General features: G+C 48.4%; 53 protein-coding genes (2 of these 53 only partly in view). 11 read left to right on the forward strand and 42 right to left on the reverse strand.

Annotation, left to right across the window (positions count from 1 at the left end; genetic code table 11):
* From GKG41_RS02245 to GKG41_RS23075, 17 genes are all read right to left on the reverse strand, one after another.
* Nucleotides 1–781, reverse strand: partial view of a HAMP domain-containing sensor histidine kinase gene (locus GKG41_RS02245; protein WP_154256833.1) — the 5' portion only. It extends 173 nt beyond the left edge of the window; 781 of the gene's 954 nt are visible here — the first part of the coding sequence; its start codon is at nt 779–781; its stop codon lies off the left edge, out of view.
* A 25-nt stretch (nt 782–806) separates the two neighbouring features.
* Nucleotides 807–1,478 carry a response regulator transcription factor gene (locus GKG41_RS02250; RefSeq protein WP_154256835.1) on the reverse strand — a complete coding sequence of 224 codons (672 nt, stop codon included), beginning with the start codon at nt 1,476–1,478 and terminating at the stop codon, nt 807–809.
* Between the two features lie 231 nt (nt 1,479–1,709).
* Complete coding sequence (locus tag GKG41_RS02255; RefSeq protein WP_154256837.1) at nt 1,710–2,480, reverse strand: MBL fold metallo-hydrolase; 771 nt, start codon at nt 2,478–2,480, stop codon at nt 1,710–1,712.
* Nucleotides 2,481–2,521: 41 nt separating this feature from the next.
* A complete protein-coding gene (locus GKG41_RS02260; protein WP_347563265.1) occupies nt 2,522–3,514 on the reverse strand; it encodes a lipoate--protein ligase in 993 nt (330 codons plus the stop codon).
* 48 nt (nt 3,515–3,562) lie between these two features.
* Nucleotides 3,563–4,852 carry an SAF domain-containing protein gene (locus GKG41_RS02265; protein WP_154256841.1) on the reverse strand — a complete coding sequence of 430 codons (1,290 nt, stop codon included), beginning with the start codon at nt 4,850–4,852 and terminating at the stop codon, nt 3,563–3,565.
* 27 nt (nt 4,853–4,879) lie between these two features.
* Nucleotides 4,880–5,629: an ABC transporter ATP-binding protein gene (locus tag GKG41_RS02270; protein ID WP_154256843.1), complete on the reverse strand. Its 750-nt coding sequence runs from the start codon at nt 5,627–5,629 to the stop codon at nt 4,880–4,882.
* Between the two features lie 26 nt (nt 5,630–5,655).
* Nucleotides 5,656–6,417: an ABC transporter ATP-binding protein gene (locus tag GKG41_RS02275; RefSeq protein ID WP_154256845.1), complete on the reverse strand. Its 762-nt coding sequence runs from the start codon at nt 6,415–6,417 to the stop codon at nt 5,656–5,658.
* The gene (locus tag GKG41_RS02280; RefSeq protein ID WP_154256848.1) at nt 6,399–7,178 is read right to left on the reverse strand and encodes an ABC transporter permease; all 780 of its coding nucleotides are present in this window, start codon (nt 7,176–7,178) and stop codon (nt 6,399–6,401) included. The genes GKG41_RS02275 and GKG41_RS02280 overlap by 19 nt, the downstream gene beginning before the upstream one ends.
* Nucleotides 7,175–7,990 (reverse strand): ABC transporter permease, encoded by an 816-nt coding sequence (locus GKG41_RS02285; protein WP_154256850.1) that lies wholly within the window; start codon nt 7,988–7,990, stop codon nt 7,175–7,177. Before GKG41_RS02285 ends, GKG41_RS02280 begins: the two co-directional genes overlap by 4 nt.
* A gap of 18 nt (nt 7,991–8,008) precedes the next feature.
* On the reverse strand, nt 8,009–9,184 hold the full coding sequence (locus tag GKG41_RS02290; protein WP_154256852.1) for an ABC transporter substrate-binding protein: 1,176 nt from the start codon (nt 9,182–9,184) through the stop codon (nt 8,009–8,011).
* A gap of 38 nt (nt 9,185–9,222) precedes the next feature.
* Entirely contained in the window at nt 9,223–10,017 is a 795-nt protein-coding gene (locus GKG41_RS02295) for a sulfite exporter TauE/SafE family protein (RefSeq protein ID WP_154256854.1), read from the reverse strand.
* Nucleotides 10,010–11,464: a lactate racemase domain-containing protein gene (locus GKG41_RS02300; RefSeq protein WP_154256856.1), complete on the reverse strand. Its 1,455-nt coding sequence runs from the start codon at nt 11,462–11,464 to the stop codon at nt 10,010–10,012. The genes GKG41_RS02295 and GKG41_RS02300 overlap by 8 nt, the downstream gene beginning before the upstream one ends.
* Nucleotides 11,461–12,315 carry a triose-phosphate isomerase family protein gene (locus tag GKG41_RS02305; RefSeq protein ID WP_154256858.1) on the reverse strand — a complete coding sequence of 285 codons (855 nt, stop codon included), beginning with the start codon at nt 12,313–12,315 and terminating at the stop codon, nt 11,461–11,463. The genes GKG41_RS02300 and GKG41_RS02305 overlap by 4 nt, the downstream gene beginning before the upstream one ends.
* Nucleotides 12,316–12,318: 3 nt before the next feature.
* The gene (lpdA, locus tag GKG41_RS02310) at nt 12,319–13,722 is read right to left on the reverse strand and encodes a dihydrolipoyl dehydrogenase (RefSeq protein ID WP_154256860.1); all 1,404 of its coding nucleotides are present in this window, start codon (nt 13,720–13,722) and stop codon (nt 12,319–12,321) included.
* A gap of 14 nt (nt 13,723–13,736) precedes the next feature.
* Nucleotides 13,737–14,915 (reverse strand): dihydrolipoamide acetyltransferase family protein, encoded by a 1,179-nt coding sequence (locus GKG41_RS02315; protein ID WP_173015507.1) that lies wholly within the window; start codon nt 14,913–14,915, stop codon nt 13,737–13,739.
* Between the two features lie 13 nt (nt 14,916–14,928).
* Complete coding sequence (locus GKG41_RS23070; RefSeq protein WP_173015508.1) at nt 14,929–15,912, reverse strand: alpha-ketoacid dehydrogenase subunit beta; 984 nt, start codon at nt 15,910–15,912, stop codon at nt 14,929–14,931.
* 17 nt (nt 15,913–15,929) lie between these two features.
* Complete coding sequence (locus GKG41_RS23075) at nt 15,930–16,985, reverse strand: thiamine pyrophosphate-dependent dehydrogenase E1 component subunit alpha (protein WP_173015509.1); 1,056 nt, start codon at nt 16,983–16,985, stop codon at nt 15,930–15,932.
* A 287-nt stretch (nt 16,986–17,272) separates the two neighbouring features.
* Here GKG41_RS23075 and GKG41_RS02325 point away from each other — a divergent pair, with 287 nt between their 5' ends.
* Nucleotides 17,273–18,352, forward strand: a complete 1,080-nt coding sequence (locus tag GKG41_RS02325; protein ID WP_154256864.1) for a LacI family DNA-binding transcriptional regulator — start codon at nt 17,273–17,275, stop codon at nt 18,350–18,352.
* A gap of 48 nt (nt 18,353–18,400) precedes the next feature.
* Here the strand turns inward: GKG41_RS02325 and GKG41_RS02330 are convergent, their stop codons facing one another.
* Genes GKG41_RS02330 through GKG41_RS02340 form a run of 3 tightly spaced genes read right to left on the reverse strand, consistent with a single transcriptional unit; the run spans nt 18,401 to nt 22,858 of the window.
* Nucleotides 18,401–19,645 (reverse strand): iron-containing alcohol dehydrogenase, encoded by a 1,245-nt coding sequence (locus GKG41_RS02330; RefSeq protein ID WP_154256866.1) that lies wholly within the window; start codon nt 19,643–19,645, stop codon nt 18,401–18,403.
* A 15-nt stretch (nt 19,646–19,660) separates the two neighbouring features.
* Complete coding sequence (locus tag GKG41_RS02335; RefSeq protein ID WP_154256868.1) at nt 19,661–21,130, reverse strand: FAD-dependent oxidoreductase; 1,470 nt, start codon at nt 21,128–21,130, stop codon at nt 19,661–19,663.
* Nucleotides 21,131–21,145: 15 nt separating this feature from the next.
* A complete protein-coding gene (locus tag GKG41_RS02340) occupies nt 21,146–22,858 on the reverse strand; it encodes an ABC transporter substrate-binding protein (RefSeq protein WP_154256869.1) in 1,713 nt (570 codons plus the stop codon).
* A gap of 246 nt (nt 22,859–23,104) precedes the next feature.
* Between GKG41_RS02340 and GKG41_RS02345 the strand changes: the two genes are divergently transcribed.
* Nucleotides 23,105–23,803, forward strand: coding sequence for a DUF554 domain-containing protein (locus tag GKG41_RS02345; protein ID WP_154256870.1), 699 nt, complete (start codon nt 23,105–23,107; stop codon nt 23,801–23,803).
* 90 nt (nt 23,804–23,893) lie between these two features.
* On the opposite strand, the gene GKG41_RS02350 is transcribed toward GKG41_RS02345, so the two are convergent.
* From GKG41_RS02350 to GKG41_RS02395, 10 genes are all read right to left on the reverse strand, one after another.
* Nucleotides 23,894–25,399: a helix-turn-helix transcriptional regulator gene (locus GKG41_RS02350; RefSeq protein ID WP_154256871.1), complete on the reverse strand. Its 1,506-nt coding sequence runs from the start codon at nt 25,397–25,399 to the stop codon at nt 23,894–23,896.
* Between the two features lie 222 nt (nt 25,400–25,621).
* A complete protein-coding gene (locus tag GKG41_RS02355) occupies nt 25,622–26,932 on the reverse strand; it encodes an SLC13 family permease (protein ID WP_173015510.1) in 1,311 nt (436 codons plus the stop codon).
* Between the two features lie 24 nt (nt 26,933–26,956).
* Entirely contained in the window at nt 26,957–27,991 is a 1,035-nt protein-coding gene (locus tag GKG41_RS02360; RefSeq protein WP_154256873.1) for a uroporphyrinogen decarboxylase family protein, read from the reverse strand.
* 226 nt (nt 27,992–28,217) lie between these two features.
* Nucleotides 28,218–29,714, reverse strand: a complete 1,497-nt coding sequence (locus tag GKG41_RS02365; RefSeq protein ID WP_154256874.1) for an aldehyde dehydrogenase family protein — start codon at nt 29,712–29,714, stop codon at nt 28,218–28,220.
* A 237-nt stretch (nt 29,715–29,951) separates the two neighbouring features.
* Complete coding sequence (locus GKG41_RS02370; RefSeq protein WP_173015511.1) at nt 29,952–31,334, reverse strand: sn-glycerol-1-phosphate dehydrogenase; 1,383 nt, start codon at nt 31,332–31,334, stop codon at nt 29,952–29,954.
* On the reverse strand, nt 31,279–33,006 hold the full coding sequence (locus tag GKG41_RS02375; RefSeq protein ID WP_154256876.1) for a ribulokinase: 1,728 nt from the start codon (nt 33,004–33,006) through the stop codon (nt 31,279–31,281). The genes GKG41_RS02370 and GKG41_RS02375 overlap by 56 nt, the downstream gene beginning before the upstream one ends.
* Nucleotides 33,007–33,011: 5 nt before the next feature.
* On the reverse strand, nt 33,012–34,259 hold the full coding sequence (locus GKG41_RS02380) for a uroporphyrinogen decarboxylase family protein (RefSeq protein ID WP_154256877.1): 1,248 nt from the start codon (nt 34,257–34,259) through the stop codon (nt 33,012–33,014).
* Nucleotides 34,256–35,809 carry a sugar ABC transporter ATP-binding protein gene (locus tag GKG41_RS02385; protein WP_154256878.1) on the reverse strand — a complete coding sequence of 518 codons (1,554 nt, stop codon included), beginning with the start codon at nt 35,807–35,809 and terminating at the stop codon, nt 34,256–34,258. Before GKG41_RS02385 ends, GKG41_RS02380 begins: the two co-directional genes overlap by 4 nt.
* A gap of 26 nt (nt 35,810–35,835) precedes the next feature.
* Nucleotides 35,836–36,819 carry an ABC transporter permease gene (locus GKG41_RS02390; protein WP_154256879.1) on the reverse strand — a complete coding sequence of 328 codons (984 nt, stop codon included), beginning with the start codon at nt 36,817–36,819 and terminating at the stop codon, nt 35,836–35,838.
* 43 nt (nt 36,820–36,862) lie between these two features.
* On the reverse strand, nt 36,863–37,981 hold the full coding sequence (locus tag GKG41_RS02395; protein ID WP_154256880.1) for a substrate-binding domain-containing protein: 1,119 nt from the start codon (nt 37,979–37,981) through the stop codon (nt 36,863–36,865).
* 237 nt (nt 37,982–38,218) lie between these two features.
* Between GKG41_RS02395 and GKG41_RS02400 the strand changes: the two genes are divergently transcribed.
* The 5 genes from GKG41_RS02400 (at nt 38,219) to GKG41_RS02420 (ending at nt 44,563) form a co-directional block, all read left to right on the forward strand.
* Entirely contained in the window at nt 38,219–39,826 is a 1,608-nt protein-coding gene (locus GKG41_RS02400; RefSeq protein ID WP_154256881.1) for an AraC family transcriptional regulator, read from the forward strand.
* Between the two features lie 56 nt (nt 39,827–39,882).
* Nucleotides 39,883–41,061 carry a histidine kinase gene (locus tag GKG41_RS02405; RefSeq protein WP_154256882.1) on the forward strand — a complete coding sequence of 393 codons (1,179 nt, stop codon included), beginning with the start codon at nt 39,883–39,885 and terminating at the stop codon, nt 41,059–41,061.
* On the forward strand, nt 41,015–42,466 hold the full coding sequence (locus GKG41_RS02410) for a sugar ABC transporter ATP-binding protein (protein WP_154256883.1): 1,452 nt from the start codon (nt 41,015–41,017) through the stop codon (nt 42,464–42,466). The genes GKG41_RS02405 and GKG41_RS02410 overlap by 47 nt, the downstream gene beginning before the upstream one ends.
* Before the next feature lie 126 nt (nt 42,467–42,592).
* The gene (locus GKG41_RS02415; protein ID WP_243140918.1) at nt 42,593–43,249 is read left to right on the forward strand and encodes a TetR/AcrR family transcriptional regulator; all 657 of its coding nucleotides are present in this window, start codon (nt 42,593–42,595) and stop codon (nt 43,247–43,249) included.
* Nucleotides 43,250–43,324: 75 nt separating this feature from the next.
* Nucleotides 43,325–44,563 (forward strand): MFS transporter, encoded by a 1,239-nt coding sequence (locus GKG41_RS02420; protein ID WP_154256885.1) that lies wholly within the window; start codon nt 43,325–43,327, stop codon nt 44,561–44,563.
* Here GKG41_RS02420 and GKG41_RS02425 read toward each other — a convergent pair whose 3' ends face one another.
* The 9 genes from GKG41_RS02425 to GKG41_RS02465 form a co-directional block, all read right to left on the reverse strand.
* Nucleotides 44,564–45,544: a GyrI-like domain-containing protein gene (locus GKG41_RS02425; protein WP_154256886.1), complete on the reverse strand. Its 981-nt coding sequence runs from the start codon at nt 45,542–45,544 to the stop codon at nt 44,564–44,566. It lies immediately after the preceding gene.
* Between the two features lie 31 nt (nt 45,545–45,575).
* Nucleotides 45,576–46,037 carry a GyrI-like domain-containing protein gene (locus GKG41_RS02430; protein ID WP_154256887.1) on the reverse strand — a complete coding sequence of 154 codons (462 nt, stop codon included), beginning with the start codon at nt 46,035–46,037 and terminating at the stop codon, nt 45,576–45,578.
* Nucleotides 46,038–46,092: 55 nt separating this feature from the next.
* Complete coding sequence (locus GKG41_RS02435) at nt 46,093–47,010, reverse strand: YafY family protein (protein ID WP_154256888.1); 918 nt, start codon at nt 47,008–47,010, stop codon at nt 46,093–46,095.
* A gap of 144 nt (nt 47,011–47,154) precedes the next feature.
* On the reverse strand, nt 47,155–48,144 hold the full coding sequence (locus tag GKG41_RS02440) for a uroporphyrinogen decarboxylase family protein (protein WP_154256889.1): 990 nt from the start codon (nt 48,142–48,144) through the stop codon (nt 47,155–47,157).
* Nucleotides 48,145–48,158: 14 nt separating this feature from the next.
* Nucleotides 48,159–49,253, reverse strand: a complete 1,095-nt coding sequence (locus tag GKG41_RS02445) for an NAD(P)-dependent alcohol dehydrogenase (RefSeq protein ID WP_154256890.1) — start codon at nt 49,251–49,253, stop codon at nt 48,159–48,161.
* 232 nt (nt 49,254–49,485) lie between these two features.
* Nucleotides 49,486–50,208: an ABC transporter permease gene (locus GKG41_RS02450; protein ID WP_154256891.1), complete on the reverse strand. Its 723-nt coding sequence runs from the start codon at nt 50,206–50,208 to the stop codon at nt 49,486–49,488.
* A complete protein-coding gene (locus GKG41_RS02455) occupies nt 50,208–51,050 on the reverse strand; it encodes an ABC transporter ATP-binding protein (protein ID WP_154256892.1) in 843 nt (280 codons plus the stop codon). The genes GKG41_RS02450 and GKG41_RS02455 overlap by 1 nt, the downstream gene beginning before the upstream one ends.
* A gap of 148 nt (nt 51,051–51,198) precedes the next feature.
* The gene (locus tag GKG41_RS02460; protein ID WP_154256893.1) at nt 51,199–52,113 is read right to left on the reverse strand and encodes a LytTR family transcriptional regulator DNA-binding domain-containing protein; all 915 of its coding nucleotides are present in this window, start codon (nt 52,111–52,113) and stop codon (nt 51,199–51,201) included.
* A gap of 125 nt (nt 52,114–52,238) precedes the next feature.
* Nucleotides 52,239–53,195: a diguanylate cyclase response regulator gene (locus GKG41_RS02465; protein ID WP_154256894.1), complete on the reverse strand. Its 957-nt coding sequence runs from the start codon at nt 53,193–53,195 to the stop codon at nt 52,239–52,241.
* A gap of 163 nt (nt 53,196–53,358) precedes the next feature.
* On the opposite strand from GKG41_RS02465, the gene GKG41_RS02470 reads away from it, so the two are divergent.
* Nucleotides 53,359–53,664, forward strand: coding sequence for a helix-turn-helix transcriptional regulator (locus GKG41_RS02470; protein WP_154256895.1), 306 nt, complete (start codon nt 53,359–53,361; stop codon nt 53,662–53,664).
* A 61-nt stretch (nt 53,665–53,725) separates the two neighbouring features.
* Here GKG41_RS02470 and GKG41_RS02475 read toward each other — a convergent pair whose 3' ends face one another.
* The 3 genes from GKG41_RS02475 to GKG41_RS02485 are packed head-to-tail and all read right to left on the reverse strand — an operon-like array spanning nt 53,726 to nt 54,817.
* Nucleotides 53,726–54,337, reverse strand: a complete 612-nt coding sequence (locus tag GKG41_RS02475; protein ID WP_154256896.1) for a manganese catalase family protein — start codon at nt 54,335–54,337, stop codon at nt 53,726–53,728.
* Entirely contained in the window at nt 54,337–54,633 is a 297-nt protein-coding gene (locus tag GKG41_RS02480; RefSeq protein ID WP_154256897.1) for a spore coat protein CotJB, read from the reverse strand. The genes GKG41_RS02475 and GKG41_RS02480 overlap by 1 nt, the downstream gene beginning before the upstream one ends.
* Nucleotides 54,626–54,817, reverse strand: a complete 192-nt coding sequence (locus GKG41_RS02485; protein ID WP_072854642.1) for a spore coat associated protein CotJA — start codon at nt 54,815–54,817, stop codon at nt 54,626–54,628. The genes GKG41_RS02480 and GKG41_RS02485 overlap by 8 nt, the downstream gene beginning before the upstream one ends.
* 406 nt (nt 54,818–55,223) lie before the next feature.
* Here GKG41_RS02485 and GKG41_RS02490 point away from each other — a divergent pair, with 406 nt between their 5' ends.
* The 3 genes in view from GKG41_RS02490 to GKG41_RS02500 are tightly spaced (at most 23 nt apart) and all read left to right on the forward strand, a layout consistent with a single transcriptional unit that may run on beyond the window.
* Entirely contained in the window at nt 55,224–56,414 is a 1,191-nt protein-coding gene (locus GKG41_RS02490; protein WP_154256898.1) for a M20 family metallopeptidase, read from the forward strand.
* 23 nt (nt 56,415–56,437) lie between these two features.
* A complete protein-coding gene (locus GKG41_RS02495; protein WP_154256899.1) occupies nt 56,438–57,253 on the forward strand; it encodes a DUF3100 domain-containing protein in 816 nt (271 codons plus the stop codon).
* An 18-nt stretch (nt 57,254–57,271) separates the two neighbouring features.
* On the forward strand, nt 57,272–57,671 hold the 5' portion of the coding sequence (locus tag GKG41_RS02500) for a hypothetical protein (protein ID WP_154256900.1). The gene runs 77 nt beyond the window's last position; only the first 400 of its 477 coding nucleotides appear in the window; the start codon lies at nt 57,272–57,274; the stop codon falls past the right edge of the window.

Raw genomic sequence — 57,671 nt, forward strand, 5'->3', positions numbered from 1 at the left:
AGAAAACGCTGGCCTGTTCCTCTTCCGGGATCCCAATCCCCTGATCTGCCACACGGATACATACAAAAAAGGAATAAGCCTCTGCAGAGACAACAATCTCACCTCCGCAGGGCGTGTACTTTATGGCATTGTCAACCACATTTGCCGCTGCCTCTATGGTCCATTTCAAATCGAACACAGCGGTTTCCTCTGTGGGTTCCACGGTTAGCCGAACCCCCTTCTGCTCTGCCTTCGGCATAAACTGCTGCTGTACGGCCCATAACACGGGCTGAATCCTTTGTTTTTGCATACATACTTTAATAATCCCCGTCTCCAGGCGGGACAGTTTTACCAAAGATTCCACCAGGAATTCCAATGTTTTAGCCTGCTCCCGGATCGCCTCCGTCCAGCCCGCCGCCTCCGGGCTCCCGTCCGATTTCTGCCGTGCCAGCCATTCTTCCAGTAATTGTGCGTACAGTACTATATTTGAGATGGGAGTTACCGATTGATGGGAAATATCAGAAATCTGCAGCTGGATCTGCTCTTTCTCCCTGGAAAGCTTCTGGTATGCCATCTCATTGTCACAGAGGTACCGCCACATGGTGTTTTCTATGGCCGATATCCCCGTCTCATCCAAATGTTTATCCTGGAATCTGCCGTCTATGGCATCATCCAGCATCTTCTGTATCCGTCGGATGACTCTTTTCTCCCGCGCCCTAAAGAATATCACTACAGAAATACAGGCGCCAAACAAAACGAATGCCGCACTTACAGATACAAGTATCAGAACCTCTGCCTTCATTTTTGCTTCCTCTGCTTTCTGTACTTTATTGTTTTGCCCAGATATACCCTATGCCGTACACGGTTTTGATACATTCCGGTGCGCTGGGGGAATCCCCCAGCTTATTGCGCAGGCGGTTGACCGCAACCGTAAGGGCATGTTCATCCACAAACTCGGTTTCCCCCTGCCAGACGCTGTCAATCAGCCGGCTCCGGCTCACATTTTTTCCCTTATGCTCCACCAGACACCGGAGCAGCCGCTGTTCTGTTTTGCTCAGGTCGATCCCGCGGCTGCCCTTCATAAATTCCATTTTCTCAAAGTCAAAGCAGTACTCCCCGCATTTAAATACAGCACCCGTGTCTTTTCCTTCCCGCAGCTGCACTCCCACCCTGGCACGCAGGACCATGAGGCTGAAGGGTTTTGTTATGTAATCATTTGCCCCGGATTCCAGTCCTGTCACGATATCCATTTCCATATTATTTGCTGTAAGCAATATAATAGGCGTCCTGTCAAAACGGCGGATCTCCGCCATTAAATCAATCCCGCTGCCGTCCGGCAGATTCACATCCAGAAGGATCAAGTCGGGACGCTGTTCCTTCCAAATCTCCCTTGCCTGCTGCAGGGTAAAGGCCTGCACGCAGCAATATTCACCCCGCAATGCAATATTTATCCCTTTATTAAGATTTTCATCATCTTCCACAATCAGAACCTGTTTCATATAACGCCTCTCACCTCAGCCTCACTTTTTTAACACATATTACTATCCGTATACATATACCCTATCATAAAAGAAGCTATTCTGCAAAACCATCCTTTTCCATTTATCTATTCTCTGCTGTTATGTTTCCTTATTCCGCCGTCCGGGAAGAGCCCATGAACCAGAAATAGTGCCTTATGTATTCTTTCTATACATAAGGCGCCGCAAAAATTTTCAAGAGACATTCTGACTCTAATCAACAACAAGATGCAAAGGATACCTCTCTTTTGCCTCCAGGCAGTATACAGGATACGGAAGCTCCTCTCCCATCTTCCGGCAGCTCTCCACAGTGCTTTTTATCCAGCCCTCCATATCCTCACCGGGAGAGGGAAAATGCACCAGAAATATCTGATCCGGCCGGCAAAACTGAAGCAGGCACTTTCTCGCCCCGGGCAGCCCCAGGGCGGGAAATGGGGCAATCAGAACACTCAGTTTCCCGCAGTACTCCCGCAAATGGCCGTACAGCCTGTGATCGGGCTTTGCATCCCCCGAAACAAACAGTTCCTGCCCCTGATACTGAAGCAGTACGCTGTAATGGCGTACGTCCCGGTAGACGTTGCCCATATGTTCTGTGGACAGCAGATATAGAGTCAGTGCACCGTATCTGCCCATAAAGTCCTGGTCAGACATTCTTATTCTTTCCTTTCTCAGAAAGCGGGAGGAACTAACGCCGGCTTCCGCCAGTATGGAAAGGATATCATCCCCCGCCAAAACCAAGGCAGAGCTGTGGGTTTTCAGATAAGCAGAAACCTTTTGGGGATGGAAATGGTCCCTATGGCTATGGGTAACCACAAGAAGTCCTATCTCAGGACAGCCGGCATCACAGAGAAGCTTTTGTTCCAGTGTCTCCGGCAGTGGCTGATAGGGCTTGATCTCCCGACCGGTAAATACATCAATTCCAACCCACTGCCCTCCAAGTTTTAATATAACTCCTGCATTTCCAACGTGAAATAAATAATCCATTATCGACCTCTCTTTTGCCTTCCCCATCCGCAGTTACCTTTTTAGTTCTCTGCAGATGAAAGCCATGACACCACTTCCCTGATCCGTTCCCTCTGCTGCCCTGAACTGCCGGCGCAGAGGATATCTTCCTCCGTCACATCGCCCATATCAAGCCTTTTCCCTGTCGCCAAACGCTCAAACGCCTGAGGCAGACCGGTATCCAGGCAGTCGGAAAACATCTTAATCTCCTGAATGCGAAGGCCGGATCCCTTCATCCACAGATCCGCTCCCCCCCACGCAAAACGTCTGGTGCATCTTATCCCGCACTCCGGTGACTTTCCGTATCTCCATTCCCAGGCGGCGTACCATTCCTTTGTGCGGTTGATTTCTGATAACGGAAATTCCTGATCCTTTAATTTTTGAGCGCTCCCATATTCTTTGCAGAAGCTTTCTATTAATGTGCCTTTCAATCCCTCAACGGTAAGCCCCGGGAGGATATCTCTCAGGTTGCATACCCTGGAGCGCACAGACGAAACCCCTTTTGCCCTGAGCTTTTGAGGGGAGGGGGTCAGATAACGCTCCATGTTCTGCAAGTTCACATTCACCATTAAAGTACCGTGATGTACTCTGCAGCCACCGGTATTGGAAAATGCATTTCCCGAGAATTTGCATCCATTTTCCGCCAGCAAATCATTTCTTCCCGAAAATTCAGTGCACAGGCCGTAGGTTTTTATGGCGTCCGTCACCACCTTCATCTGCCGTTCCAAATCATAGACCTCTGGATCTGCCAAAAATGTAAAACACAGATTCCCCAGATCCTGGTATACGGCGCCTCCTCCTGTTGTTCTTCTGGCCAGAAACCCTCCTTCTTCCTCCAGCAGCTTTGCCCTGCACTCCAGAAGTGCATTCTGGTTCTTGCCGATTACTACTGTTTTGTCATTCTGCCAAAGGTAGAGGATCACATCATTTTTCTGTATTCTGGTGCCCAGATACGTTTCCACGGCCAGATTGTACCAAGGATTACAGGATTCTGTCTGATAATAGTAATGTCCCACACGCTCACTCCCTTCTGCAGCCGGACGGGCCATGAGAACCCCATGCCTTTAATAAACTTCATCCTGGAGTTTTCTCAGTTCATAGATGTAAGAGTTCTCATCCATAGCAAGCATGTCATAGGTGATCACCTCACCCTTCTTTATATCTTTTTTTGCCACTGTGTTCTTGTTGATCAGCCCGATGGGTACTGCATTCATCCTCTTGGCTGTATCGTATTCTTCAATCATACCATACACGGTGTATCCCCCGATGTAATCCAGAGGCTCTCCGGCCTTGAGATCCCGTTTTGCCAGGGTGATGACCTCACACACCGGTTTCCCCAGAGGCGCAATGGTAGCCATCTTGTCGATAGACGCCATAGCCACTGAAAGCGGCGTCTCAAGACTGCATAGATGGAAGGGACGAAACAATGTGTAATTGGGGCCGTCTCCCATTCTTAAATACCGCATTTCCCCGTTTACCTCGCTGTTCCCGTGGGCTATAATGGCAAACACGCCTGGTGCAACGCCATTTACATATTCCACCACCCCGTAGCGGTCCAGGATCCCGCCCTCTTCTTTTGACAAGAAGGTGCCGGCAAGGCCGTCTACGTCTGTGGATGGACCATGGGCGCCCCGGATATCGCAGGTCATACCTGTAGAGTTCGCCATGGCCGTCATCTCCACCATTGTCTTTGTTCCGTCTTTAAAGGAACAGAGCATCTTAGGGGCAAGCCCCAGGCTCTTTGCCTCCTTTGCAACGGTATCCGGCGTTGACTCCCTGTTTATCTTATGATTCTGTCCTTTTCCGATTACACGCACCTGGAAGCCCATTGCCTTTGCAAAATCATAATACTCTTTTACGGCGCCGGGCTCATCTCCTGCGGATCCAGTATACACGACACCCCTTTTGTCCGCAAGGATTTTCAGGTAGGATCCAATAGTAACGTCTGTCTCCACATTCAGCATTACGATATTTTTTCCATTCTCTATAGCCTCCACCGCCAGCCGCGCACCCACCTCCGGGACGCCGGTGGCATCTACCACCGTTGAAATCCCTTCCGCCTGTGCAACCAGCTTAAAGTCCTCCGTCACAACAAACTTGCCGTTTTTTAATGCCTCGTTTGCTTCCTTCAGATCATTGGTAACAATAAACTGTTCTCTGGTTAATCCTGCATTTTCATAGGCTGATACGGCATTCTCTAACCGGATATCCGAAATAATCGCAGGCCTCATGCCGGGCATGCCTGCCATCTGGTTGATCATTCCCCTTCCCTGGTTTCCTGCTCCCACCACGCCTGCATATACGGGATTCCCCTCTTCCTCCAGCTTTAATAACTTGTAATTCAGTCCAAACATATTACTTTTTCTCCTCTCTCTATCTGATTACCACCATTTAATCTGATCCGTTATGTGGGTACGCAGCTGAATAAATGCAGGATCCGTAAAGTCCCGGGGTCTCGGAAGATCCACTTCTATCTCCTCCTTAATCGTCGCCGGTTTATTGGTCAGAATCAGCACTTTTTCTGCCAGATACACAGCCTCTTCTATGTTGTGGGTAATAAATACTACTGTGCTTCCCGTTTCTTTCCAGAGCCGGATCACCTCATCCTCCAGATAATACCGGAGTTTTATATCCATCTGCCCGTAGGGCTCGTCCATAAGCAGCAAGTCCGGATTCATGACAAATGCCCGGCCTATGATAATGCGCTGCTCTGAACTCACCGACAGCTGGGAAGGGTATGCGTTTCTGAATTTGGTCAGTCCCAGCAGCTCCAGCATATTATCTACCCTCCGCTTAATTTCTTCCGGGGGCAGTTTCTTTATTTTCAGGCCAAAGGCCAGATTCTCTTCTACCGTCAGCCACTGAAATGCCGACGGCTCCTGAAACACAAAGGCCAGATTATGTTTTTTCGGATCCGCCGGTTCTCCGTCTATCAGGAGTTCTCCTGCCGTGGGCTCTATCAGCTTTGTCAGCAGATTCAGAAATGTTGTTTTGCCGCACCCGGTTGGCCCTACGACACAGACAAATTCCCCTTTTCTAATGTTAAAAGAAATATCATTGAGCACCAGGAGATCATCAAATTTTTTTGTCAGGTTTTTTACTTCCACCTTAACTTCACGGTTATTGCCCATCTCTAACACCTCTCGTCCTTCCATAGTTAAAGAGCCAGATCCGTATTCGCCGCAATCACCTGCCTGATATGCAGAAAATTGGGGTCTACATTATTTCTGGGCCGGGGTAAATCTATCTCATATATTTCTTTTACGTGGGCAGGACACTCGCTGAATAAGACGATGCGGTCTCCCAGATACGCCGCTTCCTCAATATTATTTGTCACAAAGATAATGGTACGCTTTTCCTGTTCCCAGATTCTTATAAGTTCGTCTTCCATGGCATACCTGGTCTGGGCGTCCAACGCCCCAAAAGGTTCGTCCATCAGCAGGATCTCCGGGTTATTGGTGTAGGCGCGGGCGATTCCCACCCGCTGCTTCATACCTCCGGAGAGCTGGCTGGGGTAAGAATTCTCGAATCCCGACAGACCTACCAGATCAATATATTTCTTCGCCCGCTCCCGCCTGGTCTTTTTGTCCTCCCCGGCCATTTTAGGACCCAGCTCCACATTCTGCATCACTGTCTTCCAGGGCATGAGTCCTGTTTTCTGAAACACCATCCCCACGGCGCCGTGGGAACCCCGGACTTCTTTTTCATCCAGATAAAAACTGCCCGACGAGGGAGTCTCCATCCCCGCTATCATATTCAGAAGTACCGTTTTGCCGCAGTGGCCGGGCCCCAGAAGCACTAGGAATTCCCTGTCCTGAACCTCCAGGGTCACCTCATGTACCGCCTCGAATTCTCCCTCCGGGGTATGGTATATCTTTGTCAGTTTGTCTAACCTTAACCTTATTTTTTTCTCAGCCATGGACAAATCATCCTTTCCACAAATGAAATAAATACTGCAAGCAGGGCACCTACAATGCCGATAGCGATCATCGCCACAAGAACCAGGGCAGTATCACCGCTGTCCATGCCCCTGGTAATCAGAAAGCCTACGCCTGATTTTGCCCCCAGCATCTCCGCTGCCAGTACAACCATCCATCCGGTACTAATAGAAGTCTTAATTCCCGCCAGAATGGTGGGCAGCGCCGAGGGCACTGCGATTTCAAACAAAAGCTGCCTGGAATTGGCGTGAAATACTGTTCCCACATCCAGGTAGAGCTGTTCCACGCGCTCCATTCCTGACTGTGTATTTACAATGACCGGAACGATGGAACCAATTACTACAATTAATATTTTGGGTGTCTCGCCAATCCCAAACCATATAGTTATAAGAGGGATCCACGCCAGAGGGGGAATGGGACGCAGCATATTAAAGATGGAGCCAAAAACTGACTTGCCGGTCCTGCTCCAGCCGATTAGAATCCCGAATAAAATACCCGCAGACCAGGAAATTAATAAGGCGGTCATAACTCTGCGCAGGCTGGCCAGGATATGCCCGAAAAAGCTGAGTCTCATAATGGGCTTGTCAAAGGTATCCGCAAACCTGGACCAGGTCTCTGCCGGTGTGGGGATCAGATCCGGCCGATTCCCGGAAACGCCCATCCACAGGGCCAAAAGGCATGCAATGGAGACAGCCGGCAGAACAGCATACAGAATTTCTAAAAACAGATTTCTTTGCTTCATCGTGTTCTACCTCCCCATTTCACAATTTTCTTCTCCGCGAGTTCCAGCAGCGCTGTCATAATTGCCCCGATGATGCCAATCACAAGCATGCCCAGAACGATAATGTCCGGTCTGGCAAAGGCGCGCCCCATAAGGATCATGTAACCCAGTCCCGCACTGGAGGCAAGCATCTCGGCCGCCACCAGTGTAGACCATGAATTCCCCAGGGCTACCCGGATCCCGGCAAAGGTAATGGGAAGTGAGGAAGGAATTCCTACCTTTATAAAAATAGTAAAGTTGGAGGCTCCAAATGTTTTCGCCACATTGATGAGCACAGGACTGGTCTGCTTAATTCCCGTATAGGAATTAATCACACAGGGAATAAATGCTGAGAAAAATATAATAAACGCCTGTGCCTTCAGTCCGATCCCCAGCCACAGGATCGTTAAGGGGATCCAGGATATAGGGGGAATGGGACGTATGATTTCAAACAGAGGGGTGACAAAGCGATCCACCCACCTATACCACCCCATGAGCCAGCCCAGGGGAATACCCAGAATCAATGCGGTAAAAAGCCCCAAAAGAGACACCCGCAGACTGGAAAACACATTGACCTGCAGCGTATTGCCGTCCGGCGCTGTCTCCGCAATTTTTACAAAAAACAGCTTTATAATGTCTGTGGGCGCCGCCAGATACTTTGAATTGATAATGCCGCTTACTACCAGCAGCTGCCAGATGACAAAAAAACCGGCAATTCCCAGCACTGACAGCAAAGCGTACTTTGTACTGCCCACCGCGAATTTATTTTTCTTTGTTTTTTTATTCATTCTCATTTCCTCTATGATTATGGGTTAATAATTCCATCTTCCGGCCTCTGTCATTTCCTTGTGAACCTCTTGGGCAATGCTTGGATCAAACATATTGTTATCCAGCACGAATTCCCGGTCTTTCTCTGTATACTTTCCGGTGTCAATAAAAAAGTCCAGGGTAACCAGCAAATCGGACTCCGCTTTGGTAACTGCCCGCTTTGTGTAAGGCGCATACTCTACGGTAGTGTCCAGCTGCTCCATTACATCCTCCAGCGTCGGGCTGTTTCTTCTTTCGCAGATATATTTTGAGGTTTCCTCGTCACATGCTATCCCTTCAATCTCACAGGTTTCCAGATAGTACGCTTCTGCCTCTTCCATATTGTCAGCAATCCACTCGCTGGCTCTGTAATACACTTCATAAAACTTTTTAACAGCATCCCTTTTATTTTCCAGAGCATCTGCCGTTGCGCAGATACCGCATTCGATTAAATCACCTGTAATATCCAGACCGCTGACCTTTTTATATCCTGCCTTTTCTGCTTCCAGGGCCACAGAAAGGGACAGGCACACACCATCCCCCTCACCTGCCTTAAAGGCGGTGAAACCTGTGCTGTTATCCATATTTACCATTGTGATATCCTTATCTGTCAGACCCAGAAGGGACAGGGTGGAATTCAGCACAATATTTGTGGTGGTGCCCACAGGCAGAAGCCATTCCGTTCCCGCCCATTCTTCTGCAGTGCCGTATAACTCCTCTGCCCCCTCTACCTTCCCTTTTCCGGCTTGATAGATAGGAGAGTCTTCCCGGGTATACAGATTCAGAACCGCGTCATATTCACAGTTGCCGATGCAGTAAACATCATATCCCAGCATGCCCACCAAAACTCCGGGGCTGCCTGTGGTAGCGATATCCCAGCTCTCGTTGGCCTCCATCATAGCAGGGCCGCTGGTAAAAGAGGAATACTCCAGGTCAATATTCAGTTCATCAAACCAGCCCTTTTCATCTGCAATATAAATTGGGAGAGAGTGCATAACCCCGGAGAAGTATGCAATATCCAGCGTCTGCCTTTCCTCCAGGGGCTGTATATCCCAGGTTGTTTTGGAGTCCTTCCCTGCCGTTGTTTTCGTCTCCTCCTTGGAGGAAGACCCCTCACCGCATCCTGCCATACCTCCCATCGCCAATGACATTACCAATGTAAACGCCAGCACCTTTTTCATAGTTTTTTCTCCTTTCTATGTTTGCTTTTTTCAGTAGTTTACATATATTGCACAAAATTATAGACACAAATTAGTATAATTATCAGCATGACTGCAATAAAAAGCTTATTCACTATATGTGAATTAATTCTGCTGTTCAGCCTTCTCCCCGCTGCTCCCCCTAAAATTCCAAATATTACCATCCCCAGCAGAAGCGCCGGACGGACAGCCGGCAGATTCCCTTTCACTGCTGTGAAGATCACGCTGCTGGCCTGGGATATGAGTATAATATATAAGGAATTCTGAACAGCCACTTTCGTTTCCATGGAGAAGCAAAAGTAAAGAAGGACCAAATTGATGGGGCCCCCTCCTATCCCTAAAAAGGAGGACATAATCCCAAGTATAATTCCTATACATGCACAGATACTCTTGCCGGTGATCTGCTTTGTGTGAATCTTATGTTTCTGCAGTGTATAACACAGTGTCCCTATGGTAAGGACAAACAGGGCCGCGGACTGAACAGCGCCGATCCGACCCGAATCAGAAAACCAGCGGTTCAGTACTTCGAAGAGGCATTTTCCCAGACAGCCTCCTGCGGCTGCCCCTATCCCCAGAAACGTGCTGACTTTATAGTCAATACGGGAGTCTCCCTTCACATGGACGCTCACTACGGAATAGCATGTCATGGACAGTACGGTACACCCTGATAAAAAGCTGACCGTGCCCGCGTCCATGAGCTGAAAAGAATCCAGCACGGGTTTTATAATTACTCCGCCTCCGATGCCGCAGACAGATCCAAGGACGGAAGCCAGAAAACTGATTAGATAAATTATGAGCAGCGATGAATCATACATTTTGCAGATCATCATCTTTCATACACAGATGGACAGCTCCCAGCTTAAACGTCTTGGGAAGTGCCAGTATCTTCGGATCTTCCCCCACATACTTCTTTTTCGCATCTGCCAGAGCTTCCTCAAAGGTTGCTCTTGTCTTAAGTCCCATGCCTCTGGCAATTCCCGGTTCCTGGGCTCCTACAATATAGATTGCCGAGGTATTTTCCTCTGCGATATGCCCGCAGCTCATCATGCTGAATCCATGGAAGGGATGGAACGCATTGGCAAAACGGTACTTCCGGATATACTCTTCCTTTGTGGCAAAGTACTCTCCATAGCGGTTCATGTCCGGCAGAATATTCATATAGTCATGCTGAAACATCTCATATAATTCCCTTAGATACGGCCACCTTTCATCGTGGAAGTAGCCGTTGCAGACAGAGGAACAGATAATTACACACCGGTCGCTCATAATACGTTTATGCCGGATTACCTGGGCAGACAATGCCTGCATCATCTGAATGGGATTGGTGCCCATACCGTTTCCGTAGTGGAAGTCCTGGGGCATACCGAAGACCAGAACATCATATTTCTGCTCGGCAAAGGGTACATAGGTTCTGATATTTGCCGTCTTCCAGCTTTGCCTCTGCATCTCGGCAGCGTAGCCGGAATTAATCTCTATCTGCCTGGAATAGGTGTCCAATACCGCGTCACAGCAGAAAAATGGATGTCCCATCTTTTCCTCCATATGCCTGCCAATCTCGTCAAATTTCGTCCGCATCAGGGAATGTCCGGAGACCGGCGTAAAGTCCGGGCGGTGCATTACCTGGGGTACATGGTGGGACGCAATACTTTTCCAGTGGGTAATGCCTGTGGAGCAGTGCTTATACCCCCCTGAATATCCCCCGTAGGGATTTCCCTGGGTATGACCGATAAGGATAGGGATATCACACTCGTATACATACCGGTTCATAATAACCGGATCCCCCCGACTGGTAGTCCCCAGATCCACCAGGTGTTCATAGTCCTCCGAATCGTGACTGGTAATCTGATTGGTATGATAGAATTCATCAAACAGCTCTTTCCCAAGGATCTGTTTCATCTCCGGCACCGTAGTTCTGGGGTGCAGTCCGTTGGAAAACAGAAGAAGAATGTCTTTCTTTTCAACCCCTGCAGCATATAGCTCTTCCAGCATTACCTTAATGGCAACTTTTCTGTGGGAAGCGGCCTGGCAGCCGCCTTTCACAATATCGGGTATTACAAAAACCACCTTGCTCCCTTTATGGGCCAGCTTCCCAAGAGGCTCCATTCCAATGGGGCTGCGCACAGACTCCCTTGTGCGTTCATAAATTTCTGCTTCCGGAATGTGGGGGGGATCAGGAACGGTCTCCCCTGGAATAAATACATCTGCTGTATCCGGCAGGTCGGCTGTCATCGTGCCATGCCCATACTCAAACTCAACGTTCATTCGCCCTCTCCTCCCTGTTCTCCTAAATATAAGTGTACAATTTCCAGGTATTCCTCCGGATAGAACCCAATATTTTCTGAAAAATGGGTCAGGGCAATCAATCCCCCGTCAATCTCCTCAATAGATGCCAGCATCTTTGCGTTGTCTGCCTTTAGGCCTCCGCCGTATACCACATCCATGCCGCCCGTTTTTTCTTTGATGAATCGTGCAATCTCCGTTATGTATTCTTTACCGGCCGGAGTCTTCCCGGGACCGATAGACCATATGGGTTCATATCCGATGACAACTCCCTCTTTGTCCACGCCCTTCAACCCTGTCTCCAGCTGTTCTCCCAGCACCTCTTTCCACCGTTCCTGCTCCTTTGCCGATTCACCGATGCAGTACAAAACCTTTAAGCCCGCTGCCTGGGCACACAAAATTTCTTCGTTCAGCAGACCGTTTACCGCTATGGGATCCCATATCCCGGCCTTTTTCAGCACCCCCTTTTTGTCATTTCGTTCCTCACAGTGTCCGATTAAAGTGGCGCCGCATCCCATAGCCTTCACTACTGATGCAGTACGGTTAGTAGTAAATGCACCAAAATTCCCTCCTACGGCGGCATCCTCTCTGTAGACGCCCTGGCTTCCTATCATTACCGGGCTGTCCTTTTCCAGAGCCTCCACTGCATTCATAAGATGTGCCTCCGGAAAGAAATGGATAAACTCTACCTCCTCCTTTCTGTACTTTTTAAGTCCTTCCTGGGTGTTTTTTATAATATAAGAAGCCCATTCCGGCAGCTCTGCAAGACTGTTAACACCCCCGTATTCCTTAGTAATGTCGAATCTTTTCAGGTTCAAAAAAATATGCTTCATGCTCTACCCCCTTGTCTTTTTGTTGCCCGTATGTATGGCGCGGTTCTGCGCCGCCAAAGCTGCCTCCCGCACACATTCACTCAGCGTTGGATGGGCATGAATGGTGTCAATAAGCTCATCTGCAGTAGCTTCCAGTTTTATGGCCAGGGCTGCCTCGGCGATCAGCTCCGTTGCCTGCGCCCCGTAGATATGTACTCCCAGCAGCTCCCCGTATGGCTCCCCCGTCAGTACTTTTACCATCCCGGTGTCCTGCCGGTAAATTAAAGCTCTGCCGTTGGCTGCCATGGGAAATACTCCGGCCCGGTAAGATATGTCTTTTTCCCGCAGCTGCTCCTCCGTAAATCCCACACCCGCCAGTTCAGGAAAGGAGTACACTCCCCCCGGACATATACTTCCGTCAAAGCTGCGGGACCCTCCCATACAGTTTTCAGCCGCGATCATGCCCTGTTCTGACGCCGCGTGGGCAAGCATCAGCTGTCCGTTGCAGTCTCCCACGGCATAGATATGCTTTGCGCTGGTTCTCATAAAGGAGTCTGTCAGGATCCTTCTTTCAACCCTGACACCTGCTTTCTCCAGATTCAGCCCTTCCAGGCTGGCCTTTCTTCCTATGCACAAGAGTATCTTTTCCGCTTCCAGGGTTATCTGTGTATTCTCCTGTTCCACACAGCAGGCGGCCATGTCACCTTTTTTCTCAAACTTGCAGACTTTTGCTCCAGTCATAATGCGCATGCCCCTGTGTTCCATGTCTGCCTTCAGCTTTTCCGACAATGTCCTGTCCATGTTAGGCAAAATATTCCCTGCCATTTCCACAATTGTAATTTTGGTGCCGAACTCGTGATATGCGGTTGCCAGTTCAACACCGATCACACCGCCCCCTACTATGAGCATACTGTCGGGTACCTTTTCCAGAGAGAGGGCCGCCGTACTGTCAATGCAGATGTCTCCCCCGGCTCCCGGAATGGGCGGCACCAGAGGCTCAGCACCTGTTGCAAGAATAAAGAAATCACTGGAAACCCTTTGTTTTTGGCCGTCTGCCATGTTGACGCACACCGTATGGGGATCCAGAAAGCCCGCCGAACCGTACAATACTCTTATTCTGTTGGATCGCATTAACCCCTCAACCCCCGAGACCAGTCTGTCAATTACACTTTTTCTCCGTTCCTGAACCATTTCCCAGTCCAGATGCGGCGAGGCCACAACGCCGATTCCGGCGGACGCTCCCGCCTCGTGGTATACATGGGCGCTGTCCAGCAGCGCTTTGGTGGGGATACAGCCTATATTAAGGCAGGTGCCCCCCATCCGTTTCTTTTCAATCAGGGTTACTTCCGCCCCCAGCTGCGCTGCCCGGATGGCAGCCACATAGCCTCCCGGACCTCCTCCTATCACTGTTACTGTTTTCTTATCCATCTCTTCTCCCTCCGCTAGGCCAGCATCATCACCGGATCGTCCAGCAAATCCTTGATCGCCTTCAGCAATTTTGCCGCAGCTGCGCCGTCAAATACCGTGTGATCAAATGACAGGGAAATCTGCATACAGGTTCTGACACATATTTCATGTTCCACCACTGCCGCTGTCTCTTTCATACAGCCCACCCCGAGAATCAGGCATTCCGGGGAATTAATAATGGGGTCAAAGGACTCAATTCCAAACATCCCCACGTTGGAAACGGAAAAGGTTCCCCCGCTCATATCCTCCCCGGATAACCGTCCGTTTCTGGCCTTCTCTGTCAAGGTCCCGAATTCACCTGCCAGTTCAAAGATTCCTTTTTTATCCGCGTTTTTAAGCACCGGGACAAGGAGTCCGTCAGGGGTATCCACAGCAACACCGATATTAATATCCTTCTTTATGCAGAATCCTCCCTCCTGCGTAATACAATTCATGTGGGGATATGCCCCCAAAGCAGCTGCACATGCCTTGACGATAATTTCGTTGTACGACACTCTGGTCTGCTTTTTTAACTTTTCCCGAAAGGCAATTAAGTTTTCACAGTCAACGGTGGTTACCAGGGTCACCCGCGGTTTGTGATTTGCGCTTTCCAGCATATGTCTCGCAATTGCTTTTCTCCTGGGAGTAAAAGGCACAAAGACAGATGCGTCCCGGGAAACAGGCGCCTCATACCTGAGAACATCCGCTTTCACAATTCTTTTTCCTTCCTCTTTCGGAGAAAGCTCCTCTATGGGAATCCCTAAATCTTCCGCCATCTTCTTTGCCAGAGGCGAGATACGCACCTTCCCTCTTTTTCTCTCCTGTCCGGCAGCCTTTCCTCCCGGCTTCCTCTCAGGGACGTCCGCCGTATCAGGTTCCGGCTTAGGATCTGCACTTGCTTTGTTCTGATCTGCCCTCTCCTGCGTATACTCCTCTCCCTCCTCCAGCAGGATCGCAATTTTCTCCTGACAGGGGACGGTATCTCCCGGCTGCGCCAGGAGCTTGTACACGATTCCTGCATCCGTGGCAAAGATATCCTGAACAGCCTTGTCTGTCTCTGCCCGCAGCACAATCTGTTCCTTTTCGACCTTATCCCCGGGTTTTATGAGCCATTCGTCGATCACTCCCTCTTCCATATTCATTCCAATTTTAGGCAAAACTAAGTATTTCGGCATAGAGTCTCCCTCCTCAATCATTGGATAAGCTTTTATGAACCGCACTTATAACATCTGAAACATCCGGCAATACGGCAGATTCCAGAACCGCATTATAGGGAATCGGAATATTCAGGGCCCCCACCCGAAGGGGAGGGGCATCCAGAAGATCAAAGGCTCTCTCATTGATCTCGGCCACGATATCACTTCCCATTCCCCCCCGTTTACAGGCTTCATGGACCACAATGACCCTGCCTGTTTTTTCAATGGAAGCAATCACCGTATCGTAATCCAGAGGCAGGAGTGTCCGCAGATCGATTACCTCGCAGGAAATTCCTTCCTGTTCCAGCTTTTCGGCTGCCTGGAGACAGGTTTTTACCATACTGGAATAGGTCACCAGGGTAACATCCCGTCCCTCCCGGGAAACAGCAGCCTTTCCTATCTCCACCAGGTAATCCTCTTCGTCCGGGACCTCTCCCTTCACCGCATAGGTTCGTTTGTTCTCAAAAAACATAACCGGATTATTGTCTCTTATGGCTGCCTTAAGCAGTCCCTTACAATCAGCAGGTGTATAGGGCGCTACAATTTTCAGTCCCGGCACATGGTTGAACCAGGACTCCAGGGACTGACTGTGCTGTGCAGCCTGCCCTCCCCCGGCCCCTATAGGAACCCGTATGACCAGAGGCATTTCCACGTTTCCCCCAAACATGTACCGCATTTTTGCCGCCATATTGACGATCTGATCCATGGCAAGGGTAACCCAGTCGCAAAACATAATTTCCACAACAGGACGCATGCCCGTGGCAGCAGCTCCCACACCCATACCGGTGAACCCAGGCTCGGATATGGGGGTGTCGATTACACGCTCCAGTCCAAACCTGTCTGCCAGACCCATGGTTACGCCAAAAGGATTTCCTTTCACGCCGTCATCACACCCCATAATGAATACACTGCTGTCCCGCTCCATCTCCTCGGCAAATGCCTCGTTTAAAGCTTCTCTCACTGTTTTTATGCTCATAACACTTCTCCCTCTTTTCAGATAATGATCTCACCGTCTGCATAGATATCCTCGTAGAGTGTCTCCAGAGACGGCTCATGGCATTGGGTATCCGCATATGCAATGGCCTCTTGAATTTCAGCTGCCGCCCGTTTTTGTATATCCTCCAGTTCCTTCCCGGGGACTCCTGCGCCCTCCAGGAATTCCCGGGTCCTCGTCACCGGTTCTATCTCGTACAGTACTGCTATTCTCTCAAGGTCCTTTTCGTCTCTGTAGTTCTGGTCATCCCCCACATGGTGGCCCAGCATCCTCATATAGCGGGCCTCAATCAGGGTGGGGCCTTCCCCTGCCCTTGCTCTGGCTGCTGCGTCCCTGACGGCTTTATACACTTCAAATACATTAAATCCGTCAATCTGTATCCCTGGCATCCCAAAGCCCTCTGCCCTCTTATAGGCGTCGTGCTCCTTTGTCACCCTCCAGTAGTCCGTCCCTATGGCCCACTGGTTATACTCGCATAGAAATACTACCGGCAGGTTCCAGGCTGCCGCCATGTTCAGAGTTTCCGAAAAAGGGCCCTGGTTGCAGGCTCCGTCCCCGAAAAAGCTGAGTGATACTTTCCCATTCTTCTGAAGCTTTGCCGAGAGAGCAGCCCCTGCAGCAGGGGCAATGCCGCTGCCTACAATCCCCGTTGCTCCCAGGATTCCGCTTTCCACATCAGCAATATGCATGGAGCCTCCCTTCCCCTTGTTGTAGCCCTCCGCCTTTCCGAACAGTTCTGCGAACATCCTTCCCGGAGAAGCTCCCCTGGCAAGAGCATGCCCGTGTCCTCTGTGGGTACTGGTGATGTAATCCCCCTTTTCCAGGGCATAGCAGGCCCCCACAGCGATTGCCTCCCCGTAATAATACGCATGGCACATACCCCTGATCTTATCTGCCCTCCATAAATCCCGCACCTTTAACTCAAATTCCCGTATTTGACAGATCCTGTAGAACATTTCTTTTGCCTCAGCCAGGGTCAAGTCCTCCGGCAGCTCCCTCATAGGTGTATAACTGGGGATAATTGATTTGATTTGTTCTGCTTTTTCATTCTCCATTTCTGATTCCTCCATAACTCCTTGGCAGACTATATAACAAAAGCTTTAACTTATCTGTATCATACCACAAATTATTTGCTTACTTCTACGCAATATTTTTGGATTTTATCCATATTTATAACAAATATGCGGCATCTTTTTTGTTTATTTTGTTATATCTGCCTTTTTGGCCAGTAATCCAGCAATATCTCTCAATATTATTAGAATATTTTTCCATTAGTTATATTGCACATTCCAATTTTTTTGTGTATGCTTTGAGTTAATAGAATAGATTAGGAGGTTGAATTATGCGAGTTACGCTTTACGAGATTGCCCAGGCCACTGGGGTATCTGTCTCTACTGTCTCCCGGGTGCTTAACAATGACAAAAGCAAACCGGCCAGCAAAGCAACCACAGAGCGCATCATAAAGGCAGCCTACGATCTGGGATACTATACACGCACCCCGGAGACTGAGACATACATTCCAGAACCGGCGCACAGGAATCTCACCTGCTTTCTGGCGTCTGCCAGCGATACCTACAATGATTACTTTTTCTCCCAGCTTCTGCTGGGCATCCAGGAGGAGTCCGGACGGATGGGCTATTCCATTACACACACCCTCTCCACTTCCACGGAAAGTGCGGAATCGATCTGCAAAAGAATCTCCGACACCTCACCGGACGGCGTTATTCTGATGGGACGTGTAAGCAAAAAAATAATGAATTTTCTTAATACCCTAACTCTGAATATGGTGTATACCGGGCTGAATAAGCTGGATGTCAGCATTGACCAGGTAATCTGCGACGGCTACGGGGCCATTGTAGATTCCGTGAATTATTTGGTAAAATGTGGGTTTACAAAGATTGGATTTATAGGGACGATTCCCTCAGAGAAATCGGACATCTTAAATGAGCATCGTTTCCGCGCTTTTTCAGACGCTGTAAAACTCAATGATTTGAAGTTAGATATGAATCTGTGCAAAAATATTCAGCTTGGCACAGAACAGGCCTATAATGCTGTTATAGAATTGCTGAGAAGCGGAGAGATCCCAGAGGCTTTCTGCTGCGCCAATGATATGGTGGCCATCGGGGTAATCAGCGCGCTGACGGATTATCAGTACCGTGTACCGGAGGATGTATCTGTCATTGGTCTGGATGATATAGAGATGGCTAAATTTATGAAGCCCAGACTCACTACGTTTAATATGCAGAACCGGGAATTGGGAAAATTTGCTGTGAAGATTCTGGACGACAGAATCAACGGCCTTCACTCCGTACCCGCGGTCATACAGCTACCAAGCACATTGATGGTGCGTGACAGCTGTACTCCCAATCCCAGAAAACATTCGGCATCCGTAGAACTCCCCAAGGCAGAGCACAAAGGCTGACGCTTAAAAGCTCTGCGTCAGCCTTTGTATTAATCTACGGTTTTCATATCAGCAAAATTCATACGGTATCTCACCCGTGGTAACTTTGGAATAGTAATCAATCCGCTCAATTATATGTGCAAATTCTTTCATCCTTGTTACCCTGGGATAATTGCAGTCAGGATTTTTTGTCTTATCCTTATTGTTAAAGATGGGGTGCCGGAGCATCTTCTCCAATACCTCTTCCCCGCTGTATCCCCACGCCTCAAAACTTTTATCCGATGCCAGGTGGAGATCCCGGTTCAGCTGTATTACCCAGTCAATGAGCATCTTCACCTGGAAATCACCCTCTGACACATTTTGTTTGGCCAGAGCGTTATATGCCTTCCGGTACTTTTCCTTACACCCCAGGCCGTTCCATTCAATCACAGCAGGAAGCGCCATAGCGCAGGCATCTCCGTGGGGCATGTGGAAGGGCTCCTCTCCCATAGGATGGGTAATCACGTGATCCTGGCCGATGCTGGCAATTCCCAGAGAAAATCCCGCATACATACAGGCCAGACTCATTTTATCCGCGTATTCATCCACAGCCGGGTTTGCTGCAAAGGGGCGGATACAGTCGCCGATGAGTTCCAGTGAGTGAAGAGAAAAGAGCTCAGTAAAGTCGTTGGCACTCATACTTGTGTAGGATTCCAGTGCGTGTGTGAGGGCATCCACCGCTGTGGCAGCCGCAATGTGGAAGGGAAGCCCCGCCAGCAGATCCGGATCCAGAACCGCGTAGGAGGGCAGTATGGAATCGTGGGAAGGCACCAGTTTGAATCCATTCTCGTCACAGATTACTGCGTTGCGGCACACGTCGCTTCCGGTACCTGCAGTAGAAGGTACTGCAATCATTGGATAAGTCTTATGTTTCAGCGGTACCTGGGGCGGGATTCCAATAAAATCCATGACTTTTTTGCCGGAATCCCCAACGATGGCCACGCCTTTGGCGGTATCCATGGTGCTGCCGCCCCCTACTGCAATCATTACCTGGGCCCCGAACTCCCGGAATGCCGGGACAGCCTCCCCGTCAATGGTTGCCGCTTCCGGATTAGGGCGCACATTATCAAAGATGAAGTAGGAAATCCCTGCCTCTTTTAACATTTTTTCAAAGGGATCTATCACACCAGCCTTGTAAAGCCCCGGATCCGCGATGAGCATCACACGATCCCATCCCTCTGTTTCCAAAATATTTGGAATCATCTGTATGCACCCTGATCCCTGATAGATCCGCTGCATAATTCCGAACTGTAAGTATTTCTTTGTTCTTGCCATATGAAACCTCCCTGTTTAGTGTGTACCGTCCAAAATTGCTCCCTGCTCTTTTAAGATTTTCTGGAGTTCGCTTACATCACCCTCAAGCTCTCTGGGTGAAACACCTTTTTTGCTGCAAAGAGCTCCTGCCACGCCTGCCGCCTGGCCTGTGATCATGGTCTGATGCAGATACCTGAGATATGCATCCCGGTCTGTGGATACATGTTTCCCCGCCACCAGAAGGTTCTCTGCTTTCTGCGGAACCAGACATCTGTAAGGAATATCATAGGATCCCCCGTCCTTCGGGCAGACCTTTTCTACCTGGGCAATGGTATTCTTGTCAACTGTGTGATGGGCCCCCGCCTTGAAGTGGCTCTTGCCGATAACATCCCCAAACTCCCTGCCCTCTGCAACGTCGTCCCTCGTCAGCCTGTAGTCCCCCATAATTCTTCTGCCTTCCCGCAGCCGCATCTCGGGACACATCCTGGTAAGGTATGCATTCTTAAATCCGGGAATATATTTGCGGAAGAACCTGATGGCTATTGCATTCTGTCTTCTGCACTCAATCTCGCCTTTTGTCAGATCCCAGGCATCGTCTGTGAGGACAAAGGGGACCTGAGAGGAATGCTGCATATGGGCCTGCAGGTGCCCGCCCTCTCTTGGAGTGATGAAAAAGCCTACGCCGCTGAATTCATGCCATTCGCCTGTCTCCAGTCCCATCTTGTGAAAGTCAATAAATCCCATCATCTCACCGAACATTGCAGGATCATTGCAGGTTTTATAGAACTCCAGGGCTTTCTGATGGGCCTCCTCTTTTCTCTCATCAGACCAGTGGGGAAGCGTATGCTCAAACCATACCAGCTGCTCCGGATTCTGATGAATCCAGTTCATCAGTTCTTCCCAGTCCACACCATCCATTGTAAAGGAAATGGTATGGGGCTGTACAGTATTTCTGTCCACATATTCGTAGGGAGCGCCGGCTCTCACTGCTATATCTCCCTCACCTGTACAGTCAATGACAATCTTGCCCTCAATTACAACCGTTCCGTTGGTATTCTCCACAACAATTCCCGTTACCTTTTCTTCTTCCTTTGTCACGTCAACCACAAGACTGTGCAGTAAAAGTTCCACACCAGCCTCCTCCATCATCTGGAAAATAGTGATAGAGAACCAGTCCGGATCCACATAAGAGAAGGTATACCCTGCCTCCAGGCGGTGTTCCGGCTTCAGATGGGGAAGGGCATGCCCCTCCTTCAGCATTCGGCTGTGAATCTCCTCGATGATTCCCCCCGCGTCCTGCTCACCCAGAGGATTGAACAGATGGGCAAAGGCAAATCCCGGAGGGCCTGAGAAGCAGAGCTGGCCCCCCAGGGATCCTACCCGCTCTACCAGAAGAGTGGATGCGCCTGCTCTGGCTGCGGCAATGGCTGCAGCCACCCCTGAGGTTCCGCCCCCGCATACAATTACATCATACTTTTTGTCATAAACGATTTGATCTCGTGCCATAGAAATTCCCCCTGTCTATTTTTTGAATTCTTCAATTGATTTTGCTATCGTTCCATCCGGAAGTGCAACCGGCTCCACAATCCCTTCGCTGTGCAGCGCCCAGGGAAGAATGACTCCGGAGTGACCCCCTCTCCCCCCGATTACCACGACTTCCACATCTTTGGGAGTCCTGGTCACCGGCATCGGATGGCGGTTGGCAAAGCTGGCCGGCCGCACGGGAACCAGTCCCCGGTTTCTAACCATAGGAACCTCATGGTATACATACGTGTGGATATGTTCCTGGATCATTTCCTTTGTGTATCCGCTCTTTTTCAGCATCATCCCGTGGTCAGGAGTAAGGCATACTACCAGCGGGCCTGGCATATAAGCATTGTTGGAACCCAGAGTGGTACAGCAGTGGGTTATGGTATCCAGGAGATCATGGCCGTCCAGGCTGAGGAAATCTATAATATCGTGAATAGGCTCCGCCTTCAGCACATATACGGTTGTAGTCTCACTGTCAAAATGATCCTCGTTAATCATATTCCACTGTGCCAAATCCGGCTCCTCTGCAAAGCAGTAGGTAAACTCAGCCTGGGAAGCGATACAGTCGAGATCGCAGATACCCGGAACAGAGCGGAAAATATTCATAATAACCAAATTCACCGCCCGGCCGATGGTGGCATTGGCCGGATACCCCGGTCCCTGGCAGCCCTGCCGGCCGGAAATACCCAGCTCCCGGGCTATAGGTCCTGACACAATCACCATGTTTCCGCCGGGATGGGAGGTTGTTACAGACTGGTTCAGGTTATACAGAGGACTATTTAATGCCTTGAATACAGCAATCAGCACCGGCATGGCATTAGGCTTGCATCCCGCCATAACAGCGGCTATGGCTACATCCTTTACGGTCACCTCCTTGCCGCTGGGTCCGCTGGCGCTGCACAACACCATATCTTCCGGGAAGGGGCAGTATTCCATCATCCTCTCATATCTGGCCTTTGTGGGGGGAATGATGGGGAGACCGTCGCTGATATGTTCCTGGTTAAAGAAGTCATTGATTTCTTCCAGATAAGCCCCTGGTTCCAGCAGCTTTTCTTCTTCTACCGAAAGGTTCTCTGACAGGGGAAGAAGTCCGTCCTCTCTCGGGGGAATCTTATCCATCTTGAAATCGATGCGCGCCAGTTCCTCCAGCTCTTTTCCGTTTGTTGTAAGGGAACGGATAATATAATCCCATTTTTTATCTACTTCAGCCTCAATCTCCTCTACAGTACTGGCCTGATAGATATCTACCGAACACAGGCAGAGATGACCGGCCCTGTAGACGCCCACGCCTTCGGTGATCCCGGTTCCGGGAGGTGCTGTCATATATACGGTGGGAATTCCCAGCTCCTCCAGAGCAATGGATAACACGGTTGTAGATGAGGAGGTCCCCATATCCCCAAATGCCACAATTGCCGCAGAAGGTTTTTCTTTCGCCAGCATCTGCGCGTATTCCTTCAGTTTGCCCGCGTCCTTTCCTCTCACGGTCTCCGTATACTCCACAAAGTTTTCAATTCCCAGTTCTCTCAGATGTTCCTTGATGCGGTCAAATACGGTGTAGTAATTGCAGAATCCCAATTTTGTATTATTATAAAACAGGATTTTTCCTGTCTTTAATTCTTCCAGGGATACTCTTGTTGCCAGTGTAATCTTTCTCCTCTCTTGATACCCCCTGGGATCGAGAATCGAATGGAACTGTAATGCCATAAATACCTCTCCTTTCCTGAAGCTTGATTTGTTATTGTCTTTTCGTTGCTAACATTGTTGCAGTTTTTTCAGATATTTTCAACAGTTCCAGACCATGTGTCAATTAATTCATTTTGCCAAAAACTTGACACCTTTTTTTGCCTGTCATTTTTTTGTCATACCCTGAAAATGCCAAAGCTCCTGTTTCTATTCTCCCGGCAGAGAAAATCCGTTAAGATATAACAAAAAGAAGGGAGGATACACGTTATGCCCACTGGTGTATTAGTAAATGGAATCTGCGTTGTGATAGGAGGAATCTTTGGGGGGCTTTTTGGCAAGAAGCTGCCAAAGTATATTGTAAATACGCTGCCTAATATTTTTGGCATCTCAGCAATGAGCATGGGGATTAGCCTGATTGTGCACGTTTCGTCTCTGTCTGCCGTGATACTTGCCCTCATCGTAGGAACCCTAATTGGGGAGACGCTTCATCTGGAGACCAGGATCAGCAGCGGGCTCCACCGCATCCTGTGCAGGAACCAGCAAAGCGACCGGCAGGCGGAGTTCATGTCTGTTATGATTAGCATGATAGTTTTATTCGGCTTCAGCGGCACAGGGGTATTCGGCGCTCTCAATTCTGGCTTCTCCGGGGACCATACCATATTATTTGCCAAGTCAATCCTTGACTTTTTTACGGCTATTATCTTCGGCGCCACACTGGGGTATGCCATCTGTATTACGGCAGTTCCCCAAACCACTCTGGGGCTTATCCTGTTTTTCTGCTCATCCTCGCTGCTCCCTCTGCTGACAGACCCCATGATCGCTGATTTTAAGGCCTGCGGGGGAATGATAACCTTTGCGGTAGGGCTGAAGATGACCAAAATCAAACACTATAATGTGCTGAATCTGGTACCCGCCCTGATTCTGGTTATGCCGTTCTCTTACCTGTGGGGGCTTCTGCCCTTTTGATGGGAAGCCCTGGGTGCAAAAAGGAGAAAAGGCCAGGATATGTCTCTCCTGCCTTTTCTCCTTTTTGCACTCCGCATACACGGTATTGTATTATATGGGCCTGCTCTTTGCTATCATCTCCAGGATAAAGTCCCTGCTCTCCTGCTTACTCATATTCCGGTGGGGATGAGATTTTACAAAATTCGTACAGCTGTAAAACAGAGAGGCCACTACCGACGGCTCTTCCGTAATCAGAGCACAGGCCCCCTTCTCTGTCTCATAATGCGTCCCCACGAATCCCGCCACCTCCCGCTCTTTGACAAACAGGGCAATATCCTCATAGGGATACAGCATAGAATAGTCTGTCAGGAGGATATTGAAATTGTCATATGCGCACATGGTCTCCAATCCCTGTACGAGCAATTTGCGGAATACGGCCTGGGACACATAAAAAGGCCTGCCCAGACAGTGGGAGAGAAAGCGCATCATAACCCGGTTCATCTTAAGCAGACGCCTGAGCTGCTTTTCATGTATAATATAAGTGATAGGCATACTGGATACATTTCTCATATATTCAAAGGAACATTGATAGAGAGTAAATTCATATTCCTTTTTTTCTTTTTCCGTGTAATCATTTTCCATCAGAGCCTCCCTCAGGTACTTCTCTGACACCATATAAAGAATGGGAGCGCCGGAAAAGTAGTAAACCGGGTTGGGATCCTGTACAATCTTTTTAAATACTGAGAAAAACTCTCCGTTGCTCTCAAACCCATATCTGTGAAACATACGCAGTGACTGATGAAAGAGTTCCATCAGCACTTCCCTGGCGTTTTGTAGAACCTCGGGGTCCGTAAAGAGATAGGTCTGTATCTTTTTGGTGAATTTCTCTGAGGTGACACCTATAAGCACGGCCATATTCTCAGCCAGAAAAATCGTTATCTTTATCTCCGGATCCCAATACTTGGGAATATAGTAGGCCAGGGCATTCCCCACCAGATGTATGGGGAGCCACCGGAACATAGACTGAGCCACCTGCCGGTACCTCCGGTCCACGGGATGTATCACATGTATGGTATTGTTGTTACTCAGAACATCAAAATTCTTGTCCTGCCAGCGCAGCTGATATTCCTCACTCTCAGAAAACCACCGGTTATCCTCCTGAGAGAACAGCCACAGATTGTTGCCGCTGCTTCCGGCCACATAGTCCAGAAAGGCATCTACCGCATCTCTTCTTCCATCTTCCCCTGAAAATATGTAGTATTCACTTTTTACTGCTTTCCTGGACATAAAATTCTCTATCGAATTCCGTTCAGATTCAGGATTCTTCGAAGCCAGCCAGAATTCCAGCAGAGTCACAAGAGCGTCTTCCTTCTGCTTTTCTTTCTCTGTAAACTTTCTGCTCAGCAGGTTTTCTATCCGCTTATACTCATACTTGGCATCCAGAGCCACAAAAAGCTTGGCAATTTTATGGGTATATTCCGGATTGAGACGCCGCTTCTCGCTCCTCCATTTGCTTACCAGGGAGTAATCCACATTCAGATATTCTGCCAGCTGCTTTCCCGCTAAGTGAAATTCCTTTAATAACTGGTTTAAATGTGATAACGCTGTATTCGGCATAGGCTTGTCATCCTTCCTTACTTGGTTTGTACTATACTATTTTATGCTTGGGAGATAAGTATATCATAAGGGATTTTATATAAAAAGGGAATGGGCGTCACATACTTGGGAGAACTTTTTTCACAGACGGATGAGTGCGGTTCGGACACCGAACCGCACTCATCCTGGTTATAATATTCCTAAAGATGCACAGGATACGGAAGACTCCGGCTGTAGTCCGGATCAGCCCCAGATTCCATAGCCTCCCACGAGGGCGTATATTACGCTGATAGCCAGAAGTACCACGGACCATACGATCATCCGGTACATAAGGCCCTGTCTTGTCTCTGCGTCTGCCGAAGAGAGCATAAGAGCGCCGTTTTGAGAGAACGGGCACATGCCGGTATAGCATGCCGTAATGATGAGGGCGGTAATCATAGCCAGTGTGCTGGCGCTGGTTCCGCTTTGGGTTAATCCATAAATCATAGGCAGCATCAGAGGATATACCACAGAAAGTGCACTGCAGAAGAAGCTTAAGATTCCTCCGAAAAGTGCGAATGCCGCCGGAAGTGCCCATGCAGGGAAATTCGAGTTGAGCCAGGTGCCGATGACATCTGCGATTCCGGCCTTTACAGCTACGGTCATAAGCATAGACACGCCGCAGATCAGTACCATAGCATACCATGGTACATTCTTGGCCAGTATCTCTTTCTCATCACCCAGCTTCAGCATCATACAGGCAATCGCCCCAAATACTGAGCAGACCTGAATATTAATGTGGGATGCCAAAAATGCGGTAACAGAATTTGCAACGATAAGGTTCAGAATCAGAGGCAGCATATTTGCCACTAATACAATGAGCAGAATCGCCAGTGTCTGTTTCTGCTTTTTATTAAACGGCGCCGGCTTATCCATAGTAACCGGCTGTGCTTTAAAGCCGCGGCACAGAAAATAGCAGATGATAAATGCAACAATACAGCAGGGAATGGACGCGAATCCAAACTTATAGGCAAGGCTAGTGGCTTCCTCGGGATTTGCCCATCCCGCATTCTGTATAAGACCTATGTTTGTAGGTCCCCCTGCAGCCCAGGGCAGCCCCCCTGTGGCCAAAGCACCCACATTTGTAGCAATAACAACGAGTATAGGATCAAATTTTGCCTTCTTGGCTATGGCGAATCCAATAGGAGCTACAAATACAATGCCCCATACGCCCACACCAATTCCGGAAATAATAAACGCTGTGAGAAACACGGAGATAGGAGTAAACCAGGGAATCCCTTTTGTGACATAGACAATTCTGTCAGCCAGCGCCGACAGCGTCCCGTTGTTGGATGCATACCCGAAAAATACACTGGTTACTAAAAGGATAAACATAATATTGACAGGCCAGTAGGCGATCACTTCATAGATGGTCGCCGGTCCCAGCCAGGAACCGATTAAAAAAGCAAAAGCAATGCCGATCAGTCCTATGTTGTTGTCAAACTTAACACCGATCAGTACCGTAATTACAATTGCCACCATTACTAAAATCATAATTGCAGAATTACTCAGCATATAATACCCTCCCATTTTTTAGTATTATTCCTTCTCATACCCCTTGCTGTACACGTTTTTTACCGGAATCTCCGGCTTTGGTAAAGGCAGGTATCCCACCTTTTTCATCAGGGGCTCATTGTATTCATAGAGTACATCCACCAGGGCCTTTCCAATCATTGGATCTACCATAGTAGGGTGGGCAACCCAGCTCCCGCCGGGAGCCATCAGCTCAACCCGGAAGCGTATTTCCTTAACCCTCTCCTCATAGGTAGCCCCGGGACGGTCCAGGATTCCCTGGTTGTCGAATCCCCCTACAAAGCACAGTTCTTTTCTGTATTTTTGTTTGAGCGCAAAGGGATCATTCTGAATCTGAAGAGGGTTCAGGGCATCTGCCCCCAAGTCAATAAACTCTTCTATCAGGGGCGCCACATATCCGCAGGAATGGTGTTCATACAGCATTCCCTCTCCATGTACGGCCTCCACAATTCTTTTCAGCCTGGGCTTGAAGATCCGTCTCCAGGTTTCCACAGACATAAAGGTATTTCTGGCCTCCCCATAGTCATCGTGAAACTGGATCTTATCCGGCTTGTAGTACTTTGCAATGAGCTGGATCTGACGGATTCTGAAATCTGCCAGGGCATCCAAAAAGTCGCAGACCGCATCCTCGGCAGTGAGCAGAAAGCAGAGGGCATCCTCAAATCCGGTAAGGGAATGAAGCTGTTCAAATAATCCATTGATCATAATTACGCTGCTTATTTTGTTTTTTCTGTCCCATCCCGCAGTATCCCTTGCCGCACTCTCCTCCCAGGGCCAGGACTCACAATCCGGCATGGGAAGCGTCTCCCTCCAGTCTTCTATGTCCTCCAGGCGTCTGGTGCCTTTTGTCACCATAGGGCCTTCGTCCCCGGGACGGTAATCCCAGGAGATACCGAAACAGTCTACAAACCTTCCAAATCCCTTCACCCCTTCCTGCGTGGCAGTATACAGGCATGTATTCTGGTCCAGGTACTGGGAGGGGACCCAATAGGGTTCCTCGTGATGATAGGCCATCAGAATGTTTTCCCTAGCTGTCATCATTTACTTTCCTCCTTCATCGTTTTCTTACAATAGATAGAATTCCCTTATTGTTATCAACAATCTTATATTCTAAACCCATTATTTTCAATATAATGGGAGGATGTGTCCATATTACCTGTGGACATTTTCTTGACATTAGCCCCTTACAACAGGGCTTTCAGGGAGAAGAGCAAACCAGCGGCCTGCCCTGCGATAGTACAACGCCGGACCGGCCGCTGGCTGCGGACTATAAAAATCCCTTCATTACAATTACCTTTTTCTGGGTCAGTTCCTCAAGAGTATAGAACCCCTCTCTTCCGACTCCGCTCATCTTATATCCTCCAAAGGGCTGCATCATATTTCTGTATACCCCTACCCCGTTTACCACTACGCCGCCGGATTGAATCGCTCTTGCCATCTGCATGCCTAACTTCCAGTCTTTGGTGTACACACACCCCGACAGGCCGTATCTGCTGGCATTGGCAATTTCCACCGCTTCCTCGGGCGTATCAAAGCCTATAATGGGAACCACTGGTCCGAAAATTTCAAGATCCTTTGCAATATCCATTTCCTTAGTCACATCTCCCAGAACCGTAGGCTCATAAAAAGCTCCCTGCCGGCGTCCGCCCCACAGCAGCTTCGCTCCCTGTGCCAGGGTATGGTTTACCTTCTCCTCCACCCCCTTCGCCGCCCGTTCCGATATCAGGCAGTTCATTTTCATCGTCCCGGGCTTAAGCTCATTGAAATCCCGGTTCAGATACGCTTCTATCTCAGCTCTCCGGTCTACTCCGTATCCCATTTCAATAGATTTTGCTTTCGCAACCGCTGCCTCAGTAAATTCCCGAAGGAGAGAATTATGTACGATAAAGCGTTTCGGAGCAATACACACCTGCCCGGCCGCATTAAATCTCCAGTTAATTCCCTCCCGGGAAGCAGTCTCAAAGTCAGCATCCTCACAAACAATATAGGGATCATTTCCCCCCAGCTCCAGGGCGCAGGGGGCCAGCCTTTTGGCCACTGTCTCTGCTATCTCCACCCCCACCTCTGTACTTCCCGTCAGGGTCACCGCGTGGATCCGGGGATCTGCGGACAGATAAGGGCCTACGGTTTCCCCTCTTCCTGTAATCAGCTGGAGTGTATCACCCGGAACTCCTGCCTCCCACAAAAGCTCCGTGATACGAATCAATGCCAGAGGATTGGTTGTAGGCGGCTTCACAATTACCGCGTTGCCGGCGCACAGTGCAGAAGCTACTTTATAGGCAAAAAGCATCAGCGGCGCATTAAAGGGAATAATCGTCAGCACAGTGCCCAGGGGTTCATGGACGACCATCTGGAGATCCTTCTCTGTCTTCCCATCGTGGCCCGCCTCGGTTCCCGGCACCAGAATGCTTCCGTTCAGGCGTTTCGCACTTTCCAGATAGCCTTTAAAGAGGTCCGGCACTCCCTGATACTGAAACAGGCAGGTGCGCACGCTAAAACCGCTTTCCAGAACATGAATACTCACAATTTCTTTTTTGTTCTCCTCCAGCAGCTCATAAAATCTGTTAAATATTTTTTCTTTCTGCATGAGAGAAATTGCGTTCCATTTCTTAAAGCCGTTTTTCGAACATTCCAGGGCCTCATCCATATCTTCTCTGCCCGCCGCCGGAACAGTATCCAGAATTTCCCCATCTGCTGGATTGGTCACCGCAATTGTCTCTTTGTCCCGGGCATCTACTTTTTTACCATTAATCAGCATCTTCATAGTACAACTTCCTCCCTTTCGGTTGCTTGGTATCCTTTCACTGTATAAGTACAATGTATTTTTTTCAAACTCTTTTGTCAATCATTATAATATTACTGTCCCTTATTACAGATGACAATAAATTGACAGGTAAATTTTCTGGTTTTTTTGACTAAAAACGGCACAGGTCACCAGACATTTTTCTGGTACCTGTGCCGTTTTCTTTTACTTGAGAACTCATAATCAATCCCCTGGATGTCAATCCAGTACACCGCAGATGGCCTCCTGGTTCACATACGCCACCAGCTGATCTGCCATACTCTCGGAAAGCCCCAGATCCCAGAGCAGTTGAAGTATGGTATACCGGCTGCGGGTTTCCTTTGCATACACAATTCCATTCCAGAGCATTTCATCGGTGATTCCCTTCTGCGCGGGATAATAGGGCGCATCCAGCTGCTTCAGCAGGGACTTCATGCGCTCAGCCTTCGGGAGCTCTCGCAGAAGTCCCTGGATTTCCTCCCAGTGCTCCTGAATAACGTCGATTCGTTTTAACACTCCCTCTGTCCTGTTCTTCCCACTGTCCCGTTCTAATTGGATTATCCCGGCTGCAGCAGCCCCGTACACACGGCGTATGTCTGTCTCCCACTGCTCCGGGCAGTAGGATCTGGCATGGTTTCGGGCAGCTTCAAAGTTCACAGGTGTGATCTGCAGCAGCTCAGCTGCCCGCAGAATCATGACTGTGCCGATACCCACTTTAGCACCGTGCAAAACCGGAGGGAGATCCTTCTGGAGAAACAGCATCTCCCAATAGTGAGAAAGATGGTGCTCACAACCGGCGGCCGGCCTGGAATTCCCCGCAAAGCTCATAGCTACGCCGGTTTGTACCAGGGCCTCCATAACCTTCCCTACCGCTTCCTGATCCTTCTCTTTTACCCGGGCAGCATTTTGGTACACGTCCTGAATACAGTTGTTTACCATATCAACCATGGCCTGGCAGTAATACTCTCCATTGATAATTCTGGACAGCTTCCAGTCACAGAGACAAGTGAATTTCCCCAGTATATCTCCCAGACCGGCTGATATCATGGGAAACGGCGCATCTTTTAAGATTGCCGTATCTCCGATGATAAGTCTGGGGGAATGTGTCTCGTAGGTGGTCTTGCAATGCCCTGTAATGAGGGCCGCTACTGTAGATGCAAATCCATCCATGGGAGGAGCGGTTGCCACTGTTACAAAGGGTCTTTTTGTCCGATAACTGAAGAAACGGACCAAATCATTTATAGAGCCGGTGCCCACTGCTATCATTACCTCAAAGTCCGGGTTCAGGGCAAGAAGCATTTCCCCCAGGGCTTCCTCATCCGGTACCAGTGCCTTGGTACGGAATACATGGTTTTGAACGGAGAATCCTTCTTTTGCCAGCATCTCACGGATGCGTCTTCCCGCAATCTCATAGGTAATATCGTCACTGACAAGATAGATGTGACGGTAGCCGAATTTCCGGAGATAATCCGGAAGCATCTCTACGGCATTCTCTTTGATTTCTGCCGCCTCCAGTCTGGTATAGTGGGTCCGTCCGCAGCTGCACTCAAATACCTTTCCCAGATAATCTGTCAGCTTCATTGTCTTCCCGTCTATTCTCATTTCCTGCATCTCCTTTTATTCTGTAAAGATGATTTAAAACCTGGGTGCCTCCCCTGCCAAAATGGTCGTGCAGGCTCCTGAATTCCTGAAATAAGACCTCATACTGCCTGACGCTCTGGGGATCCGGATGATAGACAGTGCCTTCTCTGCAGTGCATGGAGGATATGGCCTCATCCAAGGTATCATATCCCCCCCTGCTTCTCCCTGCAGCCGCGGCTGCAAATATAGCAGAGCCCAGGGCACAGGCCTGACTGCAGCCGGCCACCCGAATGTCCCGGTTCAGGATATCCGCATAGATCTGCATGAGAAGATTGTTTTTCTGCGCTATCCCTCCCACTGCGCAGATCTCATTTACCTCCAGTCCATGTCCGGCAAAGTTGTCCACGACCATCCGGGCGCTGAATCCGGTAGCCTCCAGAACCGCCCGGAAGATATCCTCAGGCTTTGTCTGAAGTGTAAGTCCCAAGAGCACTCCGCTGAGTTTTGTATCCGCAAGCACACTTCTGTTCCCGTTCCACCAGTCCAGAGCCAGCAGCCCATTTTCCCCCGCACGAAGGCAGGATGCTTTTTGTGTCAGAAGTTCTAATACAGAGAGCTGCTTTTCTCCGGCCTCCTTCTCCAGACTTTCATTGACACAATTCTGTGCGCACCACCCAAAGATGTCCCCGCAGCCGGACAGTCCTGCCTCATACCCATAAAGTCCCGGGATCACAGCTCCATAGGATACCCCGCACATCCCTTTGAAGCATACCTCCCGCCGGGACAGCAGCGTCATCCCCATACCGGTTCCTATAATCATCACAAGCTTTCCGGGTGTGTTCACCCCCACAGCAGCAGAAGCCGAATGTGCGTCAATCCTGGCCGGGGCCACAGCCGTCCCCGGGGCCAGGGAAGTCAGTGCTGCCCCCTCCCGTGTCAGGCTTCCAATCCTTACATCCAGAGGGTAAATCTCTGATTCCGGGCAAAGCTTCTTACGGACCAGCTCCTTTGCCGACGGGTCCAGGGCCTCGAAAAAAGCATCCGGCGGATAGCCGCGGGAGGGATCCCACAGGAATTTCAGCCCGGCCATACAATAGTTCATCGTCCGCTTTCCTGTAAGCTTACAATTGATCCAGTCTCCTGCCTCCATGAAGCAATGTGCTGCCTGATAGACCTCAGGGGCTTTTTGTGCCGTCTCTAAGATTTTAGGTATGGCCCATTCCGACAGGATCCGGCTGCCATACCGTCTCAGAAAGGGTTCTCCCCGCTGTTTTGCTATGCGTGTGATCTCATCTGCCTGGGCAGATGCCGTATGCTGCTTCCACATCTTAACGTAAGCATGGGGATTATCCCGGAATCTTTTCTGATTGCAAAGTGGTTCCCCCACTTCATCTACCGCCAGAAGGGAGCAGGAAGTAAAATCTACCCCCAGACCAACGATATCCTCTTTTGGAATACCGGAATTTCTCACAAGGCCTTTGACGGCCTCTGCCATAGAAGTAATATAATCATTGGGATCCTGGAGTGCGGACAATGGAGGAAGTAAAGTCCCGTCCGGCAGTTCTGTTTCCATAACTCCCCGGGCGTAGCTGCTGACCTGTTCCCCCGCCTGTCTCCCGTCCTCTACAGAAAATAAAACTGCCCGCACTGACAGGCTTCCAAAATCAATGCCAATGGTGTATTTGCTTCCCATAACGGTTACTCGTCCTCTCTGCTGCCGTACCGGATTGCCTCATCATACATAGCAATGACATTTTCCGGCCTGACACCGTACTGAATGTTATGTACCGGGTTAAACACAAAACCTCCCCCTTTCCGGAAGATATCGATCCGTTCCCTTACCTGGGCCCTGACTTCCTTTGGCGTTCCAAACTGCAGGGTTGTCTGGGTATCCGCCCCGCCGCCCCAGAAGACAATATCTTTTCCGAATTCCTCCTTCAGGGCAGCCGGATCCATGCCTGCGGCCGTTGTCTGCACCGGATTAATAATGTCAATTCCTGCCTCAATCATATAGCCCAGGATATTCCGGATCGATCCACAGCTGTGGTACATAGTTTTGGCATGGCTGTGACTGTGCACATAGTCGTTAACCTTCTTCAGGTTGGGCAGATAGAGATCTCTGAAGATATCAGGATGAAACAGTTCCCTGTCCTGTGTGCCGTAATCTGTGGTTGACATAAATATAGTGTCAATATAAGGCTCTACTGCTTCCAGGTACAGTTTCAGGTTCTCTATGGCCCTGTCTGCTGTAGCTTCCAGAATCTCATACACATATTCCGGGTCTGTACAGAGGCGGCAAAGCCAGTCTGTAAATTCATGGCCCGCGAATATACTCGTGGATGTCATACGAAGCTTGCCAAATCCTCCGCTCACAGAAAATTCCGTGTGATTGTAAAGGTCCTTTGCCCTCTGCTCCAATAGTTTCAGCTCTTCGTCACGGTAGAGGGGGATAGACTTTCTCCACACTTCCGGATCCATAAGGTGATCGTCATCTGCAGAGACAGCCAGTGCAGGATCGTTATACCTCTCAAAATACAGCCCGCCCTTCTGGGGCATGAACGCCACCTTCCGCCCCTTTTGATTGCGCAGAATTAGGTATCCCTCATCGTCATATTCCGGGGCAAAGCCCCCGGGCACCTGCACGGTATGTCCCTTTCCTGTGGTCCAGTTTTTCCAATCTTTATTGTCCAGCTCCCAGGTCTCACAGACATTCTCCAGCTGAATTACATCGCACTTGAAGCGGGAGAGTATCGGCTCCTCTACTCTGGCCAGCATCTGAAACTGATCGTAAACCTTAGGTATCCCTACCTCAAGTCCCAGCAACTGTGCCACCTCCAGATACTCGTCCACATGAATTCCAGAAGCCTTCGTGCCCCCGAGATCTATGGGGAGTTCCTCTGTTTCTTCGTGATTTATTGCTTTTCTGATCCGTTCTCTGGATGTCATCTGCACTTCTCCTCTCTGTTTTGCCCAGTTGTCTGTTTACAAGATAGATTCATTATTTTTACCTGGGACGCTTCCTCTTTTTTTAATTCTCCGCTGACCCTTCCGTCAGACAGAACCACAAAGCGATCACACAGGGCATATAATTCAGGGAGCTCCGATGATACGATAACAATAGACATCCCTCCCGCCGCCAGATCTGCTATTACCCGGTAAATCTCACTTTTGGCGCCCACATCTACCCCTCTGGTCGGCTCGTCCAGCAACAGCACTCTGGGATTGGTTATTATACACTTGCCCAGCAAAACCTTCTGCTGGTTTCCACCGCTGAGGGACAGGATCCCGGCATCCAGTGAGGGAGCCTTGATGTGAAGCATCTTAAAATATTTCTCTGCTAATTCCTTTTCTTTCTTCCGGTCTATAAACGGTCCTTTCTTCAGCTTGTCCAGATAGCTTAATGTAAGATTCTGCCGGACATTCATGGACTTCACGTAACCGTCCCTCTTTCTGTCTTCATTCAGCAAAGAGATCCCGTAGGCGGATGCAGTCTTCCCCCGGGACATAGCCAGCTCCTTTCCGTCCAGGAAGATACACCCCGCTTTTTTCTTCATGATGCCGTAGACCGCGCGGAGAGTTTCGCTTCTGCCCGCGCCCACCAGACCGGCCAGCCCTAAAACCTCGCCGGCGCGCACGGAAAAACTCACGTGATCCACAATATTTACCTTTTTATTATAGGGGTGGGGGACCGTAAAGTCCTCCACCCTAAGCACCTCCTCCCCGATTGTCTTAGGGACCGAGGGATACATCTTTTCCATCTTCCGGCCGATAATGTCCTCCACAATCTGTTCTGAATCATACTCTGGCCCGGAGTATTCGGAGATAAATGTGCCGTCCCGCAGAACTACCACCCGGTCAGAGATGTGGAATACCTCTTCCAGCTTGTGAGAGATATAAATACAGGAGATCCCTTCCCCCTGGAGCCTGCGCAGGATATTCACAAGAAATTTTGTCTCAGATTCCGTGAGTGCGGCAGTGGGTTCATCCAGAATCAGAACATGAGGGTTTAGGATAAGGGATCTGGCAATGCAGATCAGCTGCTGTATGCTGGCGCTTAAATTGCGCACCAGCATATTTACATCCAGTTCTATCCCCAGAGTTTTAAGCACATCCTCTGCCTCCTGCTTCATCCGTTTCCAATCAACCATTCCTCGCGGTGTCTTCGGAATATGGCCTACAAAAATATTCTCTGCCACCGTCAAATCCAATTCCAGGTTGATTTCCTGATAAATCATGGCAATCCCGGCATTTTGTGCATCCCTTGGGGAACGAAACGTTTTTTCTTTCCCCTGTACCTCTATAGTTCCTGTATAGCTGCCCGCCGGATAGATCCCGCTTACTATTTTCATGAGCGTAGATTTTCCTGCCCCATTTTCCCCCAAAATTGCCAGGATTTCTCCCTTTGTCAGGGCAATGCTTACATTTTGCAGTACCTGATTATCATAAAAGCTCTTGCAGATATGATTCACAGACAGAACGATTTCTTTTCCCTGCATAATATTTCCCCCTTTGTCTTTGAATCTTAATCCTCTGCGGTTTTAGAGCGTTTAATCTGATCGATAATAACAGCAACTACCAATGCGGCCCCGATTACAAAGTTCTGCCAGTATGCAGATATCTTCATAATGGTCATACTGCTGGAAAGAATGTTCATAAATATAACGCCGATCACTGTACCAGCCAGGGTACCTTTCCCTCCGTATGTACTGGTTCCCCCGATAACCACCGCGGCAATTACCTGCAGTTCATATCCCGTTCCCGCAGAAGGCTGTCCGGATCCCAGGCGGGAGGACATCAGGACACCATCCAGCGCAGACAATGTTCCGATGATTGCATACAGGCTGATCATAATAGCATCAATATTGATTCCTGCTACCCGGGCTGTCTCAATATTGCCCCCTATGGCATAGATCTTCCGCCCATATACGGTATATCTCATAATGATAAAAAAGACGGCGGCCAGAATCATTGCACACACCACTGCTGTGGGTATGCCCAGAATAATATTCTGCTGTTCAATAGCCTTAAACGCCTCCGGAAGAGGAAAGATTGGAGTTCCCTGAGTGATAACATATACAAGTCCCCGGGCCATATAGTACATCCCCAGTGTCATCATAATCGGCGGAATCTTTAGCTTTACGATAACTACTCCGTTTAATATCCCGCAGGCCATACCGGACAGCAGTCCCAGAAGAACGCTTGGAACGATCGGCAGTCCGTTTGTAAGACAATACGCGGTGACTACACCTCCCAGACCATAGACAGAGCCCACAGAAAGATCCAGTCCCCCGGAGATTAAAATCAGTGTCATTCCCAGGGCCGGTATAAGCATATAGCCGCTGGAGCGCAAAATACTTAATACATTTAGCTTTGTAAGGAATAAAGGGTTTACCATCTGCACTATAATGATTAACAAAATGGTGGGAATCATAATCCCAATCTCCTTTACCCGAAAGATATTTTTAATGATCAATTCTTTTTTTATGCCTGTCTGTTCTCTACTCATATCCATGCCCTGCTTTCCCAACTGTATGCAATCTGGTCCATCCTTACTTAGCGCCGGTTGCTTCCGACCAGTCCTTATCCGGGTAGTCTGTGTCGAACCACTGCTTTCCTTCCTTGAAATGATCTGCAAAGCTGTCTACGTTCTCTGCATTGATAGGGGTAACACCGGCGTCCACAAACGTTTCTGCCGGCTGTGCGCCAAACATCTTTTTCATATACGTCCACATAGCCGGCCGGTACCCATACTGAAAGTAATTTTGTGCGAGGGATCCCAGCACATAGCCGCTGTTAATCTCTTCCAGACAGTCTTCCTGCATTCCATCCCCAAATATAATAACACTGCCTGGTTCTTTCCCCATTTCTTTCATCGCCTGGGCAATGGCAGCCGCACATTCTCCGCCGCAGCAGACAACTGCATTTACCTCAGGATACGCAGTAAATAGATCCTTGGCATGCTGGAGCGCTACCGTGGCATCGCTGTCTGAACTCAGCTGCTGCACTACTTCAAATCCGGCCTCATGCTCTGCAAATGCCTTTTCATAGCCTTCCATAACGCCGATGGCAAGCTCGGAGTCCAGCTGATAAAGCATCTCTGCCGCAACAATTTTCTTTCCCTCCAGCGCCTTGCTCACCTCTTTTCCTCCCAGATACCCCCAGTTTACAGCATCCGGATTACATCCTCCTGCCAGGTACTGATGCAGATTCGGTGTGTCCCCCCCTGCGGTGTAAAGGTCAATGCCGGCCTCATAGCAGTCTTTGAAGCAGGATTCCATAGCGGATTCACTTAGGCCAAAGGTAGCAATCCCGTCGGCACCTTCCGCGATAGCCAGCTCAATACATTTGATCATCTCATTGGCATCCAGGCCTGTGGGCCCCACCCAGCTGACCTCCAGTCCCGGAAAATCTTTCTGGGCCTGCTCAATTCCCTCCTTTGCCCCAAGCCATACCTGGTGGGCAATCAGCGGCGTAACAAATACAAACTTAACCTTATCCCCATTTTCCGCATCTGTCTTAGCCTCCTCAGGAGCCTGTGTCTCTTTTTCCGGTTCCTTTTCCGCTGTTTCATCTTTCCCTCCGCACCCGGCCAGCATACCTGCTGCCAGAACCATGCTGAGGATTAGAGCCGCACCCTTTTTTACACTCTTTTTGATTCTTTTTCTCATACAAAATACCTCTCCTTCTTTTATTTTGTCCGGGTCTTTTCCCGATGTCTGTATTATTGCAGATGCATCCCTCTCTGTCCACGGGATAATTTTCAGATTAGGTGGACTCTGGTTGTGAGTTTTCAGTTATCCATTATTTGGTAGTTCATTTGACTTGCAAGTCAAAAATAGATATGGTACGTTAACCTTAAGTTTACAGAATCCTGCAGCCGGTTGCAGAAGGAGGCGTTTTTAGCGATGTTAAAGGTTTTGATTGCGGATGATGAAACACTGGTATGTGAATTAATTAAGATGTCCATAGACTGGGGCGCCCTTGGGCTGGAAGTGTCAGGAACTGCCTATAACGGGCTCGAAGCACTGGAGATGGCTCTGAAGATAAAGCCGGACATTGTTATAACTGATGTGCGAATGGCTGGTTTGGACGGTTTGTCTCTGATTGAGGGGATCCGGAATGCCAGGCTTGACTGCCGCTTTATCATTATCAGCGGCTATCCTGATTTTAGTTATGCACAAAAGGCTCTTAAGCTCAGCGTCTTCGAGTACATACTAAAGCCTATTGACGAGGTAACCCTGACGGAGGCCCTAATCCGCCTCCGCAATAAAATACAGCTGGACGGCGAAGCCTCCTCTCAGATATCAGCCTATAAAAGTCAGCTGGATCACAATCTGGAACTGATGCGGTCCCGTTTTCTAACGGAACAGCTATCCCTATCCCGGCCTTTTGATATGCCTCTGAAGGAGATTAACGAAACCTACCAATTCCAGTTTCAGTATGCGGTATATGCAGCTATGGTTGTAAAAGTAGACAGTATCTTTGAAGAAAGCCAGCCCTCGGATATGGATACTCTTCTCCTGCGGAAAATGTGTGCCGCAACCCAGCAGCGAATGAATAAGGGAGGAGTTCTGTCCTACTCAATTGTCAAGCCGGGGCGTCTGATCAGCATTGTAAACTGTACCATGGAACAGGCAGCGGATCTATATAACCTTTCCCAGGCGGTTCTCTATGAGCTCCAGAACCGGGATGAATGGTTTAACCAATATACATTTACCATAGGACTTGGCACTATGACAGACAGCCTGGACAAGATTCACCACTCTCTCGCTGCTGCCGACACAGCGGTAAAATACCGTATTGTCAATGGGGTAAATAGGGTAATTAATTCTGCCTCCCTGTCTTTTCCTCACTACAGCATCCGTGATTATATCACTGTAGATGATGAAAAAACCTTTTTTCACCTCATACAGAACTGCGATATGATTGAGCTGAAAAACTGGATTCTCTCTCTGTTTCAAAGTCCTCATATTATCAAGTACGCTTCCCCGCCCCTGCTTTTTGATCTGGCGGAAAAGTGTGCGGACATCTTTGGGGAGGCTGTAAAGACGCTGGATCCGGACAGTATGCCCCGCAGTGAGATACTCCGCCAGGCACTGGACAACTGCCGCTCTCTGGAAGATATCCTCCGGACACTTCTGGAGCATATACAGTCCTTTGCACAGGACTATTATACCAGTCGGACTGAAACCTACAGCAAGCCCATCCAGATGATGAAAGACTACGTGCTCCTCCACTACAGAGAACCCATAAAGTTAAATGACATGGCTGAGCTGGTACATTTCCACCCCAATTACCTGAGTGAGCTTTTCCGGAAGGAGACGGGTATGACCTTCAGTGACTATCTCACCGACTGCCGGCTGGATGCTGCCAAAAGGCTGCTCCTGGATCTTCAGTATAATGTGTATGATGTAGCAGAGCTGGTGGGAATTAAAGATACCAAATATTTCAGCCGGATATTCAAGAAAGCGGTGGGTGTCACCCCAAGCGAATACCGAAAGCTGCATATGTAGCCGCTAAAAAGCGGTTTTTGTCCGTAACCAGCTGCCGCGGGATAGGAGGTCTTCTAATGAAGAACATATTTTACAAAATCAAAGACCTGGATATTTCAGAGCTTTTCAGCCTGAAGCATAAGACAGTTTTCTTTTTTGTTCTCAGTCTGGCTGCGAATGTTTTAGTCTCTCTTCTGGTATCCCTGTCCTGTATCCGAAGGATCCTGAGAGCGCAAAAAGAACATCTGTCACTTGGGTTTTCCGGCATTTATCTTCCGCTGCTCCTGAGCGGGGTGCTTTTACTGATCCTGGCTGCCGCTTCAGGCCTACTGTTCTATAAGACCGTTTATCAGCCTATTTTTAAAATAGATGAGGCACTGCACAAAATTATGGATGTGGATCCCAATTATGAGATAACCGTCAGCAGGCAGAGTGAGCTTTACCCCGTGGCAAAAAGTCTGAACCAGATTCTGCTCCGGCTAAAAGGGTATATGGACCGTGAATACAGTGAAAAAATTCTGCGGAAGCAGATGGAAATTAAGGCTCTTCAGAGCCAGATTAACCCACATTTCCTCTACAATTCCCTGGACTGTATCCGGGGAGAGGCGCTGATGCAGAATGCGCCCAACATTGCCCATATGACCAAAGCCTTATCCAACCTGTTCCGGTACTCCATGTCCCACGACTCCAGTCTGGTAACCTTCCGCGCGGAACTGGAGCATGTGAATAATTATATGATCGTCCAGCAATACCGGTTTAACAACAAATTTACCATGCATCAGCAGATTGAGCGCACTGCAGGTTTTAACCTCATGGACTATAAGCTTCCCCGCATGACCCTTCAGCCTATTGTGGAGAATGCCATAATCCATGGTCTGGAAACTAGGCTGAAACCCGGAAATATATGGATCAGCGCCTATGCAACCAGCCAGAGAGTGGTAATAACCATTGAGGATGACGGTATCGGGCTATCCCAGGAAAAAATGAATGAACTCAATGAGAGTTTCACCCGTCCTGTGTCCCAGAGCATAGAGCAGGAGGAGGACTATGTACCCAAAAGTATTGCACTGCCCAACATTAATGAACGGATTAAGCTTACGTACGGGGATGAATTCGGACTGCAGATCGCCGGAACTCTGCAGCTTGGCACAAATGTAGAGATCACACTGCCGGCACCTAAATCAAACATGGAATTTACCGGAGGGATTTATGAAAACAGAACTTCTGCGGGCAGATCATATCACAAAATCTTATAATCGCATACGTGTCCTGAACCACACCAGCTTCCATATCTTTACTGGTGAAATCCTGGCAATTATCGGTGAAAACGGGGCCGGAAAATCTACTCTTGTGAAGATCCTCATCGGGGAGACCTCTGCAGATTCCGGAAGGATCTATTATAAGGGCCAGCTGCTCACTGCAGTCAATTCCGCGAAGCTGGCATCCATGGGAATTGGCGTAGTGCATCAGAAGCCTCTGCTGGTGCCATTTCTCAGCATTATGGAGAATATATATGTGATCCGCCGCACCGGGCAGGGGGAAATCTTTATCGATCGCCGGAAATATATCCGGCAGACCCGGGAGCTTCTGAAAAACTTTCAGCTAGACTTTTCTCCCCTCACCAAAGTATCCAGACTCTCCTTCGCCCAGCAGCGGATGATCGAGATATTGAAAGCAATCTCGATCCATCCCCAGCTGCTTATTTTGGATGAGCCGGCCCACCCATTCTCAGAACAGGATTTTCAGCTTTTTCAGAATATTCTTCTGAAGCTGAAACAAATGGGCACCTCTGTTCTTCTCATTACCCACAATATTGATGAGGTTATGGCACTGGCCGACCGTGTGGTTGTCCTGCGGGACGGCAGTACCGTATTTAACAAAAAAGCCGGACAGTTTCTGAAAAGTACCCTGCTTCAGGTGCTTCTGGCGGGTCCCCCTTCAAGTACCTATACCGCCCCCTTAAGATGTGAGGATCAGGAGGTGCTTCGTGTTGAGCATCTGGCTGCGGGCAAGGTACTGAAGGATATTACCTTCTCTCTGAAAAAAGGAGAGATTCTGGGAATCACCGGCCTGTCGGGTTCCGGAAAATCCACTCTCCTCTATGCCCTTTTCGGCCTGGAAAGGGTAAAGCACGGAGAGATTTTTATCCATGATAAAAAGTGCTCCATCTCCTCCCCCAGAGATGCCATAAGGCAGGGACTTGGTCTGATTGTGGAAAACAGATTTGAAAATGGATTGATTATGCATATGACAACCGCCTTCAACCTTATGCTGTGCTCTCTGAACCGGATCAGCCGATGGGGGTTTGTTCTCCCCCATCTGGAATCCTATCTGGTGAAATATCTGACGGAAAAACTGGGGATCTCTCCCCCTTCCCCTTATCTGACTGTTGATCACTTAAGCGGAGGAAACCAGCAGAAGGTACTTCTGGCAAAATCGTTGGCGGCCAAACCCTCCATTTTGTTAATGGATCAGCCCACCTCAGCTATTGATATGACCTCCAAAAAGGAGCTTTATCTAACGCTCTCGCAGATCGCACAGGAGGGGACCTCTATCCTTCTTGTCTCAAATGAGCTCCATGAGGTCTGTGGGATCTGCAACAGGGTTCTGGTTATCAACAATGGGTGCATTGATGAGAAGCTGTCCAGGCAGCCGCACTGATCCCAGGCAGCCACGGCTCTCAGCCGGATTTCCATTACCGATATTTATTTCCTTGACAAATAAAACTCTGTGTATTACTATATACATACCGACGGTATGTATCAAAAAAAAGGAGACACAACACAAATGGCCAGGAATAAATATCCGGAAGAAACCATACAGAAAATATTGGACGTATCTTATCGCCTGTTTTTAGAAAAGGGGTATGAACATACCTCTATACAGGATATTGTCCATGCAATTGGTATGTCCAAAGGGGCCATCTATCATCATTTTAAATCAAAGGATGAGATCCTGGAACGGATCTGTGAGCAATATTACAGTGATATACAGTGGCTGGACGATATTCTTCAGGACTCTTCCCTGAACAGCCTGGAGAAATTAAAAAAGATCTATTACTATGAACTGAACGATGAAAAGAAGCGAAGCTACGACATCATAGCCCTTCCTATGCTGAAAAATCCCAATATGATTGTCATGCAGCTTCAGGAGGCTATACATGAGACTGGGCCTCTCCTGACAAAGCTGATTGAGGAGGGAAATGCGGACGGAAGTATGCACGTGAAGTATCCCCGCCAGCTAGCCGAGACTATGATCCTCCTGGTGAATATCTGGATTAGTCCGGGATGCATTCCCGTATCCCGTGATGACTTTTTCAAAAAGATACTTTTCTATCAGGATATGCTGGAGAATCTGGGGCTTCCATTGATAGACGGCAAATTTGTGAACGTCTGCATGGGATACTATGATGCGGTATTCGGCTCTGTGTCCTGGGACACATAACCTATTATATGCCCCTTCGGGGGTAATTCTTTTATGCATATACATACCAACGGTTGGTATTAAAGGAGGCTAAGAATGAATACTCAAAAATTATTTCACAAAGATTTTACGATTATGGTCCTTGGACAGATTATTTCCCTTTTCGGAAACTCTATCCTGCGCTTTACCCTTTCGCTGTATATTCTGGACACCACCGGATCTGCCGCTGTTTTCGGGAGCATCCTTGCCGTTTCCATGATTCCTACGGTGCTGCTGTCTCCTTTTGGAGGCGTATTGGCAGACCGGGTGAACCGGCGGAATATTATGGTGGTTCTGGACTACTGCACTTCATTTATCATCTTTTTATTTGCTCTGTTGTTTTTCAACAGTTCTTCCCCTGTGATCGCAGTAGGGCTGGTGATGGTCCTGCTCTCTGTCATCCAGGCATGCTACCAGCCGTCTGTGCAGTCCAGCATACCGGTCCTGGTCTCCCAGGATAATCTCATGAAGGCTAACGGAATTGTCATTCAGGTGAATGCGCTCTCCAATCTGCTGGGCCCTATTCTGGCAGGGATCCTGTACAGCTTTGTACCCCTCCGGCTGAATCTCATCATCAGCTGCATCTGCTTTTTCTTCTCTGCCACAATGGAATTGTTCCTGCATATTCCTTTTTTTCCTCAGGAAAAGACCGGGGGCCTGGTCTCTATGGTGAAAAAGGATCTGGGGGAGGCCTTTCATTTTCTCCGCAGAGAGCGGCCTGATATGATGCGGGTACTTGTGGTCATTGCCTGCATTAACCTGTTTCTGTCGGCTATGATAATTGTAGGACTTCCAGTTATTATTAAAATATACCTGGGGCTCTCCACCCAGCACTATTCCTTTGCAGACGCGGCGGTGGCGCTGGGTACGATACTGGGCAGCTGTCTCACCAGTATCTTCCCCGAAAAGATACACTTTAAGACTTCCTACCGCTTCCTCCTGGGTTCCAGCATTGCGCTGCTTCCCATGGGCCTTGCGGTAGTCACAAACCGGTCCCCCGGTCTGTCCTACGGCATTCTTATGGTCTTCCTGATCCTCGCCCTGAGTTCCGCGGCCGTATTTAATGTTGCTGCCCAAACCTACGCGCAGCAACAGACGCCGATCCAGTATCTGGGGAAGGTAGGTTCCTTTATTACTGTGATCTGCGTCTGTGCACTGCCTCTGGGTCAGGCCATGTATGGGGGGCTGTTTCAGCTTTTCCAGAATTCCGTAAGCATTGTTATATTTTTTGCCTGCCTTATCAGCATTTTCATTAGCTTATACACGAAAAAGACTTTAAAAGCTCTGAGGGAGTAGTTACGCCCTTTTTACGGGATGGCGGATCACCGTCTTTAACCGTTCGGGAGCCGTCCTCCGTGGATCCCCCAGATAGATCTCGTGGTGGAGCCGGTTCTCTCCAATGTCTGTGACAAACCCGGACTCTGCAATAAATTGTTCCAGCTTTTCTATGGCAGCCGGCTCATCGTCATAGGGACCGATGTGCATCACCTGACAGCAGAGTCCCTCTGTGTACTTCACAAGCCTTGCAGGGGATAGATCCAGTTCTGGCTTTTTCTTCTGCAGGGCTTTCTTTGCTGTCTCAAAGACTTCCTGTGTCACAAATTCCGGCTGGCGGATCATGGCCGTCCAGCAAAATTTATTCTTATCTGTTATGGTTCTGCCGTCAAAGTATCCATCCTCACCCCACCAGAGGCCCTCCAGAGGGGGAACCACATACTCAAAATATCCTTCCGGCTGTGTCCCGCTCATCTTACTCATTTTAATACCGAAGGACAGACCGTATAGTATTTCCATGGCGGTTTTATACTCCTCTGAGGTGTTTGGATCGCCCTTTCCGTCCACCATAATAAATATCATCTCCGGCACGTCTATGACAGAAGGCTTTGTTTTTGGAAGATACAGATCTTTATAGACCTTTTTATAATCCAGCTTTTCCGGTTTCTGTTCCATTTTCTTAACCCTGCCTTTTGCTTTTTTGGGCTGCTGAAGCTCCGTGCAGGTTTCCTGCACCAGAGCCTTCAAAAATTCCCGGTCCTCCAGATCCTCCACGCAATACATTCCTGGTGTCCCCCCGTGGGGTGCCGCAGGTTCTGCCTCCGGGAGCATTCTGTGTCCGGCGTCAGTTATCTTAATATAGAACTGGTTGTCCTCAACTGTTCCGAAGAAAAGTCCATGGCACCACAGACCATATTCTCCAAAAAGTTTCTTATACGTAATCTCTCCCGCCTCCGCCAGCTGTCCTGCTACATATTTCACAAATTCCAATGTAGACGCCATGTCTTCTCCCTCCCTGTTTTTCCGATAAATACTACTCTTCTCTCAGTGCGATATACATATGGATTTCTGCATTTTCCATATCATTGTTCTGGTATTCTTCAAAGTCACAGGTAAAAGCCCGGGGCAGCTCCATGGCCCACAGTCTGCTCCAGAAATCACCGGCTGCGTTTTCCATATGTCCCCTGACAATAAAACGGGCATACTTTCCAGCCGGTATCTTTCGAACCTCTGTCCCCTCCGGCATATTGCCTTCCCTCTCTATCTCACAGGCCACAGCAGCTGTGTAGTCATCTTTTTCGTCTCCCGCATAATCCGTATAGATGCCCAGTGCCTTCTCATTGCTTTTATGCTCAATAGCCGGATATAGATCCGGTGAGAAAAAGCGCTCCCAGAGGCCTCCAATGACTGCCCCCATATCCGGTGAAGTATTATTGGTCCTGGCACTGATGGCTGCTACGGTCTTTTCCTCTAACTCTACGATGTCATAATTCATACTGTTTTCCTCATTTCTATTTGATAAGGTAAGGATAACACAGAAAACAGGACATCTATATGTCGTCTTTATAGTATTTTTTCCCTATTTCTTTTATGATACAGCAGAACTCCCGGCGGAGATCCTCCGGCTCCAGAAGTTCACATTTATTCCCAAAGCTCAGTATCCAGGAATAAAGGCTGTCCTTATCGGCAAATCCCGATGAAAACAGAAGCCTTCCGTCTTCCTGCTCCTGAAAGCTGTCAATCCCGTATTCCTCGATAAGCCTCCACTTCATATCAGGTTCCAGCAGCACGGACGCCCGGATTAGGTAAGGAAATATTCTTTCATTGTCAATCTCAAAAGGGGGAACCTCCCTGGGAATAAAAGTCTCGCCTGTAGTATCCAGCTTCAGCATCCGGTTCAGCTTAAACATCCGGTAATCCTGCCTCTCCAGACAATACCCCCATACATACCAGGATGCCCACTGAAAAAGAAGCAGATACGGCTCAATCCTCCGCACACTCTCCCCCTTGGGGCTGTAATAGGCAAATGAAATGGACTCCGTTTTGTCAATGGCCCTCTGAATTAGTTCGATCTTCGGAGCCAGAGAAGATTTATACCAGGAGGACAGGTCAATGAGAATATGGCTGTTGGAAGTAAGAACAGAGGAATTGCCCGCAGACAGCTTTTCCATAAGCTGCTGGTATCTGTTGGTGCCGCACACACTGTCCAGACTCCTGAGACCGGCCAGTATAGACTGCATATCCGAAGAGGTGAGAAGAGTCCGATCCATACGGTACCCCTCCATAATGGAAATCCCGCCGTTCTTCCCCTGGATTGTCACAATAGGGATACCTGCCCTGCAGATATCCTCAATGTCACGGTTAATGGTACGCCTTGAAACCTCAAACTTCTCAGCCAGGTAGGGAGCAGTTACCTTCTGCTGCTGAAGAAGGATAGAGAGTATTCCAATCAAACGATCTATTTTCATGAAGGTGACTCCTTTTCTGTAGTAATAGGTACATTGTAGCATACTCAGGGCAATTGGGGACAGGGCATTTGCAAAATGGGACAGGCCGATCCCAAAGTGGGACGTGTTCTTTCTAGAAAGAACACGTCCCACTTTAACCCTTTTCTAAAACATTTCTTTGCTCACAGCGTCTATTTCTTCGGATGTTGCCTCGTACACCCCTTCGAAGGTACTAAGCGGCAGCCCCTGGGAGGCGCCCGGAATGAAGTATAATTTTCCGCATTCCCTGCAGGCTCTTTGTACTTCCCGTCTGACTTCCTCTTTTGTCCATCCGGGATGATCGATGCTTGCGCTGTCAATCCCTCCCATAAAGGAGATCTCCGGACCATATTTCTGGATCAGCTCCGGAATATTATTTGACGTCATAACACCCTGCCAAATATCAATTCCCATGTCTATCATATATGGCACCAGTGTGGCGGCATAAGAATCTGAGTGATGGACAATAAGTTCTACACCGTTCTCCCGATAGCAGCTGTATATTTTCTTGTAGGCAGGAAGATAGAATTCCTCGAACATTTCCGGAGATATGAAGGTGGAAATCTGGCTGCCCCAGTCGTCGTGATGGAAGAGACCGTCCGGTTTCATGTATTTGCAGATTTGCTCCGCATACTGAATCTCCCAGTCTGTTATATAGTCTATCAGCTCGTGCATTGCCTCCGGCTCCTCATAGAAAGCCATCATGCAGTTCTGGATCTCTAAGAGATAATGGCACTGTTCAAATACTCCCGGTGCGATGAAGGCCATAGCGAATTTTTCCTTTCGGTCTACGGATTCTGCGTGCCTGATTGCCGCCTCCCACTCTTCTTCGGGGTAGACAGCGGGAGGCGCTTTTACATAGTCTTTCCACGCAGCAATGTCTTTACACACAATATGTGCCTCATCGTGAATGGGGAATGCTCCCGGCAAGTCCTTGGGCCAGGTTTTGGTAACACCCCATCCTGTTTTCACATCAAGCTCTCCCGGATTGGGATCCGGAAATTTCAGGGTGAAGGGATCCTCTCTTATTATATCGAAGGCCTCATACTGGTTTACAAAACGATCTGGTTTTCCTCCCCGAATAGTTTCAAGCAAATTTTCTCTTTTTGTTAACATACACTTCCCCCTCTCTACATCTTCAGAACCGCCTTGATTACATCCCCATTATGGGAGTCGGCAAATGCTTTATTGATATCCTTAAAATCATAAAATTTTATCAGGCGGTCAAAGGGGAACCGGCCTTTTTTGTAATACTCTATCAGCTGAGGAATAAAGAGCTTTGGAATAGAATCCCCCTCTACAATTCCAATAAGGGATTTGGCATCCCCCATTAACTCCTGCTGCACGTTAATGGTCAGATCCCCCGTTGCCCCCAGAACCACGCAGGTCCCCATGAACCGCACACTTGCCAGGGCCTTTCTTACAAAGTCTCCCACCCCTGTAGTATCTATGCTGTAGTGTGTGCCTCCGTTGGTAATCCTCTTAACCTCTGCCACAATATCATCGCATTCTTTCCGGTTCACTGTATGAGTAGCCCCCAGCTCCAATGCCAATTCCAGACTTTTTTTATTGCCCCCCACGGCAATGATCTTGTCACATCCCGCTATTTTAGCAGCCATAATAGCGCTCATGCCCACTGTGCCGCAGCCAAATACCGCTATGCTGGATCCGAACGCCGGTTTCAGCCGGTTTAAAACCGCTCCTGCCCCTGTCTGTATTCCGCATCCCAGGGGTCCCAGCAGCGCCAGATCAATGGTATCGTCCGTAACCTTTATGGTACTGTTCTGATGTACGACTGCATAAGTGGCAAAGGATGACTGGCCGAAAAATGAAGAAAGCTCCACACCGTTCTGAGACAGGCGTCTGGTCCCGTCGGCCATAACACCCCCAAAGTTGATGGCATTAAAGTTTTCACAGGCATGCTGGTGAGCGGAAAGGCAATTTTCACAGTGTCCGCAGAAGCCAAAGGAAAAGCTTACCCTGTCACCCTTCCTAAACTCAGTGACACCTTCCCCCACATCCTCCACAATACCGCAGCCCTCATGCCCCAGAACAGCCGGAAGGGGAACGGGAATTCCCTGGTGCTGGGCCACCTCATCTGTATGACAGACCCCACTGGCCACTATTTTTACCAACAATTCACCCGCTTTTGGTCCGGACAGTTCCACTTCTTCTATCTGGAAAGGCTGGCCGGCTTCATGTACAACTGCCGCTTGTATTTTCATACGCAATTACCTCCTGGTTCGTTATAATAGATACTCTATGCCGCTTTCTCAATTATATTTAGTATATATTGCACAACACATAAATTCCATTTCCCAAAAGGACATATATACTTTAACATATGTCCCTTTCTGAAAAGAACACCCGGACGAGGAGCTTTGCCCGTGCACTTATAAAGGGCAGTCCCACGAACGCTATCTGGGACTGCCCTTACGGCCGGTATCCGTTATACCTTTAATTATCTATATTCTTCTTTTTATAAAAATATCCAAATAATATAACTGCGGCTACCAACCAGACCAGGATAACTGCAAAAGCCAGTACTGTACTGCCCCCAAACCTTCCCTGTACCAAATTATAATATACCTGAAGCATTGCCCCGAGAGGTGTGATCCTTGCCAGAAATGTCAAAACCGCACCCGATGCCATAGCCGGGGGAACCAGAAAAAGAAGCATAACAGGGATCTGTAGAACGCTGCAGCTCATCTGATCCCTGCTGAGCAGGCCGATAAGAGCACTAATCATAATCACACAGCAGGACCCAAGCAGAGAGGCAAAAATGTACACGGGCATATGCCCCGTTGGCTCCCCTGAGATCAAAAAGATAACCACATTCCCCAGAAATGTGACGCACACAGCCACCAGGATTTTGGATAAAAAGAATTCCATAGCGCTTACATTAGACAGAATCAGTGTTCTCAAGGTAAACTTTTCCTTCTCCTCAGCCACAGAGGTAGATACAATCAACACGCCTGACATACTGCAGTTCATAAGCAGCCCCAGATTCAGAAGGAATACCGAGACCTCTTCTATAGCCAGGTTGGGGCCCACCACATACTTATACAGCAATACAAATGCTACGGGCAGAAGCACACTGGCAGAAATGGCCGGATTTTTTACAAAATCCATCAGATCCTTTTTATACAACGCTCTAAGCTTTCTCATAGATATACTCATTAAAATTCCCTCCCTGTCAGCAGTAAAAATATTTCCTCCAAATTCGGCTCCTGGGAATGTACGGTAAGACAGCGTCCCTGCTCCAGCAATTCACGGATCCGCTCCCCGCCTTCCCGGTTTTTGGGATATTTCAGTGTCTCCCGATCCGTGGTCAGCACCTCTATCTCGTCCCTGGCATATTCCAGCTTCAGTTCCCGGGGACTCCCTCCCGCAATCAGCTTTCCCTGATTCAGAATCCCGATTCTGCTGCACAGTTTATCTGCCTCTTCCATATTATGTGTAGTTAAAAAGATAGTAGTCCCCTGCTGGTTGAGGTGCCTTAGCATCTTATGTATCTCCTGGATCGTGGCGGGATCCAGACCGCTGGTAGGCTCGTCTAAAAACAAAAGCTCCGGCTTGTGCAGAAGAGAAGCTGCCAGAACCGCCCTCTGCTTCATACCCTTGGAACACTTTTTCAACAGAGTCTTCCTCTGATCATAGAGCCGCACATTCTCCAGGGTATCCCTCACACTGTTCTTTGGTACGTTGCGAAGCGCCGCAAAAAAGTTCAGGTTCTCCTCTATGGTCATTCTTTCATATAAACCGCTGGTATCAGACAAGATACCGATGCGCTCATAATCCTCTCTCTCCACTTTATCGATCTCTTTTCCAAGGATCCGAATCTCCCCGGACTTTTTCAGCAGCTGTTTTGTCAGCAGCTTCATGGTAGTGGTCTTCCCGGCTCCGCTTGGGCCTAAAAACCCAAACACTTCACCAGACATCACCTGAAAGCTGAGATGGTCCAGGGAAAAGCTGCTTCCAAAATCAAGACACACATCCTCCAGATATATCATTTCCTTCATCTTGCTGTCCTCCTTGTTCTGTTTTGTGTCCATTATGCCACAGCACCCGGGAAATGCAATACCATCCGCTTATTCAGCGCCTTTGCCGGACCAAAAGAAACGAAAATCTGACGAACGGAGCCACAGCAGGGACGAACGGAGACAAAAATCACCAGTGAAATGTCGTTTTCATCTCCTCTATCCGCCCCTTGGATAGTGGAATCTGACTGCGCTCCTTATTGTTCAGAATAAGAACATAGCTATTCTTCGTCCACTTTTCAAACCGCTCTGCCTTCTGAATATTCACAAGATAGGATCTGTGGCATCTGAAAAATCCTGCTTTCTTCAAAGCCTCCTCCAGTTCATACATGGGCAGCTGTGTCTGATACAGAGTCCCTCTGACAGACAGATAACTGCATTTATTCATACTCTCCACATAATCAATATCTCTGGGTTCAAAGAGCAACGTACTGTTTCCTGATTTCGCGGGAATCTTCAGTATCTCCAGTTCTTCCTCCGGGGCCTCCGATTCCTCTCCGTCCTGCTCCACCTCGCAGAATTTACCATCCTCAACGTAAAAGGCAGTACCGGGCATCATAAGCGCATACCTCAGGGAGGAATTGACAGTAACAAACTGCGCGCCTGCCTCCCATCGCTCTTCAATCCAGCGGAGGATCTTTCCCATGGCTCCCTCATTCAAGTTTGTCAGCGGCTCCGCAAGAAAATACAGCTTTGCATTTTGCATACTCACCCGGGCAAGCTGAATCTTTGTATATTCCCCCGGTCTGAGAGACCTGATCTTCGCCTTACGGATGTCCCTCAGGTCAAAATCCTCCAGTATGTCCTCCACCGATCTCGTCTCTCCGAATAAGCTGTGGAAAAATCTGATATATTCCATGACCGTCTGTCGTTCGTATCCTTTGTCCTGAAAGGTAAGAAATGCCGTATCGGCCGCCTCCCAGTGCGCTCTTATATATTGAAATATATCCTCTCCCATCTCCTGGTTGCATTCCAGGTGAATACTCCCATGAGCGGGGATACCTTCCAGGAATTCAGGAATAGAGTCATATATTTTAGTGTCCAATGTACTGTGCCTCCTCCTAACATATTTGAGAAAAATTTTACTATATTATGATGGCTTTGTCCATGTAATACACCAAAACAGGCCTGTAAGTATCAGCCAAATGATACTTACAGGCCTGTTTCCATCTAACATCCGTCTGATCCATCCACCTTTGATACCGAAGACCGGAACGGACATTGATGAAAGCTCTCCTCATACAGAATACAGCGGGTTTTTCCCATATTCTTGGCCTGGTACAATGCCTTGTCCGCCTTGTCAAAGAGAACCCTGTATTCTGTCCCGTCCCTGGGAAATACTGCAATTCCCACGCTGCTGCTTACTTTGTGCTGTCCCTGGACATCTGCAAATAAAGAACAGATATCCTGCATTCTTTCTCTGGCATCTTCAGGTGAAAGGATATGTCTGAGAAGAATCACAAATTCATCCCCTCCTACCCGGCCAATGATATCCTCTTTGCGGATATTCCGCTTTAGGCACAAAGATACTGCTGCCAGAACTTTGTCACCAACGCTGTGGCCAAAGACATCATTGATATTTTTAAAATTATCGATATCCATCAGACACACAGCCGTTAATTCCGATTCCCTCTTCAGTATCTGACGTGTTTTCTCTTCCAGTGCGCGGCGGTTCAGCAGCCTTGTAAGAGGGTCCGTGGAAGCCTGGATTTTTAGTTTTTCCGTTTCTGTTTTTTGAGCATTCATGTGGGTCAGATTCTCAAGTCTCCTTTTTACCAGGCGGGGATAAAAAGGCTCCTGAAGAATATCAGAAACCCCAAGAGAGAGCGCCCGATCCAGCTTATCCAGCTCTATATCCTTCATAATCCCAACCACAGGAACCAGCTCAGTAAACCCAGACTGTCTGATTTTTTCCATAGCGTCCCATCCCCCTGCAGCGTCTTCTGAAAAGTCCAGCAGAAGAGCAGATATCCCAAGTCCATAAGTATCCAGAAGGTCCAGGGCAGCCTGACCGCAATTTGTTTCCAGAACTTCAAAAGAGACCTGGCATATGGCACGCAGGTTTTCCATTCTATTTCGGTTGTTCGTAGCAATAATGATTCTGCTTCTTTTTCTTTCAACTCCCATTTTCTATAATCCTGTCTGCGCAGACCAGCCTCCCCTTGATCCGCATGTATTTTAAAATACTGGTAATAAATATACTCGTAATAATTATACGATAATTATTATTATTTTACAACGATATTTACAAGTATAATTTACGATATAACTTAGCAAGGACGGTGATTATTTGGATATATTAGGAAAAATTTCCCAATTACGGGAAGAGCGGCACTGGACAGAGTATCAGCTATCTGTGAAGTCTGGTCTCCCGCAGTCCACCATATCTTCCTGGTATCGAAAGGATATACTTCCCTCCGTATCGTCCCTGGAGAAAATATGCAACGCCTTTGGCATTACCCTCTCTCAGTTCTTTTGGGATGGCTGTGAATCAGTAATACTCTCCCCTATGCAGAAAGAATTGCTGAGACATTGGAACAGATTGAATAAGGAACAGCAAACATCACTTTTAAACTTACTGTCTACCTTTACGTAAATGGTATAAAAAGAGAACCCGGCACATTCCCACTGTATCTGCCGGATTCTCTTTTTACTATTTACTGCCGCAGCAGCTGTTTATCGAATTCAGGGTTAAAGAAATAATAGTTTCTCTCATCTAGCTTTCTCTTCGTCTTCTCGAGAGCCTCACCGAATCTCTGGAAGTGTACTACTTCTCTGGCTCTCAGGAACTTAATGGGATCCCGCACCTCAGGATTCTGAACTACTCTTAAAATATTATCATAAGTGGTTCTCGCCTTTTGCTCAGCTGCCAGGTCTTCAAACAAGTCTGTAATAGCATCTCCCTTAGACTGGAATTCACAGGCATTAAAAGGAATTCCCCCTGCCGCCTGGGGCCAAAGTCCGGAAGTATGATCAATATAATAAGCGTCAAAGCCCGCTGTTTTGGCATCTTCTATACTCATATCTTTCGTCAGCTGATAGATAATAGCACTGACAATCTCCATATGGGCAAGCTCCTCTGTTCCTATATCTGTGAGCAGGCCCGCAACCTCTCTGCATGGCATGGTATATCTCTGGGAAAGATATCTCATAGAAGCCGCCAATTCCCCGTCCGGTCCGCCGAACTGGCTGATGATCAGCTGGGCTGTCTTCGGACAGGTTTTTGATATTTTGACAGGATACTGAAGCCTTTTTTCATAATTCCACATTAAATATGCCCTCCTTCCCAAGGTGTTGGACCGTCAACCCAGGTAAAATGCCGCTGGCCGGAGTAATTGCAGAAATCCTGAGAGGCTCCGTGAGAGTCCACACAGACACAGTCAACGGTTAACGGTTCAAACTGCTGTTCATACTCCTGCATAAGCTGCTTTCTTCTATTTTTGCTCTGTTCAAAGAGTTCCAGAGCCTGCTCATCCAGGGGATGTGTATCCAGATAGAGGGTGACATCATTCATTACAAAGCTGATATCATTCAATTCATTTAAAAGCGCTGTTCTGTCAAGCATGGCTTTCACCTCCAGTAATATAAAATGGCAGGTCCAAATCGGCAAAAATTGTGCCTTTTTTCAGAGCTGTTGAAGGATCATAGATCTTTCCCCAGCTCTGGACCGGCACAGATGCCATGGCCAGGATACAGGTACACTCCTGCTGAAAATCACTGCTTTGGGTTCCGTGGCAGGTACATTCCATATCGTATTGCTCCTTTCATTTGTAAAATAAGAACACCGAGGTTCAATTATAGTATGTGTGAGTTGCCGCCGAATTACGTTAGTTCTTAAATTGTAATTCTGGGAGATAAAGGATTCCAATTTTAATGATTTATTTTCCACTTGCTGGTGAACTTTTTTATACTTTTTTAATAAATATGTTGTTTTTATAAAATTTTTCTCAAAAAGTGTTAAATCGGTAAAAAAAAGTCAAGATTGGCTATTACCTTTTTTATTGTACTATATGAAAATAAATATATATATTTTCTGTTTATTTAGTAATCTATCCAAATTCTCTCATATATCAATTATACTTTAGATTATTTTCTTTATAATAAGCAGAAAACACAGGAAAATCCCTCAAATATTTATTACCGAAAGGAGCAGCTATGAACGATATCAGTATCAGAATCAAAGAACTGATGGAAGAAATGAGCCCGCAATTTATCGAAACCTTCCGTCATCTGCACAAGAACCCTGAGCTCAGTTTCCAGGAGTATGACACTACCGAGTACATCCGCGCCATACTCCGGGAACTGGATATTAAGATACTGGACATAGGACTTGAAACCGGTGTCGTGGGACTGCTGGAGGGCAAAGAACCCGGCCCCTGCATTGCACTTCGCGCAGATATCGACGGTCTTCCCATCCAGGAGGAGTCCTCAAGCAGTTATCCCTCAGAGCGCCCCGGCAAGATGCACGCCTGCGGCCACGACACTCATACCGCCTCTCTTTTAGGAGCGGCCCGCCTGCTGGCATCTGTGAGAGAGAACTTAAAAGGCTCGGTAAAGTTTTTCTTCCAGCCTGCGGAAGAAGTAAACCTGGGAGCGAAAAAGTTGGTTGCCCTGGGATGTATGGAGAACCCCCACGTCGACGCTGTCTTCGGCATGCACAATGAACCTCATGTCCCCTACGGATGTGTTGCTGTAAAAAAAGGACCCCTTATGGCCTCTGTAGACAGAATCAATATTAAGATTACGGGCAAGGGCGGCCATGGAGGAATGCCTCAGAAAAATATTGACCCCATTGTTGTGGCAGCCGCCATTATCCAGTCCCTCCAGACTATCGTCAGCCGTAATGTCAGTCCCATTGACTCCTGTGTGGTATCCATCTGCAACGTAAAGGCCGGTGAGGGTACAGTAAATAACGTAACGCCTGAGGAAGTCAGAATGTACGGCACCGTAAGAAACTACAGCCAGGATGTTCAGCACTATGTGGAGCAGAGAATCCGGGATATTGTGGAACAGGTATCCGCAGCTTACGGAGCCAAAGGCGAGCTGGAATACATATATGAACTGGCGGTCACTGATAACCACGAACAGTTATTTGATATTGCAAAAGATGCCGTAGAATCCATCGGCGCAGAAGTATTTGATCCTATTCCCGTTACAGGGGGAGAAGATTTCTCCGAATATATGAAATATGCCCCCGGTTTTCTCTATTGGCTGGGTGTAAGAAATGAGGAGGAGGACTGTATCTATCCATGGCACAGCCCCCACTTCAAGGCCGATGAGCGGGCTATCGTAATCGGAGCCGGCACCTATGCCATGGCTGCTGTAAAAGCCATGGAAAAATTCTAATTTCTGCACAAAGGAGGATATATATGAATAAGTTCAAAGAAATCTTTTCCAGCTGGAAGCTTCTTATCACCGTACTGGTGATCGTTATGATATCTGAAAAAATAGGCCTGCTTAAAATTCCTATCGGATCCGGCAGCATTATGTTCCTGCCCCTTCTGTACGCTATGGCTCTGGGGCTAATCCTGTACCTGGCAAAGCCTGTAAAGTGGGTAAATAAAGAGCAGACCTCCATGGCTGATAAATTTATCGTAATCGGTATCTCTGTATTTATAGCCAAAGTCGGCGTCCAGAGCGGCGCTGCCATTGAGGCCGTGATCAAAGCCGGCCCCGCCCTGATTCTCCAGGAGCTGGGAAACCTGGGAACCATTCTCGTTGCGCTTCCCTTCGCACTGCTCCTGGGATTCAAGCGCGAGGCAGTTGGTATGACACACTCTATCGCCAGAGAGCCTAACGTGGGATTTATCGCATCCAAATATGGACTGGACTCAGCCGAAGGCCGCGGGGTTATGATTATCTATATTGTAGGTACTTTGATCGGTACGATCTTTATGGGGGTTATGTCCAGCGTTCTGGCCTCCTTTACCCCTCTGCACCCCTTTGCCATTGCCATGGCAACCGGTGTGGGAAGCGGAAGTATGATGGCAGCCGCCTCAGCTCCCCTTGTCTCCATGTTTCCTGATATGGCAACAGAAATTACAGCTTACGCCGCAACCAGCAACCTTCTCTCCACAGCCGACGGTATCTATATGACCATGTTCATAGGACTGCCTCTGTGTAATTTCCTGTACAGAAAACTAGAACCGGTGCTGGGCAAAAACAGGAAAGTGAAAACCAACTAGACAAAGGAGGAACAAACGATGGAAAAAGCAAAAAAAGGTCTCACCTTAGATACATTTTTAGAATACTGTCTTATCATGCTACTGATCACAGCCATTGCTTATATCGGGAACTGGATCTACAGCGATTTCGGCCTCATGGAGAGCCTTCCCGGGATCCTGATTCTCCTTGCAATTGCCTTTGTGGGCTATACGCTCTCTGAGCTTATCCCCTTTAACATTCCTTCTGTGGTGTATATCAGTATTGTGGGCCTGTTGGTTGCCATGCCTGTCAGCCCTTTAAGCGAAATGGTTGTTGCCTATACCGGAAAAGTGGAAATGCTTCCTCTTGCCACTCCTGTCCTTGCCTTTGCCGGCGTTTCCATGGGGAAGAGCTGGGCAGAATTCAAGAAAATCGGCTGGAGAGGCATCCTGGTGGCAG

It is taken from the genome of Lactonifactor sp. BIOML-A5, from assembly GCF_009677585.1.
Lineage (GTDB): Bacteria > Bacillota > Clostridia > Lachnospirales > Lachnospiraceae > Lactonifactor.

Coding starts and splice junctions, on each gene's coding strand:
- GKG41_RS02250 (WP_154256835.1), bottom strand. CDS start 1,478: ATGAAACAGGTTCTGATTGTGGAAGATGATGAAAATCTTAATAAAGGG.
- GKG41_RS02255 (WP_154256837.1), bottom strand. CDS start 2,480: ATGGATTATTTATTTCACGTTGGAAATGCAGGAGTTATATTAAAACTT.
- GKG41_RS02265 (WP_154256841.1), bottom strand. CDS start 4,852: ATGTTTGGACTGAATTACAAGTTATTAAAGCTGGAGGAAGAGGGGAAT.
- GKG41_RS02270 (WP_154256843.1), bottom strand. CDS start 5,629: ATGGGCAATAACCGTGAAGTTAAGGTGGAAGTAAAAAACCTGACAAAA.
- GKG41_RS02275 (WP_154256845.1), bottom strand. CDS start 6,417: ATGGCTGAGAAAAAAATAAGGTTAAGGTTAGACAAACTGACAAAGATA.
- GKG41_RS02280 (WP_154256848.1), bottom strand. CDS start 7,178: ATGAAGCAAAGAAATCTGTTTTTAGAAATTCTGTATGCTGTTCTGCCG.
- GKG41_RS02285 (WP_154256850.1), bottom strand. CDS start 7,990: ATGAGAATGAATAAAAAAACAAAGAAAAATAAATTCGCGGTGGGCAGT.
- GKG41_RS02290 (WP_154256852.1), bottom strand. CDS start 9,184: ATGAAAAAGGTGCTGGCGTTTACATTGGTAATGTCATTGGCGATGGGA.
- GKG41_RS02295 (WP_154256854.1), bottom strand. CDS start 10,017: ATGTATGATTCATCGCTGCTCATAATTTATCTAATCAGTTTTCTGGCT.
- GKG41_RS02300 (WP_154256856.1), bottom strand. CDS start 11,464: ATGAACGTTGAGTTTGAGTATGGGCATGGCACGATGACAGCCGACCTG.
- GKG41_RS02305 (WP_154256858.1), bottom strand. CDS start 12,315: ATGAAGCATATTTTTTTGAACCTGAAAAGATTCGACATTACTAAGGAA.
- lpdA (WP_154256860.1), bottom strand. CDS start 13,722: ATGGATAAGAAAACAGTAACAGTGATAGGAGGAGGTCCGGGAGGCTAT.
- GKG41_RS02315 (WP_173015507.1), bottom strand. CDS start 14,915: ATGCCGAAATACTTAGTTTTGCCTAAAATTGGAATGAATATGGAAGAG.
- GKG41_RS23070 (WP_173015508.1), bottom strand. CDS start 15,912: ATGAGCATAAAAACAGTGAGAGAAGCTTTAAACGAGGCATTTGCCGAG.
- GKG41_RS23075 (WP_173015509.1), bottom strand. CDS start 16,985: ATGGAGAATGAAAAAGCAGAACAAATCAAATCAATTATCCCCAGTTAT.
- GKG41_RS02325 (WP_154256864.1), top strand. CDS start 17,273: ATGCGAGTTACGCTTTACGAGATTGCCCAGGCCACTGGGGTATCTGTC.
- GKG41_RS02330 (WP_154256866.1), bottom strand. CDS start 19,645: ATGGCAAGAACAAAGAAATACTTACAGTTCGGAATTATGCAGCGGATC.
- GKG41_RS02335 (WP_154256868.1), bottom strand. CDS start 21,130: ATGGCACGAGATCAAATCGTTTATGACAAAAAGTATGATGTAATTGTA.
- GKG41_RS02340 (WP_154256869.1), bottom strand. CDS start 22,858: ATGGCATTACAGTTCCATTCGATTCTCGATCCCAGGGGGTATCAAGAG.
- GKG41_RS02345 (WP_154256870.1), top strand. CDS start 23,105: ATGCCCACTGGTGTATTAGTAAATGGAATCTGCGTTGTGATAGGAGGA.
- GKG41_RS02350 (WP_154256871.1), bottom strand. CDS start 25,399: ATGCCGAATACAGCGTTATCACATTTAAACCAGTTATTAAAGGAATTT.
- GKG41_RS02355 (WP_173015510.1), bottom strand. CDS start 26,932: ATGCTGAGTAATTCTGCAATTATGATTTTAGTAATGGTGGCAATTGTA.
- GKG41_RS02360 (WP_154256873.1), bottom strand. CDS start 27,991: ATGATGACAGCTAGGGAAAACATTCTGATGGCCTATCATCACGAGGAA.
- GKG41_RS02365 (WP_154256874.1), bottom strand. CDS start 29,714: ATGAAGATGCTGATTAATGGTAAAAAAGTAGATGCCCGGGACAAAGAG.
- GKG41_RS02370 (WP_173015511.1), bottom strand. CDS start 31,334: ATGAGAATAGACGGGAAGACAATGAAGCTGACAGATTATCTGGGAAAG.
- GKG41_RS02375 (WP_154256876.1), bottom strand. CDS start 33,006: ATGGGAAGCAAATACACCATTGGCATTGATTTTGGAAGCCTGTCAGTG.
- GKG41_RS02380 (WP_154256877.1), bottom strand. CDS start 34,259: ATGACATCCAGAGAACGGATCAGAAAAGCAATAAATCACGAAGAAACA.
- GKG41_RS02385 (WP_154256878.1), bottom strand. CDS start 35,809: ATGCAGGGAAAAGAAATCGTTCTGTCTGTGAATCATATCTGCAAGAGC.
- GKG41_RS02390 (WP_154256879.1), bottom strand. CDS start 36,819: ATGAGTAGAGAACAGACAGGCATAAAAAAAGAATTGATCATTAAAAAT.
- GKG41_RS02395 (WP_154256880.1), bottom strand. CDS start 37,981: ATGAGAAAAAGAATCAAAAAGAGTGTAAAAAAGGGTGCGGCTCTAATC.
- GKG41_RS02400 (WP_154256881.1), top strand. CDS start 38,219: ATGTTAAAGGTTTTGATTGCGGATGATGAAACACTGGTATGTGAATTA.
- GKG41_RS02405 (WP_154256882.1), top strand. CDS start 39,883: ATGAAGAACATATTTTACAAAATCAAAGACCTGGATATTTCAGAGCTT.
- GKG41_RS02410 (WP_154256883.1), top strand. CDS start 41,015: ATGAAAACAGAACTTCTGCGGGCAGATCATATCACAAAATCTTATAAT.
- GKG41_RS02415 (WP_243140918.1), top strand. CDS start 42,593: ATGGCCAGGAATAAATATCCGGAAGAAACCATACAGAAAATATTGGAC.
- GKG41_RS02420 (WP_154256885.1), top strand. CDS start 43,325: ATGAATACTCAAAAATTATTTCACAAAGATTTTACGATTATGGTCCTT.
- GKG41_RS02425 (WP_154256886.1), bottom strand. CDS start 45,544: ATGGCGTCTACATTGGAATTTGTGAAATATGTAGCAGGACAGCTGGCG.
- GKG41_RS02430 (WP_154256887.1), bottom strand. CDS start 46,037: ATGAATTATGACATCGTAGAGTTAGAGGAAAAGACCGTAGCAGCCATC.
- GKG41_RS02435 (WP_154256888.1), bottom strand. CDS start 47,010: ATGAAAATAGATCGTTTGATTGGAATACTCTCTATCCTTCTTCAGCAG.
- GKG41_RS02440 (WP_154256889.1), bottom strand. CDS start 48,144: ATGTTAACAAAAAGAGAAAATTTGCTTGAAACTATTCGGGGAGGAAAA.
- GKG41_RS02445 (WP_154256890.1), bottom strand. CDS start 49,253: ATGAAAATACAAGCGGCAGTTGTACATGAAGCCGGCCAGCCTTTCCAG.
- GKG41_RS02450 (WP_154256891.1), bottom strand. CDS start 50,208: ATGAGTATATCTATGAGAAAGCTTAGAGCGTTGTATAAAAAGGATCTG.
- GKG41_RS02455 (WP_154256892.1), bottom strand. CDS start 51,050: ATGAAGGAAATGATATATCTGGAGGATGTGTGTCTTGATTTTGGAAGC.
- GKG41_RS02465 (WP_154256894.1), bottom strand. CDS start 53,195: ATGGGAGTTGAAAGAAAAAGAAGCAGAATCATTATTGCTACGAACAAC.
- GKG41_RS02475 (WP_154256896.1), bottom strand. CDS start 54,337: ATGTGGAATTATGAAAAAAGGCTTCAGTATCCTGTCAAAATATCAAAA.
- GKG41_RS02480 (WP_154256897.1), bottom strand. CDS start 54,633: ATGCTTGACAGAACAGCGCTTTTAAATGAATTGAATGATATCAGCTTT.
- GKG41_RS02485 (WP_072854642.1), bottom strand. CDS start 54,817: ATGGAATGTACCTGCCACGGAACCCAAAGCAGTGATTTTCAGCAGGAG.
- GKG41_RS02490 (WP_154256898.1), top strand. CDS start 55,224: ATGAACGATATCAGTATCAGAATCAAAGAACTGATGGAAGAAATGAGC.
- GKG41_RS02495 (WP_154256899.1), top strand. CDS start 56,438: ATGAATAAGTTCAAAGAAATCTTTTCCAGCTGGAAGCTTCTTATCACC.